We start from the raw sequence: 57,671 nt of genomic DNA, 5'->3' as shown, positions 1-57,671 counted from the left end.
ACGCCGGCGTGCGCGTGCGCTACCGCCGCCCCCACGGCTTAAGCGTCGACGCGCTGCAGAGTGGCTTCACCCTCAGGAACCGCCAGCCCGGCACCTCGGTGCGCCTGACGGCCGAGCTGCTCAACATCTCCGCGGGTCCGAGGACGAGCCGGTGCATGGCTCCGGCGTCTTCGTCGGCGGCTACGGCGACTGGGAGGGCCAGCGCGACGGCAGCACCATCGCCGTGACTTGGATGACCACCGGCGGGACCCACACCGACGGCGCCGCCGCCCTCACCTCCGGCGTCGTCTTCGTCATCACCGGTGCGGACGTGGAGACGGGGGAAAACCTCGGCGTCGTGACCACCTACGGCCAGAACGACATGGTGCTAGACAAATAGGGGCATCGCAGCGCTTCATATCAACCCGTCCGGACCTGAACCGTTTTGGTCGAAGTAATGAAGGAATTCCCGGCAAACTCTTGCGCATACATTCTCGAACCCCTAAAATTGTCTGTAGGAACAGATCCTCAGTAAGTGCCGCCACGTTAGCGGCATTGATTGCTCCATCAAGCTCTGTCTTCGGGCGGAGCTTGATCTATATCAAAGGGTTTAAGATGGGTGACTCCACTTCCACCATTAAGTACCGCGTGGGTTTCGACGTAGGCTCTCGCTCGCTTGGAATGGCGGCGATCGAAGTCGATGACCACGGGATGCCAGTCAAGATTCTTAACGCAATGTCACTCATTCACGATGGTGGCTTGGACCCAGACTCGAATAAGACCGCTCTGACGCGAAAAAAAGTCTCTGGGGTGGCTCGGCGCACTCGCAGAATGTACCGTCGGCGCAAGAAGCGACTTACCGCGGTAGATGACTTCTTACGTGCCCACGGGTTCCCGATCGAAGATCTCGGCGTGGCAGAGAGTGGACAGGCATGGAGAGCACGCGCGGAGTTGGCGACAGACTTTATTGAAGACGAAGCAGAGAGGCGCAGAAAATTCGCCATCGCGGTAAGGCACATCGCCCGACACCGTGGATGGCGGAACCCTTATACCCTAACAAAATCGCTCTACGTTCCCGCGCAGCCATCCTCGAATTTGTTGGAGATTAAAGAGCAGTTCAAGACGCTCCTACCCGAAACAAACGTCGCTGGCCTCACTGTTGCGCAGATGGTCGTGGCTCTACCCGACGGAACCAAGCGATTACGCGGCAAGAATGGCTTGTTCACTGCACGACTTCATCAGAAGGACGTTGCTACCGAGCTCATCGCGTTTTCGCTCGCACAAGGTATGGATCGCGGATTCATCAACGAGCTTATAGACCATGTTTTCTCAGCTCAGTCTCCGAAGGGTTCAGCCAAGGAACAGGTTGGGAAGGACGCATTAGATCCAAGTCAACCAAGGGCCTGGCGCGCGGTCAGGGAGTTCCAGGAATACAGAATCATCTCGCTACTTGCGAATGTGCGCATCCGAGATCACGGATGCGCGATTAAGAACTCAATCCGCCCCCTCTCGGTCGAAGAAAGACAGCGCGCATTTGATTTTCTTCGCACGCCATCTCCGCCTGCACGACCAACTTGGGTCGACGTCGCCGAGGTTCTAGGAATCGACAGGGGCCATCTGTTGGGGACCGCTACCAGTACTGACGACGGAGAGCGAGTTTCAGGGGCACCACCGATTAACGAGACTGAGCTCGCCATGGCCTCATCGACGATCAAAGAGATTCGAGAGTTTTGGAAGACCGCTAGTCAAGACTCGAAAGACGCGCTTGTTAGAGAGTTTTCAAATGTTGATGCGCCTGAAGATGACTCTCCTGCTGCTATTGAAGCAGCTAGTCGGTTACGCACACTTTCAGAAGAATCACTTGAAAAGCTCGAGTCTTTGCGACTGCCGGACGGGCGATCCGCCTACTCAGAGAAGACTCTGGCTAACCTGACTGAGCATATGCTCAACAACGTCGCAGACCTCAGCGACGCCCGAATGGCGGTGTTCGGTGTCGCCAAAGATTGGAAGCCAAAAGCGTCCCCAATTGCCGAGCCAACCGGAAACCCTGCTGTAGATCGCGTTCTCAAGGGGGTTAATCGCTGGCTCGAAATGTCCCTTTCGCGCTGGGGAGAGCCAGAGTCAATCAATATTGAGACACTTCGTGACGGGTTCAAGAGCGAAAAGACGGCACGTGAGATCGAGCGCGATCAAGATAAACGAGCACTCCGGAATCAGGAGTCCATGGAAAGGATGCGCTCAACTCTCGGTTTGGAGGGCAAGGTTCGTCGCTCTGAGCTCATGCGCTTTCAGTCAATTCAACGCCAGAATGGACAATGCGCCTACTGTGGTTCCCTGATTGACTTCAAGTCGGCAGAACTGGACCACATCGTGCCAAGGGCAGGAGTCGGGGCAACGAACGCTCGGTATAACCTACTCGCGGTTTGCGGTCGATGCAATCGTGAGAAGGGAAAGCTTCCTTTCGCGGTGTGGGCAAGGAGAACGTCCATCCCCGACGTCTCACTGGAAAAGGCTATCGAACGTGTAAACCAGTGGCCCCAGGATCCAGGATTGAAAGCATCGGACATGAAGCGGTTTCAGAAGGATGTGATTCTGCGCCTTAGACGTGAATCTGAAGACGAGGCCTTGGACGCGAGAAGCAAGGAAGCGGTGTCCTGGATGGCTGTCGAGCTTCATAATCGTATTCATGGTCGCTTTCCCGTACGGCACGAGGGTGGCGAAGTCAAGGTCCAGGTATTCCGCGGGGAGGTTACTGCAAGCGCGCGCAGGGCCGCGGGGATCGATAACTCTTTCCGTCTCATCGGAGGAAAGACCGGCAAGAACCGCCTCGATAGGCGCCATCATGCGATTGACGCTGCAGTAATCGCTCTCATGCAGGGGAAGGTTGCCCAGGTTCTAACCGAGCGCAATTCCCTGCGGGCGCAGCAGTTCATCGACCGCATCCCAGATCCGGCCTATGGTGCGTGGCAGGATTTTGAAGGCAGAACCGTTGCGGATATTAATGCCTATCGAGCATGGAAGCAAAGGATGAAGAGGCTTGTCCCGATGCTTCAAGCGGCGATTGACGAGGACAGCATTCCGGTTGTCGAGAACATCCGTTTGCGACTCGGCAATGGTCTCGCTCACGAGGAGACTATTCATCCACTGCAATCAATCAAGCTTGGGGATGAACTTCCGGTGAATCTTATCGATCGCGCGGCAACACCAGCTCTCTGGACCGCACTGACTCGTGAGCCAGACTTTGATTGGAAGACCGGTTTGCCCGCTGACCCAAAACGGCAGATTCGGGTGAATGGTTCGAGATTCACTGGTAATGACCCGATCGAGTTTTTCCCTGTATCAGCAGGGGCGATGAAAGTCCGTGGTGGTTACGTCGAATTGGGAAGCGCATTTCACCATGCAAGGCTCTACCGAATTAAGGGCAAGACAGACTCATTTGCGATGGTGAGGGTGTACACCGTGGATCTATTGCGGGCACGGCACGAGAATCTGTTCACGTATGAGCTTCATCCAAACACCATGTCCATGCGACAAACCGAACCAAAGCTAAGAAAGGCAATCCGGGACGGCAACGCCGAATATGTCACCTGGTTGGTTGTAGGGGATGAACTTTTCCTGGATGCTGCTGAAATCGCGACCGGCCAGGTGGCTACGTTTATCGAAGAGTTCGGCGAGGTTACGCGCTGGCGGGTCAGAGGATTCTTCAGTGATAGCAAACTGCGATTAAAACCTTCCCAGTTCTCTACTGAGTTTGGTGGTAACGAGGTATCGGGAGACTCGAGAAAGATAATTGACTCCCCGGGTTGGCGCCCTGCCGTTAACAGGGTGTTTGGTCCGGGAAATGGGGTCATTATTCGCAGAGACGCGCATGGACGGGTCAGGTTGGGCTCCGAGGCCGGTCTACCCAGGTCGGTGAAGGTGGCTGGTTAAATGTCCTGGCGTGTTCTGGATTTCTCCGCCTTCGAAGGGGAGCTTTGCTACAAGCGTGGTCACATTGTGGTCAGGGATTCCAAAGATAAAGAACACGCCATCAACCTGCGTGACGTTGCGATGATAACTCTAGGTGGCAAATCGAAGATTGCCACCGGGTTACTATTGAAGCTCAGCACGGAGGGAATTCCGGTATTGGTCGCGGACTGGAAATCAATCCCCGTCGGGGCACTGCAAAGCTGGAGCAACCACACTCGGGTAGGAGCCCGGCAAATTGCACAGGCAGAATTGAGTCTCCCCCGGCGAAAAAGTGCGTGGGCGGCACTGATTAGAGCGAAAATTCGCGGGCAGGCACGGGTACACGGGCTATTGGGAAATGGTCTTGTCGAGAAAAGGCTTCTGCAACTAGCCAAAGATGTGCGTTCGGGGGATCCGGATAACAAGGAGGGGCAAGCGGCTAGACTACATTGGCAGCATTTTGCTCCTCAAGGGGCGTTCACACGGCAAAGAAAATCCGGGGATAACCTCAATGCCTGTCTGAATTATGGCTACACGGTGCTGCGTGGCTTTTGTATTAGGTCCGTGTTTGAGGCCGGTTTATGGCCGGCAAATGGTGTCTTTCATCATGGAAGATCGAATGCTTTCAATTTGGTCGACGACTTGATTGAGCCTTTTCGTCCTGTGGTGGACTATGCTGTTGTCACGTTGCCTCTCGACGGCGAGGTGAATGATCCCGAGGTCAAAAAGGCGCTTGTGGCCTGTTCTCGCCAAGTTTTTCTCAAAGATGGCACAACGGTTTCAACCGCGTTGACTCGGCTAGCGCAGTCATTTGGCCTGTATGTCGAGGGAGATATTCCGCGGCTTTCGGTTCCTGAATGGAGCGGGACTGTTGAGCTCCAAGGCGGGTAAGAAAGATGGCATGTGGTGCCTAGTAATGTTCGATCTCCCTGTGAAGACCAAACCACAAAGAAAAAGCGCATCAGATTTTCGAAATTTCCTCTTGGACGAAGGTTTCAGCATGGTCCAATACAGCGTATACACTCGGTACATGCCGCTGGGGGTCAATCTGTCAAGATTGGCATCTACGATCAAGTCAAGATTGCCTCTCGATGGCGAAGTGCGCATCGTCCCCGTAACGGACAAGCAATGGGCAGAGGCGTTTAGATTCCGGAACGGGTCACGTCAGACCTCAGAAAAAACCCCGGACCAACTTCTAATTTTCTAACGAGGAAACCCCCTGACCGACCTGCTAGACGCGGGTTTTTCCGAGTCTAGGAAGTCTACCAGGGGGTTTGTGAACAGATCCCCAGCTAAGCGGGGTGTGGAAGTCGGCGAGCAGGAAGTCTACCAGGGGGTTTGTGAACAGATCCCCAGCACATCGCCATGCACGGCCAGGGTGGCGGGAAGTCTACCAGGGGGTTTGTGAACAGATCCCCAGCTCTCGGTCGCGCGAACGCCCGATGGTGAGAAGTCTACCAGGGGGTTTGTGAACAGATCCCCAGCTGGCTAGTGAGCGTTGAACGCGCCTGGTGAAGTCTACCAGGGGGTTTGTGAACAGATCCCCAGCGGGATGAGCGGGGTGTGATGTTTGCGGTGAAGTCTACCAGGGGGTTTGTGAACAGATCCCCAGCTCACCCCGGACGAATCAATCAAGGCGGGGAAGTCTACCAGGGGGTTTGTGAACAGATCCCCAGCGCGTCCTCGGGCCGGGGTTGACGGCCCAGAAGTCTACCAGGGGGTTTGTGAACAGATCCCCAGCTGCGAACCCAGCGCCGGTTCCCGTCTGGGAAGTCTACCAGGGGGTTTGTGAACAGATCCCCAGCCGTGACTGGGCTGGATTCATTCACCGCGGAAGTCTACCAGGGGGTTTGTGAACAGATCCCCAGCAGAATGAAACCAGCCCGGCAAGGAGGTGAGAAGTCTACCAGGGGGTTTGTGAACAGATCCCCAGCCATGGTCGCCGAGTGTTCGGCCAGGCTGGAAGTCTACCAGGGGGTTTGTGAACAGATCCCCAGCTTGCGACCCACACGAGCAGCGCCACCGCGAAGTCTACCAGGGGGTTTGTGAACAGATCCCCAGCTGACTCCGGTGTTGGGGCGTGTTGATTCGAAGTCTACCAGGGGGTTTGTGAACAGATCCCCAGCTAGTGGAACCGGTGCAGGACACCGACTCGAAGTCTACCAGGGGGTTTGTGAACAGATCCCCAGCTTCCCGTTGGGGGTCAGGTCCCGCCTTCACGCACGTGTCACTCGTCAGCGCATCACACGAGACGAAAGAAGTAGGGGCCGGTGTCCAACGGGCGGGTGCGGAAGTTGTCGACCATCACGTCGAGTTCTTTGGCCATGTCAGACACCTGCGATGTCGACAGGTTGGTGATCCCGCAGGTGGCGACAAGGTCATTCATGCGGCGGGTGGAGACCCCTGTGAGGTAGCAGGTAGCTACGACGGTAGCCAGGGCGCGTTCTGCTCTTAAGCGGCGCGGAAGCAGCCAGTGAAGGGAAGAATGATCCGTGGCGAAGTTTCGGGATTCTCACGTCGATGGTGCCCACGCGTGTATCCAGGTCGCGGTGGCGGTAGCCGTTTCGGTGGTTGGTGCGGGTGTCGCTGACTGTGGCGTAGTCAGCCCCGCAGACGCTGTCTGCTTGGGTGGAGAAGGATCTGGTTGATGAAGTCCTGCAGCATCTGACGCATCAGATCCGGGGATGTTTGGGCGAGCAGCTCATCAAGGTAGGCGGTCGGGTCGATATGATCGGGTCCAGCGCCCACTCGCGGTTATTCCTTTCCAGGATAGGTAAGAATTGATTCGAAAGGTACTGCGGTGGCCGCCTCCACATTCATCAGGTCCCTCACCGGCAGTCACAGATACACCACGCCAACGGACACAACCGCTCATTCTTTGTGGTCATGCGCCCAGCGCGCGAGGAGCGGTGAGGCGCGTGAAGCGTGTGAATCAGTACGCCGCCGTAAACCCAGCCGCGTTGGCCAGGCGCGGGCGCAGCGCGATCACGGCAATCGAACGCCACAAAGACGGGATGCGCTCGGCCGGGGTTGCACAGCGCCCCGAGCGCGGCGGTTGTCGGGGTCGACCCTGAGCTGCGCCGTCTCGCTCGGATGACGATACAAAGGGCGCAGCCAACGAGAAAGCCCGCGCGACGCCTGAGCACGGCCGAACAACGGAGGGGAGCAACGCCTCGGCGGTAGATAGGCTTTGTACGTCGCCGAGGCATCCACGCAGGACAACGGCGGTTGCGAACCAGAAGTTTGCTGCACGGCACGCGGATTCGGCCTCGACGGCCCCCGCAGATGTCGCTCAACCCTAAACGCGCGCGCTCGATGGGACATAATCATCTTTATGTCGTCTTTTGCAGAAGTGCTTGAGCAGCTCCGCGAGAACCAGCCGCAGGCTAAGTACGGGATTGCTTTTGAGAAGTTGATGGTCAATTTCTTCCGCACCTCCCCCTCCCTGGCGGAGCAGTTCGATGAGGTGTGCCGGTGGGCAGACTGGCGCTATAACGGGGGCCTCGCGGACACGGGGATCGACATTGTGGCGCACCGCAAGGACGATGACACGTGGGTTGCTATCCAGGCAAAGTTCTACAAGCCGAACACGAGCATCCAAAAGGCGCACATCGATTCCTTCTTTGAGGCCTCGGGGCAGTCCTTCGAAACGGAGAAGGGGCGCGAGCATTTCTCTCACCGCTACATCATTTCAACGACGGACAAGTGGTCGAAGAACGCGGAGACGGCGCTGGCAAACCAGGTGATTGAGACCAGCCGCATCGGCATGGCCGACATTGCGGCGGCACCGGTGAACTGGGATGTGGTCTTCCCCGGCTCCGAGATGCAGATCAACCTGACCCGCAAGGAGGCATTCACGCCGCGCAAGCACCAGGCCGAGGCGATCGAGAGCGTTGTGGGCGGGTTTGAGGCACACGACCGCGGCAAGCTGATCATGGCGTGCGGTACGGGTAAGACGTTCACCGCGCTGCGCCTCGCGGAGCAGATGGCGGAGAACAACGGCGGGAAGGCACGCGTTCTCTTCCTCGTGCCGTCGATCGCGTTGTTGTCGCAGACGCTGCGCGAATGGACGGCGCAAGCGACGATGGAGATGCGCAGCTTCGCGGTGTGCTCGGACACGAAGGCCAGCCGGGCGGCGGAGGATATCGCCCCGTATGACCTTGAGGTTCCCGTCTCCACCAGTGGCGGTAAGCTCGCGGAGATCTTCGCCAGCGGCAAGCACGCGAAGGGCCTGCATGTCGTCTTTTCTACCTACCAGTCCCTGCCCGCGGTCCATGACGCGCAGCAGGAGGGCCTGGAGGCCTTCGACCTGGTCATTTGCGATGAGGCTCACCGCACCACCGGTGTGACGCTGGCCGGCGAGGACGCCTCGAACTTCGTGCGTGTCCACGATGGGGCGTACATCGAGGCGACCAAGCGCCTCTATATGACGGCGACGCCGAGGCTTTTCGACGACGCCGTCAAGGGCAAGGCCGCCGACCACTCCGCGGAGCTCGCCTCGATGGACGATGAATCCATCTACGGCCCCGAGTTCCACCGCCTCGGCTTCGGCGAGGCCGTGGAGCGGGGCCTGTTGACGGACTACAAGGTGCTGGTCATGACGGTCGACGAGGACGTCGCCGCCGAAGCCCTCGCCCACTCCCCCAACGATCTGGTCAACCTCACCACCGCCTCCGCGATCATCGGCGCGTGGAACGCACTGGCCAAGCGTTCCGGCAAGCTGCAGGGCGGCAAGGACGGCTTCGAGGTCGGGGCGGCGCCGATGCAGCGTACCGTCGCTTTTACGAAGGACATCAGGCATTCCCAGCAGATCGCCGATGCGTTCCCCACCCTCGTCTCGGCGCACCAGGAGATGCTGCGCCAGCACGCCGAGCCCGGCGAGGCCAGCCTGCACAACGTCGACGTCTCGGTCTCCGCGCAGCACGTCGACGGCACGATGAACGCCCTCGAGCGCTCCAACAAGATCACCTGGCTCGAGGCGGACATCCCGGCCACCGAATCGCGTGTGCTCACCAACGCGCGCTGCCTTTCCGAAGGCGTGGACGTTCCTGGCCTGGATTCTGTGATCTTCTTCAACCCGCGCAACTCCATGGTGGACGTCGTGCAGTCCGTGGGCCGCGTGATGCGCAAGGCCGAGGGCAAGGACTACGGCTACATCATTTTGCCGGTCGCGGTGCCCCCAGGGGTCAGCCCTTCGCAGGCGTTGAACGACAACGCCCGGTTCAAGGTGGTGTGGCAGATCCTGAACGCGCTGCGCGCCCACGATGATCGCTTCAACGCCAAGATCAACTCCATCGCGCTCAACGAGGGCGACGCGACGACGCTGCCCATCGACGCCGACCATGTGGATACGCCGAAGAAGAAACTCGACGCCAGCGACGCGGCGCCCGCTGAGAGGGCGCCGGATGAGGGCGTCGCAAAGCAAGTTGCGCTGTTCTCGCTGGAGCAGTGGCAGGAGGCGATCTACACCAAGCTCGTGGACAAGGTGGGCACGCGCACCTACTGGGAGGACTGGGCCGACGATGTCGCAACCATCGCGCAGTCGCACATCACCCGCATCAAGGCTTTGCTTAACGACGCCAACCCCGCGCTCACCACAGAGTTCACGCGCTTCGTCGAGGGGCTGCGCGGGAACCTCAACGACTCGATCACCGAGGACGAGGCGATCAGCATGCTCTCGCAGCACCTGATTACCGCCCCGGTGTTCGACGCCCTCTTCGAGGGGCACTCCTTCACCCAGCACAACCCCGTCGCCCAGGTCATGCAGCGCATGACCGACGCCCTCGAGGCCGCGCACCTGGAGACCGAAACGGAGTCGCTGGAGAAGTTCTACGAATCGGTGCGCGTGCGCGCCTCGGAGGTCTCCAGCGCCTCGGGCAAGCAGCAGGTGATCAAGGAGCTCTACGAGCGCTTCTTCCAGAAGGCCTTCAAGAAGCAGGCCGAGTCCCTCGGCATCGTCTACACCCCGGTGGAGATCGTGGACTTCATCCTCCGCGCCGCCGACGACCTCTCCCGCACGCACTTCGGCAGGGGGCTTAGCGACGAAGGCGTGTGCATCCTCGACCCCTTCGCCGGAACCTCCACGTTCACGGTGCGCCTGCTGCAGTCCGGTCTGATCCGCCCCGAGGACATCGCCCGCAAGTACGCGAGCGAGCTCTTCGCCACGGAGATCATGCTGCTGGCCTACTACGTCTCGGCCGTGAACATCGAGACGACGTACAACGCGCTGCTCGCGGAGGAAGCGACCCGCAACGGGGAACCCGCACCGGACTACGTGCCCTTCTCCAACATCGCGCTCGCCGATACGTTCCAGATCCACGAGGACGGCGACATCCCCGACCTGCAGATTTTCCGCGAGAATAACGCCACCATCGAGCGGCAGAAGCAGGCCCCGATCAACGTGGTGATTGGCAACCCGCCCTACTCCGCCGGCCAGAAATCTGCCAACGACCTCAACGCGAATCTGAAGTACCCGAGCCTGGACAAGCGCATCGCGGAGACCTACGCTGCGCACTCGACAGCCACGAACAAGAACTCGCTCTACGACTCCTACCTCCGCGCCTTCCGCTGGGCCACCGACCGGATCGGCAGCCAAGGCGTCGTCGCGTTCGTCTCCAACGGCGGCTGGATCGACGGCAACACCGGCGACGGAGTTCGTCTCTCGATGGCTGAGGACTTCACGGATCTGTACGTCTTCAACCTGCGGGGTAATGCCCGCACTGCGGGAGAACAACGCCGTAAAGAAGCAGGCAATGTGTTTGGCGGTGGTGGACGCACCACCATCGCCATCACGATCGGCATCAAAGACCCGGAGAAATCGGGCTTCCAGCTGCACTACCGGGACATCGGCGACTACCTATCTGCCGAGGAAAAGCTCCGCATCGTGTCCGCGTCCAGCATCGAGAGCATCGACTGGCAGGACATTACCCCGAACAGTGAGGGCGACTGGATCAACCAGCGCTCGGAAGAATTTGCAACGTGGCCGGTGATAGGTGAGAAGAAGGGTGTCTCAACGACGTTCTTCGAGAGCTTTTCAGCAGGGTTACAGACCAACCGAGATGCGTGGGTTTACTCCTTTTCATGCAAAGAACTACTGAAACAGGTGAAAACCCTAAAAGAGACCTACGCGGAAGCACTCAGTCAAATGAAAGCTGGGGACACCGCCCAGCAATTTCTTAAGGCAGATCCCCGATTTACGGACCCAAGCACGAGTAAGTGGTCGTCGAGTTTGCAGAGCCAATTGGAGCGGCGGATCCCCTTGCGAGATAGTGGAACTCTTGCAAGCAGCCTATATCGCCCGTTTTGCACGCAGCACGTCTTCTTCGATGATCAGCTAAATCATCGCCAGTACCAATTGCCAACAATGTTCCCGACCCCGGCGCACCGCAACATCGGTTTCTACATTGTCAACCCGGGAAGCGCTAAGCCTTTTTCCGCTCTTGCGACGACGCTGATTCCCGACCTGGCAATGTGGGGAAGCAACGCTGGCCAGTTCTTCCCCCGCTTCACGTGGGCACCGGTCGAAGCGAAGGATGGTTCCCTGTTTGGTGAGGGGGACGTCGTAAAGCACAGCTCGGAGACGAGCATCTACGGCGAGATTAGTGAGGTCGTTGACGGGTACGTGCGCGTGGACAACGTCACCGAGCAGATCAAGGGGATCTACTGGGATGCGCTCGGTACGGACATCACGGGCGATGACATCTTCCACTTCGTGTACGGCAAGCTGCACGATCCCGCGTACCGCACGAAGTACGCGGCGGATCTGAAGAAGATGCTGCCGCACATCGAGACGCCTGCAACGCGTGCGGAGTTCGACACGTTTGCGGCTGCGGGCAAGGAACTGATGGAGCTGCACGTCGGGTACGAGGGCGTCGAGCCGTGGCCGCTGGACCTCCAGGTCAAGGGTGCCGAGGCCGACCGCGAGACGTGGCGCGTGACCAAGATGCGGTGGGCTAAGCGCAAGGACCCGGAGACCGGCACAAGCGTCAACGACGTGACCACGCTGATCTACAACCCGAAGGTGACCATCGCGGGTATTCCCGCTGAAGCCGACGAGTACATGCTGGGCTCGCGCAGCGCTCTGGCGTGGATTATTGACCGCTACCAGGTGAGGAAGGACAAGGCGTCCGGCATCGTCAACGATCCGAACGACTGGGCCGACGAGGTGGGTAACCCGCGGTATATGGTGGATTTGATCGGCAAGGTCGCGCGCGTTGCGATGGAAACGGTGCGGATTGTTCACGGGTTGAGTGTCAACTAGCGGGAGAGGACCGAAATGACTGCGCGGACGTGGGACGAATACCTGACACCATGCCTAAAGGTGTTAGAGGACGGCGACATTTATCGGAGGCGTGATTTGGTCATCGCTGCCGCAGACATCATGAGGATTAGTGAAGATGAGCGCTCAGTAGTGATTGCGTCCGGTGGAGCGCGCTACTTGAATCGCGGTAATTGGGCCATCACCCACCTCGCCAAGGCCGACGCCATCACCTCTCCCGCCCGTGCACTTTGGCAGATCACCGATGAGGGGCGCCGTTTGCTTGCCAAATACCCGAACGGGATGTCGGAGGCGGAGTTACGCTCTGAAAGTGGTGAGGCTTATCAGCGTTTCCGCTCGGCAGGGGCGTCTGCTGGACCAGCCGAAACGCTGATGGCCGACAGCGCCGAGAGCGAAACCGAACTCACACCCCTGGAGCAGGTCGAGGCCGGGCAGCGCCGCAACGAAGAAATGGTGGCGGAGGATCTGCTCAAACGCCTCCATGATCGTGAGCCGGCGTTTTTCGAACAAGCGGTGCTTGATCTACTCATGGCCATGGGCTACGGGGGTTCTTTCGGCGCCGCAACGCGCACGCAGTTGTCTAATGACGGCGGTATTGACGGCATCATTGACCAAGACGCCTTGGGTCTATCCCGCGTCTATGTGCAGGCAAAACGCTACGAAATGAGCTCCTCCATCGGGCGTCCAGCCGTCCAGGCATTCGTCGGCGCCCTCCACGGTGCGCAGGCTTCGCAGGGAGTGTTTCTCACCACGGCGTCGTTTAGCAAGGCCGCAACCGATTACGCAAATTCTGTGCAGTCACGCGTCGTGCTTATCGACGGCACCCTACTGGTAAAGCTCATGATCAAACACGGCGTCGGCGTGCAGATTAAACGCACCGTTAAAATCGTCGAAATCGACGAGGATTACTTCGAGTAGCGCGCCAAGGATTAAAACTTCAGCATTCAGATGGTCCGGGCGACGAGGGGGTCGACGCAATCGGCACCGCCCCGCTGAGCTCGGTTCTTTCGACGCGAGTCGCGGTGCAGGTGAAACGATACGCACCTGAGGGCAAACCAATCGGCCGAGAGACGGTGGCGCTGTTTCAGCGCGATGCGCAAACGAAGGGGGCGGAGCGTGCCATCATCGTGACATTGAGCTGTTTCACGGAGAGCGCACGAAAGGCTGCCACTTCCACAATCCCGACGGCCGACCTGATAAGTGGTGACCGGTTAGCGGAGCTCGTTCGGGAGGACGGTGAGCCCGGGTAACGCTTCGTCCAACCGTGGACCTCGGTTGGTTTGACAAGTTTGAGTAGGAGGCGCGCAACCTTTCCCATGTGGCCAGAGGAGAAAGAATAGACATTCAAACTGTCGTGTTGTGGCACTACCGAAAGTTTGAGTAGATATCTTGGGCGTATGACATGGCCATCCGTCGATTTTGAGGAACTGCCCTGGCGCTCGTCGCTGGAAGGGCTTTCTCGCCGTGCCTTGCGTAACGCCCCGTCGACATACAGGAGCGCCGTCGTGCCTGCGATCGCGGATGCGCAGCTCGACCTTGACGCCGACATGGTGTCGGAGGTGGAAGACGCCACGCTCGCGGTGAAAGAGTTTGACTTGGGCGATGCGCACCGAATTCTCCCCTTCACTCCCCTCCTGCTGCGCAGCGAGTCGTTCGCGTCCAGCCAGATTGAGCACCTGACGTCGTCCGCGCGCCGGATTCTGGAAGCGGAACTCACGGACCTCGCCGGCACCAACGCCCGGTTGATCGTCGCGAACACGAAACAGATGGAGGAAGCGACGGCGATGGATGGGGCGTCGACAAGCGTGCTCCTTCACATGCACGACGTCCTTCTCCGGGAGTCGGCCCCGGAGATCGCGGGTAAGCTCCGCGAGCAGCCGGTGTGGATCGGCGGGCACGACATGTACCCGCGCGATGCGCTGTTCGTGCCCCCGCACCATGCGCACATCCCCGCGCTGATGGAAGACCTCGAGGCTTTCAATAAGCGCCGTGACCTGCCTATTCTCGTGCACGCTGCCCTGGCCCACGCCCAGTTTGAGACGATCCACCCTTTCGCGGACGGCAACGGCCGGACGGGGCGCGCACTCGTGCACGTGCTGCTGCGGCAGCGCGGCCTGACCAGGGAGACGTCGCTGCCCCTCTCCGCGGGGCTGCTGGGGGATCTCGATTCCTACTTCGCTGCGCTCGATGCCTACCGGGCGGGCCGACCGAACGAGATCATCGAGCGCTTCGTTCGCTCGGCTCGCCGCGCCGTGGAGAGGGGGACGTGGCTCGCAACCGAACTGACCATCTTGCGAGAAGAATGGGAAGGTACGCTGACCGCCCGCGGCGGCGCGCTGGTGTGGCGCCTCATCCCCCTCCTGCTGCAACGGCCGGTGGTGACCTCGAAGATCGTCGCCGATGAGCTTGGTGCGAGCCAGGTCAGCGCACGAAATGCGCTGGATTCCCTCGAGGAGGCAGGCATCCTGGCGTCCGCGATGCTGGATAAGCGCTCCCGCGCGTGGAGGGCGGTCGAGGTGCTCGCGCTTCTCGACGAGTTCGCGACGCGCGGCGGGCGTCGCACAGCGCCTTGAGCCCGTTTTGCGTAAAGCGTCTCCGGAGGGCGTTGCGGCGTTTCCTTACGGGGAGAAGGAGCAGGTGCTTCGATAGAAGCTGTCATGGCCACCGTGCACCATCATGAGGCGCCTCACCGGCAGTCACAGATACACCACGCTAACCGGCGCAACCTGATCGGTCCTAGCTTGGATCCTCAGCAATTTCTCTTTCAGTTTTCTGAGAGGTGCGACCTAAAACGCTGTATTCTCAATAGCGTCCAATTGCTGGTCGGTCGTTCTAGTACATGGAAAGTGGTGCATTTTGGCAGGGGATAGCTCCGACAAGGCCTCTCGGCTATTTCAGTTTCTCGCGGATGTGCAGTCCCTCAAAGAGACTCCGGTCCGCAAAGTATCCGAATACACGGATAAGGGAGGAACGGTTGTCACTTTCCAGAAGTTACTGGAAGATATTCAAACCTCGACTCTCAAAGTTGCGGTCGCCCGGCAACTCGAGGGGATCTTTGGTAGCCATGCCACGCCTCTGCACGAGTCGGCTCCGAGCGATCTCGTTTTTGAATTCGACCGACCTACTGTCGGTGAATTCCCTGACCTGCCATCTGGTCTGGAGGACCACGTCGTAGGGGACGCGGAAAACCCATTCAAAAGGCCTACTCTCCGCAGTCCTGGGGAAGAAAATAGTCCTTCGGAGAGTGACCGCAGCCGCGCCGAAAAGTGGCTGGCGCAATGGGAGGCCTGGGCGACGGACGCTCGCGCCATGGAGGTCTACCGCACTCTGTTCGATATTCATACCAAGACCAACCAGCAATCCGATGAGTTCGAACTCGTACTCGGGCTTGGAAAGCTTCACTGGGATGATGGTCTATCGGTGCAGGTTGACCGGCATTTGTTCACCGTTCCACTTACCACCGCAATGGACAAGGTGAAAGGCTCGATCACAGTCTCGCTGGGTGAGCAGGCGTCCCTGCGGGCGGAGCTTGAGGCAGTCCCCCTTGACCACCTTGAGGACGGCAGGTTCATCGAGGACCTGCGTGTGCGAGTCTCGGAGTTCGAGGGGGACCCCCTTTCCCCAGAAGAATCCGCTGAACTAGGAAAATATGCCGCGAATGGTCTTGCGTCCGCAGCGGAGTACGCCGACACGTTGACGGTCCCCGCTGCTGGAAAGAAGCCTGTGATCGCGTGGGCGCCAGCATTGATTCTCCGCCCCCGCCGTATGGTGGGCCTTGCCAGCACGTTCCGGAGCATCGCGGAAGATATAGGTAATGGCAACGAGGTCCCGGAGGGACTTCGCCCTCTGGTGGACCCCAATTTTTCTCCGGAGCTTGAATCGTCATCGGCCCCCGGCGCTTTGGCAACCGTCGGCGGCGAGCTATTCAGCCCGCTTCCCCTCAATGACAAGCAACAACGCGTATTGGAGCGCGTCGACAGCCATGCTCACACCATTGTGCAGGGGCCTCCTGGAACAGGTAAAACCCACATGGCTGCCGCCCTTCTGTCGCACCTCCTAGCACAGGGGAAGCGAGTTCTAGTCACAGCGGAAACAGAGCGCGCATTGTACGAGCTGCGGGATAAGCTGCCGGCCGAGATTCAGGAGCTTGCAGTTTCGGTGGTGGGTTCGTCGACAAGCGAAATGGCGGAGCTAAGGACGGCGATTTCGACTATCCAGGCGAAATCTTCCAACTTCGATGCGGAAGACTCCGCTGAGGCGATTACTGCGCTTCGTTACGACCTGGATAAATTGCACGAGGATCGGACCCGCACCCTGCGGGAGTGGGCATCGAAGCTTGAACGAGCCCAGCAACAAGTCTCGGTCGAGGGGTACTCTCTTCCTCTGCCCCAGGCCATCGAAAAAGTTCAAGCGGAGAAGGATCGATACGGATGGATTGATTCGGTCAGGATTGAAGACCTCGAAGTTCCCTTCCCGCTGGATGCCGACGAGGTGCGACGGACAAATGAGCTCATCTCGAACAGTGAGGTTCGCGGCCGCCTTGACTATCGCGGTGACAACGTCCTGAGCCCGGACAATCTTGTGCCAGCGCCGAAGTTCGCAGCTGGGGTCGACGCTCTCGCTTCCACTGCACAAGCCGTGCAAGAGCTGTCCTCAGCACTCCCGCGGAGACTCCAATCGATCTGGAAGCGATTGAACCCTGAGCAGCGGCAGGACGCACGCACCGCTGTGCTGTCCTATGATTCGGCACGCCGAAAACTGGGTGAGGTCGAAGGCCCTTGGAGCCGGGAATACAGCGAGAACTCGAGTGACCGAGACATCGCTGGCGCGATGGAAAAAGCGTCGGCGTTGAGTGAGAAAGTTGCTGCACTCGCCACCATGGTCGGGGGGATGGACGGTCTGCAGCGAATTAACGCCGATTGTGATCTCGACGAATTTGTGCCTATTGCTCGAAGCCTCCGTGACTATCTTGCGTATGGGAATAAAATTACGGTCCGCCCCGATGGCTCCGTGAAAATCGGTCTATTCACTTCGAGTGTCGTGAAACTAGCCGGGCCGTTCTTCGAGCGCGTGCGTGTCAACGGCATGCCCCCGGTCACGGTTGAAGCGATCGATTTCTACCTGGCGCGTGTGGAGTTCGAGTGGGGACTTTCTGCATTGCGTGAAGAGTGGCCCCATATTGACGCTGATACAACCAATCCGCGAGAGACTCTCCGCAGGCTTGAGGCTGACCTCGAATCTTTTACCGCATATATACAGACCCTGTCGAGCATTAAGGCCAGTCGCGACATTTTGCGCGAGCTCGACCTTGCGACCTCAAGCGAGGAAGCTCACACGCTGGCGGAGGCCGTGCCCGCACTTGAGAAATACGCCGACGCGCAGGCTCAGCACGAGCACGCTAAAGCGGAGTACGAGCGGATAGCGCACACCCTCGAAGAATTAGGATATTCCGGCGTTTTGCATCGATGGGTGCGCCGCTACCAGGAGGCTGTCCGAGACCGAAACGTCAGTCTCTACCAGGAGGCACTGGCTGAGGGAGAGGCCTTCCATGAGACGGGTTTGGTTGCCCAGGAGCTCGATGGCTATCTTTCTCGAATCCGTGTGTGGTCGGCAGACGTGGCGGACAAACTCATGCAGCCGACCGAGACCGGCGAGTGGACTACTTCTCTATATGACGCGGAGGGTGCACGAAACTGGTGCCGGGCTCGCAACGAAGCATCCATCCGGGTAGATGAAGGTGAAGGTGATCCTCTCGCTGAAATCCATCGGATAGACGAGGAGATTCACGACAAGGTTGCGACGTTGGCTGCCCAGCGAGCGTGGGCTGCTGCAGTCGGCAGCGAGCGCATCAATGGTGAAATGCGAGAGACCATGGTGGCGTATGCCCAGGCGGTCAAGCGCCTAGGCAAGGGGACGGGGAAGTACGCAGAGAGGCATCGTCGTGATGTGCGCAAGCATTTGCGACGTGCGCAGGGTGCGGTGCCCGTCTGGATCATGCCGATCTACAAGGTCGTCGAGCAATTCGAGCTCGAGCAAAACATGTTTGACGTCGTCATCGTCGATGAGGCTTCTCAGGCCGGTGTAGACGCCATCTTCCTGCAGTATCTCGCACCTCGAATTGTGGTTATTGGTGACGACCACCAGGTTTCGCCTTCCGCAGTTGGCCAAAATCGTGAACAACTGCAAGGAATTGCGCGCCAGTACCTGTACGACTTCGCCAATGTCGACGCCTGGGTTGATCCTGAACGGTCCCTTTTCGACGACGCGAATATGCGTTACGGGGGCCGTATTGCGCTCGACGAACACCGCCGCTGCGTTCCGGAGATCATCGAGTTCTCCAACGAACTCACCTACCGTCCGAACAACATTGAGCTCAAACCCGTTCGCATGGTCGAGGCGGACCGGCTTGCACCGTTCCGTATCACTCATACTCCCAATGCGTTTATGACCGGGGAAAAGGGCGCTAACAAGGTCGAGGCGGACGCTCTAGTGTCGCGCCTTATCGAAGCCCTTGATGACCCCCGATATGACGGGAAGACATTTGGTGTCATCTCGCTTCTGAGCTCCTCGAGCCAAGAAAGCTACATCAAATCGCGACTGCTTGATGCTCTGCCGCCGAGCGCTTGGGCAGACCGAGATCTGAAGGTAGGAAAACCAGCAGATTTCCAGGGCGCGGAGCGAGACGTCATCTTTCTCTCCATGGTCACTCCATCTCCGCAAGGTAAGCGCCTGTCCTCGTTGACCAGGGAAATGTACATCCAGCGCTACAACGTCGCGGTGAGTCGTGCAAAAGACCAGGTGTGGTTGTTCCACTCCATTGGTAAGGAAGAACTGCCCAATCACGACGACGTCCGTTTCAAACTGCTCGAGTACGCCTACCGTGTTGCGCAGGCCCGGCCTGAGCTTCGTCACTCGGCTCCCGTACCCTCGGACGAGAGGGTGGAGCCATTCGATTCCCTATTTGAGCAGCGCGTGTACAACGACTTGGTCCTTCGCGGGTACTACGTCATACCCCAGTTCGACACCTACGGGCGCCGGATCGATCTCGTCGTGCAGGGGAGAAATTCTCGCGTGGCGGTGGAATGCGACGGCGACTACTGGCACAGCGAGGAATATGCCATTCAAGACCAAAGCCGGCAACGAGAGCTCGAAAGGCTCGGGTGGAAGTTCGTTCGCGTATTTGAATCGGACTATTACCTTGATCGAAACGAGCAGATCGAAAGGATCATGTCGAAGCTGGACGAAGAGGGCGTTACCCCGTGGACGGCGGAGGACAATGCCGCCGATGTGAGCGAAAACGTCGAGGTCATCGAGTCGTTTACGGAGATTTCAGGAGCACCGGCTCGGTGAAGCGAGGGGCGTTGGCCGAGACACACACCGCGCGACGTCATCAGCGGAGCGATGCCAATGCGTCGCGTGATGTGCTCGTGGGAACCACTCTTACCCGCCTTATAAGCCGCTGCGGGGTCGTGGACTTGACCGTGCTCGCGCTTCTCGACGGCTTTGCCACCCGCACCGGACATCGGCAAGCCCCGTAATGCCCCAAGCCCCGTAATGCCCGATGTTTCACGTGAAACGTCTTTGGCAGCCATTGTGGCATGTCACGGCTGCCTCGCACAGTCATGAGACCCTACGCGATGTGCAGCTAGCTGTACTCCCCCTGCACAGCCCGCCGCAAACGCTGCACTGCGTAGTCGAAAACGATTCTCTCCTGCTCGATGCGCAGGCATCCGCCTGATGAGCGACCACGCAGGAATTCGAGCGTCAACGTCTCGGCCGGGGTGAGCAGTCGCGGGGTGAAGCGGCTGGGTTGCGGTTCCTCCACCGCCAAGTCCTCGTGATCGCGCGCTGTGTCGATATCCATGAGGACGGACCGGGTGTGAGGCAGGTAGCGGCGCACGATATCGAGGATGTACAAGCCGTGGGAGTCGAGGTCGCCCCAGTACAGAACGTCTGCCTCGGCAAGTTCTGGAAGTTGCGCGGCGAGCGTGTGGGCGTGTAGTCCACCGCCGAAGACGGCCACGGTGCTGTCCAGCTTCGGCAGGGCAAGGAAGGTCTGGTGGTTCTCCACGATGAGCACCTTTTCGGCAGGCAAAGCACCGATATCTGTGACGGGGCAGGCCCAATGTCTCGCCGCGCCCGCACTGTCGAGAGTGCGCAGCTCCACCATCTGGGGCTTCGGCCGGAACTGTAGCGGCCCGGCCACGGCTTCGACGACGGCTCGGCGCGACTCCAACCACTTTGTGTCAACGCCGAAGATGGGCAGTTCGCGGATGTAGTAGTCGGTGGGGTCGTGGGTTCGCAGCCAGCTGATGACCTCGATGTACTGGTTGACAGTGACATCGTCCCAGACCTCCCACGCGGCGAGGCGTCCGATCAATGGAGAGCGCACGTCGTCTCCGAGTTCTTCGCAGACGTGGTCCAGCACGGTGTTGATCCTGCTCCAGTGCCTCTCCTCGCCGGCCACGCGGGCGGCGGCTGCGGGATTGTTCAATTCCACGCGCGCGGGTAGCGAGTAGGTGCCCAGGTAGCCAAGCTTCTTGTCCTCCCACACGGAGGGTATGGTGCTGCGATTCCACTCGTCGATCCAGGAGCGCACCGAAAGGCCGTCGTCACGCTCTGCGGCCCTGCCCGTCGGGGGCTGGAGGTTGATGGTCAGCCCGGAGAATTCGCCGCCCAGCCACGCGCGGTGGTTGCGCGAGTAGAACGTCGCAGCCCGGGCGCGCACCTCTCTAGGCGTCTTCATCCGCCACCTCTTCGATGGTCAGCGAACTTGTCCGAGAGCGCTTCCGGTCGGGGCACTCGACCATGAGCACTCCCCCGATGTAATCCTGCACCGTCTGCAGTAGCTTCTCCGGGGTGGCCAGGATCATGTGGAACCCGAACTGGCGGAAGGCGTCCATGGCGGCGCGGGTGAACTCGGTGTCGGCTCGGTCGAAGGCCTCGTCGAGCACGATGGTGCCAAAGCGCGGGTAGATCTCCCCGTCCAGCTGCACCGTCGAGTTGCGAGCCTGCGAGGCGGACATCCCGGTGCCCGTGAGCCGGTAACGCAAGGCCGCCGCGAGACAGAAGGAGGAGAGCTTCTGGGCCTGGCCCCCGGACAGGCCCTCGGCTGAGTCGTAGACCGCGCCGCGCGCCCCGTCGGCGCTGTACTCCACACCCAGGAACTTCACGTGTTCGCGTGTGTCCAGCCGCAGCTGGCGCTCGCGCGGTGAGGTGTTGTCGGAGACCGTCACCGCGTCGATCACCGCGCGCAGTTTGTGGAAGCGCTTTTCGCTTTCCTCCTGGTCAGCGTCGTTGATTATGCCCTCCATTGCGGCGTCGAGAAGCTCAACGAAACCCCGGGTGATTGCTGGCTGCGCTTCGCGCACCTCGATCGTCAGATGCGTGCCCGGGTAGAATTCCACCTCCGCCAGTGAGTCGTTGATCATCTGAATCGAGTTGCGCGTCTTTGTCGCCGCGTCCCGGATGAGCCGTCGCAACCTTCCCAGGTGCTTGTGGGTTTGGTCGCGGAGCATCTCCCGGAAGCGCTGTTCGAAGCGCGGCAGATCATCGGACTCAAGACGCGCAAGCTCTTTGAGGAAGTCCTTCTCCCAGGCTGTATCGGCACTGAGATCGCCTTGGCGTTGTGGCCAGCGCAGAAGGTAGCGGTTCATGGCGTCGCGAAGCTGGCTGTCGTAGCGGCTGGAACGGTCTTTCAGCGCCGCCAGCCTGTCCTCAATGACCCTGGTGAGCCGGTGTGAAAGGCGGTCGATGTTGTCGGCGCGGATGGAGCGATCGATCGCGTGGCAACGCTCCTCGAGCCGTGCGTCCACTTCCGCCGGCACCTCGCGCTCCCCCACCTGCAGCCGTGCCTTCTCCAGGATCGCCTCCGCCCGCTGGAGCTCGGTGCGCAGTCCGCCCCGGGTCCCGAGAAGCTCCTCCAGAGTCTTCTCTATGTCCCGCCGGGCGGCCTGAGCCGACGAGAGTTGCTTCTTCAGGGCCGCTAGCTCCGTGTTACCGTCGGTCAGATCGTCGACAAGCTGCTGAGCGTCGCCAAGCTGAGCGGTCGTGGCGGCTACATCGATGTCGGCGAAGTCCCTCGTTTCGAGCAGCCGCTCAATGGTGGATAGCTGGATGCGCTGTGTGTGCAGGGCATCTTTAATCAGGTCACGCGAGCGTGTGGCAGCGCCGAGTTTCTCCGTTACAGCGCGAACTGCCGCCTGGAGCTCGTCGATTTTGTCGTCCAGGTTGCCCCACAGAACCCACCGCGACTTGTCCTCGACGCGGCTGCGGTCATCCTTGACGTGGTCGTGCGGGTTGTGTTTCACCAAGCCCTGGCGGGTGACGGCGCGCCGGGCGGCCCGGAACTCGTCCATGGTCTCGCAGCAGAGGTGGTCAAAACTCTTCGAAAGCTGGGTCTGAATCCAGTCGTGGAACCGCCCCTCGGCGACGTCAATTTTCTGGCCCAGCGAGCCCTGCACAAACGAAGGCGGCCGCTGGTTCTCCAGCTGGGGGCTGAATCGGGTGTAGGACACCTTCGCCCCGAGGTGCGTCGCGTTGATCGCGGAGGAGACCTGTGCGTACAGCTCCTCCGGCACGATAAGTGTCCGGGCGAAGCCACCCATGACACGTTCTGCAGCACCCTGCCATGCGTCTTCACCCTGCCTCATACTCATCAGGTCCGCGACGAAGGGAAGGTCCTTCTCCCTGACGCCCGCGACCTGCGCGATGAGGGACCGCGCACCAATCAACCGGCTGTCCATCGCGGAGCCGGACGAGCGCAGCGTCTCCAGCTCCTTGATGCGGTTGTTCTTGATGGTGACAAGCTCGTAGACACGCCCCTGCGCCTGCTCCAATTTGGTTTCGCTGTCAGCCTGTTGCTGGCGTAGATTGTCCCGCTCTGCTTCGAGCTGCAGCCGGAGGTTGGAGAACTCGTCGACTGTTCCCGGCATCGCGGCGTTCAGAACCTTCAGCCTCTCCGTGTAGTCCGTCTCGGCCTGCGTCACCCGTTTCAGCTGCTCGCGCAGGGCATCGCGGCGCGCCTCTGCGGCGACAAGCGAGGAGTCCTGCGCGCCGTGAATGAGGGTGCGCAGTCGGTCCTGCTCCGCTGCATTCTCCTCGCGCCGGGTGTTTTCCGCGGTGATGGTTCCGTCGATGGCCGCGAGCTCGGACGTCAGTTGGGCCCGCTGCTTCTGGGCGAATCGTTGCTTCCATGTATTGATGAACAGCTCGAGGTGCTCGCGTTCCTCGTTGACGGTGAGCAGCTCGGTGGCCACGTCCGAGCGTTTTTCGGCCGCTACCCGCACCGGGAGCAGGTGCTCGATCTGCTCGCGGGCATCCACCACAGAGGAATACGCCGTGTGCAGGTCCGTGAAGTTCTCCGCCGCCTGCTCCGCAATGGCGAACGTCTCCGGCTCCGGAAGCATGAATGTGCGCATCAGGTGGTTGAGATCCCCGAGCGTTTTTGCGGATTGTGTGCGGTGCAGCAGATCCAAGGCCCCTTCGTCGGTGATTCCGACGGCACGGCGCAGCGCCGCAATGAACTGGGGGTGGTTGCGGCTCACGTGCAGCGCGGACGCGTACTGCTTTTTCGCCTCCGTCACAGGCAGATTCTTCAGCGCCAGGGGCTCGAACTCCGTCAGGCTCGCCTCGCGGGGAAGGAGCAGGTAAAGGTCCACCATCTCCTGGCGCGAGTAGGCGTTCGCTGGCAGGAACATGAGCCGGCAGGCGGTGACCACGCCATCGGCGCCGTTGTCGTAGCGCAGCGCCACGCCGCTCCAGGTCGCTCCCTGGCGCAGGTAGGACTGGGTCAGTTCGTCGGCCTCGACAGAGTGCTCGCGGCGCCACGCCCCGCGGCAGTAGGTGACGAGGTTTCGTCCTGACTGGGAGTGACTGTCAGCAGCCGCGTTGAAGCGGACTTTGCTGGGTGGCACCAGGATGGTTGAGAGGGCGTCGATAAGCGTGGACTTGCCCGACCCCGATGGGCCCGTGATGAGGAAGCCTTCCCGCGCTACGTTCACCGTGTGCAGGTTGTCGAAGGTTCCCCAGTTGTACACCTGGACCTGGGACAGTCGAAATTGGCCTGGGATGATGGCGGTCATTGCTCGTCCTCCAGAAGTGCGCGGAATGATTCGGTGACGGCGGCGATTTCCTCGCCGGAGAAGATGATGCGCAGTACCGGGGAGACCTCGAAGCGGCCTTCGGTGGGGGTGGACACGATGATGGAGTAGGTCTTCATCTTGTTCCACGAGGCGGTGAACCGTTTGCGCTGGTTGGTCTTGTCCGTGCCCCCGTGGCCCTGGTACGGCAGGGTCGCCTCGAACACCTCGTCCTCGTCCACGATGGTGCGTTCGTTGGGGTTGGTGGTCACCAGCTCGCGGCGCAGATGCAGGATGACCACCGTATCCATGAACGTCAGCGACTGTTTCCGCAGCAGAGCGCGTTTGTCAGGCACCTCCACGTCCCACGCCTTGGTGTAGGCGACACCTGCGTTGTCGTCGACGATGAGGGTGAGAAAGAGATTATCCAGCTGCTGCGCGAGCAGCTCCCGCGAACCCGACACAGTCTGGAACACCTCCGGTGCCTTGATGCTGGACACGTACGGGCCGCGGATGAGCTCCGCCAGCGCCCGGCGCTGCAGGCCGGTCAGGGTGCCGGTGTCGGTCTCATGAAGCTTGTTGTCCATCTAAACGTGTCCAATCTTTTCGCCGAATTCGAATCGTGCATACCTGGCGCGGAAACTCTTTCCGCCTGGGCGCTGCCAGTGCAGGAACTCGGTGCCGTCGGCCCGCTCGCCGTGGTCGTGCGCAAGCTTGATCAGTCCCACGACGCTCGCCAAGCCTTGGGTTGCGGGGTGGGCGGAAAGCACGTCGCTTATCGACGCCCTCCCGCTCCTGCCCACCACAGCATTGATTGCCCGGCGCAGCTCCTCCCAATCAATCTCGGATTCCCGGATCCTCGCGCGCATCGCCTCAAAGTCGATCTCCCCCGACTCGTTGACGTCCATGTTGGGCTCGATGCGGTACTCCATCGGGTCGTAGAGTTCCCAGCTCGACAGCGAGGTCGGCTGCCGGGTGGTCAACTCCAGATCGAACTCGATGGACTCGTAGGGTTTGATGCCGCGCTGCGCGAGTTGGAGAGCGAGCTGCTGGGCGGTAGTGATCGCCCTGGTCAATGCCTGCTGCGACTCCGCCTCGCGGGACTGCACGAACCTTCTCAGCGATCTGGACAGGCCCGTCATCGAGTCATGGACTTGCCCCGAGGAGGTATCCAGTGTGTCTACCAGCTGTGCCAGCTCCGTTCGCTCCAGCGGATCAAGCTTGTCCACGAAATCACGGGACAGCACGGAGCTGACAGTCGCGTCGAACTGCTTGGATCGCTCCGGGTCGAGGAAGACCTCGTAGAAGCCGTTGAAGGCTTTTCCCGCCTCGGACTCGGTAATCAGATCCACACCCCGAAACACGTTGTCCAACACCTCGCCGGCGTTGAGTTGTTCATCGACTATCGATTCCCGCAGATCCCTGTCGACCTCCTCGATCTCCTCCCGTACACGGGAAAAGTCCGTCGGCAAATCGCTCGCCAGGGCCAGGATCTCGCGCGCCTTCTCCACGGCCTCCGCATCAGATATGATGCCGACCCCGTTCATACGGATCTGCTCGATGCGCGCCTGCAGCTGATCGCGCTGCTGCTCGAGGCGTCGAATAGCGGTCGCCTCATCGGGGTCCGTCTCCGCGGCCAGGCTGTGCAAGCCCGTGAAGAGGGTGTCCAGGCGGGACTTGGTTACCGAGCGCTGCGGGTTGACCAGCTGTCGGACATAGTCGATTGCCACGTGGGCGTCCGTAGTGAGCTCGTAGAACTCATCACGTGTTCCCTGCGGGCTGCGGCGGATGAGATAACCGGCCTTGACCCAATCGTTGATGTACGCCACGGCGGATTTGGGGAGCTCCATGTCGGTTTGCTCCCGAATATCAACGAGCAGCGAGTCGACCGCTAGCGTCAGTTCGGTGCCCGCGACCTGTCGGTTACTGGACTGAAACACCGCGCTGAGCACTGACAGTACAGCTGGCGCGTTTTTGGCGCGCAACATCACCCACGCCGGGACCGAGTCCGCAAGGCGGATCATGGTGAGGGTGTCGGCAACCGCCGTCGTTCGGTTCATGAACTCAACTTAGCAAGGGGCGCCGACACGGACCGGCCACCAATCGAACGGGTGGGCGCGTGGTGCTTATCGACGCCCCCCCTCCTCACCCGGTTGATGATCCGCCACGTCCACGGAGTGCAGGTCACACTTCGAGTAGCGCCCACTCGCCCCCCGTTACACTGGCCCCATGTTCAAGGACACGAAGGAAGTCTCCACCGCGGCGGCCGCTTTCCTGCCGGCAGAGTTTGTCGGATAAGGCGCTGGCGTACCTCATCGAGGAAATCGGGGTGGAACCTGGTGAGGTCGCCGAGGTTCCTTTGGGTTCCTCGCGGGTTGGCGGTCTCCCCGACCTGCCGAAGGGCGCTGAATGGCCCGCAGGCCCGGGCGGTATCCCCTACGCATTCATCGCCCAGATCAGACACAGAAGCGCCGTATCTGGCACTCCGCCATCGTCGGCGGCAGCGTGAGTACCCTGCTCCCCGCACGCGAGCAGCGCCCTTACACCACCGGCGCGAGGCGCTGGGTGATGAACTCGCTTCCCAAGTCGGAGGGGTGCAGGCTCATCGTCGTGTTGGGGGTGGTGGTGTCGAGCGCGCCGGCGACGTAGCGCTGGGAGGCATCGCGGTTGCAGGCGGTGTGGCCCGCGGAGGGCAGGCGCATCTCCACGAACTCGGCACCGATCGCTTCGGCACCGGCCCGCTGGTTGTGCTCGACCGCCTGGAGGTGCGGGAGCGGGAAACCGATCGGGGCGCCCGGGACCACGTTGATCGGGCAGAACATGTGCGGCTGCGCCGGCTCGGACACCGCGAGGGAGCCCGAGAGGACGATGTTGGCGTTCGGTGCCACGGCGCGGATCTTGTCCGCGGCGATGCGCATGTTCTGGACGTAGTCGTCCCGCATCGTCGAGGGGAACCACGGGGTGAAGCCTTGTGCGATGCCGAAGGGGCCGTAATCGTTCATGCCCACGGCGATGACCACGCTGCGCGTGCCGGGGTGGAGGTCGCCGTGGTTAATCGCCGCGTCGATGCGCCCGAGCACGGTCTGGGAGGTCTGCGCGGTGCAGGACCAGTCGGCCACCGGGGCACCGGTCGCGGCGCTGAGCTTGCGCGGCCAGTTGTTCGGCGCCTGCAGGCACCCGCCCGTGCTGGGGTAATCGTTGACGTAGTCCTGCACGGATTGCAGCTGGACGCCGCGGAGCGCATTACGAATCTCGTCGGGGTTGGCGGTGTAGGAGTCGCCGAGGGTGACGATGTTCCCGTTCGGCGCGGGCTGCGCAGCCGACACGGGGGCCAGGGGGCCGGCGGCCAAGGACAGGGCGGTAAGGACGCCGAGGGCGACGCGGGCGATCTTCACGCTGGAAAAATCCTTTCAACGATAGGAGTCGATAGCAAAAGGATATGAAAAGATAGGGGACGCGTCAAAAAAGTAACACCTTCAGCGTGTCCGCAACTGTCCGGAGGAGCGGCTTAAGGTGAAAGAAAACACCTAGGAAAGGAACGCATGAGCAGCCAGAAAGTCCTCGACCACTACCACGCCGTCAGGGGCAGCCAGGAGGAGCTATACCGCGACCTGCACCGCCACCCGGAGCTGTCGATGAGGGAGGAGAGGACGCGGGGGTGATCGTCGATAAGCTCACTGCCCTCGGATACGACGTTGTCGAGGTCGGCGGCGGCGTCGTGGGCGCCATGACCAACGGCGAGGGGCCGACGGTGATGCTGCGAGCGGACTTTGATGGTTTGCCCGTGAAGGAGGAAACGGGCCTGCCGTACGCCTCGACGGACACGGCGACCGACGCCGACGGCAACACCGTGCCCGTCATGCACGCCTGCGGCCACGACGTGCACGTCGCGTCGCTCGTTGCCATGGGCGAAATGATGGCGGCCCACCGCGGTGACTGGTCCGGCACCCTGCAGCTACTCTTCCAGCCCGGTGAGGAAAACGGCGCCGGCGCGCGGGCCATGGTGGCCGATGGCCTGGTGGACAAGGTGGCGCGCCCCGACGTGGTGTTGGGCCAGCACGTCTTCTGCGACCACGTGCCCGCCGGCCACGTTGCGCTCAGCGCCGGGCCCGTGATGGCTACCTCAGTCAACCTGGGGATCACCTTGTACGGGGAGGGCTCCCACGGCTCCATGCCGCACCTCGGGGTGGACCCGGTGGTCATGGCGTCGGCGGTCGTGCAGAACCTGCAGACGATCGTCGCGCGCGTGCTCAGCCCCTTCGAGTTCGGCGTGGTCACCGTGGGCACCTTCCACGCGGGCACGCGCCCGAACGTCATCCCGGACTCGGCGCACCTGGGGCTCAACGTGCGGGCCTACGACGCGCAGGTGCGCGAACGGATCCTCGCGGCAATCGAGCGGATCGTGCGCGCAGAGGCCCGGGCGGCGGGGGCGAAGCGCGAGCCCGAGATTGTCACCCACACCACCTTCCCCGTCCTCGACAACGACGAGAACGTGACTGAGCGAGTCCGCAAAGGCATCGCCGCCGGCCTCGGCGCCGAGCGCATCCACCCCGCGGACCCACTCACCGGTTCCGAGGACTTCCCCGGCATCCCGGACGCCTTCCGGGCGCCCTACTGCTACTGGTACCTTGGCGGCGCGCCGGAGGGCGTTGTCATCCCCAACCACAGCCCGACCTTCGCCCCGCTCCCCCAGCCGACGCTGGAAACGGGGGCGAAGGCGCTGGCAGCGGCAGCGGCAGCGCTGGCGTACCTGGGGTAGTTTTGGGTTAGTTTTCGCTTCTTTTCTCCCGGTTGCGCCGCTGGTACCAGAACACAGCGCCAACCAATACAAGGATGAGCGCTAGGCACGTCCAAAATAGCGTCATTGTTCCGGCTGGGGGAAGTAGAGCGAATAGTCCAGGGAGGGCTAGGACCACCGCGGCGAAAGCGAGAGTCATGTTGCGTTTCTCTCGGATTTCCTGTGCTCGTTCGAGTTCTTCGGCCCTTATCCGGTCGAGACGAATGCGAGCAAAGTTGTATTGCGTGGTATACACGTCCTTGCGTAGCTCGAGCTCATTAGAGATGTCGTCGAAGTCGCTGCGGGCGCCCGTCTTCACCAGAATGTCTCGCAGGATTGTCGTAGCTACCTCGCGGCGTGGGACGCGTTCATACCACAGGTGATCGCGCAAGTAGACGAACTCCATTTGCACCTTGGAGAAGGTCGCCAGGCTGTGCTGCAACTTGTGGTCGGTGTCCGAGAGGTTGGTGGGATCGCCCTTGTCGAGGACCCTGAGCACTTCGGAGAAGGAAAGCTGGCGCAGCTGCGCAGCGATACGATCAAGGTAGGTCCTAGCTCGGAGGGTAAGGATAACGAGGTCCACGAAACGCGTACCGGCGAGCATGATGAACATATTCTGAGAGTTTTCTAGGGGGCCACGACGTACAAACGCGAGGCCCTCGTCGCTGGAGTGGACTGTCCAGTCGCGGTAGCGGGTGGTGATACTCGCGGCGAGCGAGGCCTCCGTGAAGGCCGGAATGTCGGTGGTGTACTGATCGAAGCGCGACGCAAGGAACCAGGCCCACTTGTCGTGCACCGGCCACGTGTCTTCGTCGTGTTGCTTGCCTTTGATGGGCTCGGGTTCGGGGAGTTCCTCCCCGCCCGGTACGGCCACTGTAATGCAATACGGTTTTGCGGGTTGTCTGCTGTTGTAGAGTGTGTGGGAAAAATCGATGTAACCGCCCTTTGTCACTCTCCAAGGATTTGTTTTTTCGTTAGGGAAGAGGCGTTTGTTGACAATCTTTACGGCCCCTTCCAGCAGGCTGTCTTTCGCGCGCTTATTTATTTTATTTCTTGGCCTCGTGAGCGAATAGTTGATCGACTCCAGCTGCTTCCCTGAACAGTGCTCGGCAACCACATGGAGCACAAGGAAAGTTGTGGAGAAGGGGAACCGCTCGTCGTTTTTGAGATTGTACAGGTCCGGGCCGGTGTACGTGAGCACCTCAGCACTGATCAACCGCATGCTGGAGTGCGGGTGGTCCTCGTCGTATTCGAGATCCCAGTGGAACGGTTCAGTGTCGACCTGAGGTGGGATATGTTCTTGCTCCTCGGTAAGGTCGGCTTCGAACATGTAGCGACGCGCTATGACCGTTGCGGGGCTTGATTCGCGCTGTTCGGGCCGCTCTTGCGGTTCCTCATCCTCCTTAACGCGTGCGTCGAGCGCGTCCGCCCCGAGTGAGCTTGCGAGCGGCCCGCGGAAATAGGTACCAGCGCTTTTGTGAAAGACGCGGGGGCTGTAGTCGAAATCTGGACCGTTGCCCCGTCGTGCGCGACGAAATCGGCCGTCTGCCCCCTTTTTGGCGTATTCCACTGTTTTGATACCACGAAAGCGGCCAGGCACCCACCTTTCGGGCCATGTGAAGCCATCGGGCAAAGCGGGAACGGGGAGAATGATTGCGAAGTGAACAAGGCGCCATTCGGGCTGTCTGTCGCATTGGTAATCTTCGCGGAGCAAGAACTTGGCGCCTTGTGCCTTGTAGAGCTCACGGCGGGCGTCATTGGCCGTTTTGAAGCCCGCCGGTTTAGATACGGAATTCACAGCTTCCTTCCATAGATGGACAGCGTTTCGCTCAGTATAGAAACGCTGCCCCAGAGTAATGAGATGACGGCATTAGGTTAGATAAACAGGAACGCGCACAGCACCGCCACCGCGGCGCCGGCGAACATGGGCACGATCGTGCGGCGCACCAGCTCGATCGGGTTGACGCCGAGGGCGCCCGAGACGATGAGCACCGCCGCGTTCACCGGCGAGGCCTGGCGCATGGTGTTCGAGGTGGCCCAGATGGAGGCGAGCATCTGCGGCGCGTGGATCGTGGAGTTGGCAGCCAGACCCGGCACCATCTCGGAGAAGGCGAAGTAGGGCGCCACGCCGGAGCCGGTGAGCATGGCCATGAGGGCGGTTGCCGCCACGAAGATGAGGACGATGACCACCGCGGCGCCGGAGGAGTCGCCAGCCAGCGAGGTCAGGGCCTCGATGACGCCCATCTGGGTGATGCCTTCGACGAGGATGGCGGCGGCGACGATGAGGGCCACGACACTGCCCGCGCCCTCGCCGAGGCCGCGGAAGAAGTGGCTGAGGTCGTCGAGCGCCTCGGAGACAGTGCGGTGGCGGATCGCCTCGATGATCATCGTGATCATGAGGGAGACCACGGTGACCGGGAGGATGTCGGCCTCGAACTCGACCACGCCCGCGCGGTTGAGGATGGCGGAGATGATGATGAGCACCAGCGGCAGAAGCGGCAGGATGGCGTAGAAGCCGGGCAGGCCCTCGGCGCGCTTCATCGCCTCGGCGACGCGGTCGTCGGAGTCGGCGGGCGAGGTGGTGACGTCCGAATCGAGCGTCTCACGCGCCGCGTCCTTCTTATCGCAGCGCCACTGCCACCACATGTGGGCGAACGCCATGACCACCAGCGCCGGGATCGTCGCCTTGGCCACGTTGCCGAAGGTGAACTCGGTGACGGACATTCCCACCAGGTCCGCACCTTGGATCAGGCCGGCCTCGAGCGGCGTGGGCACGATTGTCGACGACGTCACGATGATGGCCCCCACAGTCAGCGGGCTCAACCCCGCCGCGATGAGGGCGGGCAGAAGCGTGGCCACCAGCAGCAGCGACAGCGCGCTCGCCGAAGGCACGACCAAGGACAGCAGCGTCCCCACCGTGAAGCCGAGTGGGACCAGCCAGTAGGAACCGTTGAAGCGCTGCAGCGGGCGCGACAGTGCCACGACCGTCTTCGCGTCCGCCCCGATGTGGCGCATGTAGCCCACGAAACCGAAGAGCACCATGATGGCCATGCCGGTGCCGGCGAAGCGGGACTTGAACAGCTCCTCGACCACGAGCAGCTCGTCGTAGAACGCGTTGCCGGTGAACTCGATATCCAGCTCGGTGTGGTCGACGCGGCCCGTCGCCGCGGCGATCATGAGAAGGAGGACGCCCACCGCGAAAATGGCCGATGCCGCGTGGACCCGTTTGTAGATGAAATACCCAACCGCAATAATCGCCGCAATGGCGATGGCTATGTAGACCATAGTTCAAGTGTATTTCTGGCCTACAGGTTGCGCTCGGTGAATCCACAGTTGAACGCCATGATGTGGTGAGTTTCATAGGGGCAATAGTCGGGCGTCGCTAAGCAAAAGCCCGCCCCGGGACATCTCTGTACCCTCGAGACCGTAAGGCACCTAAACCTAAGGAGGATTCAGAATGTTTACCCGTTCCCGTGAGGACGTCGAGACTGTTGAGTGGGGCGGCGGCACCAGCGAGCGCGTGTTGACGGCGAAGGACAACATGGGCTTCGCGGTCGCGCACACGGTTGTCAAGGCCGGCACCGAGTCGCGCCTGCAGTACCGCAACCACCTCGAGGCCTGCTACTGCATCGGCGGCTCCGGCGAGGTCGAAGACACCGAGGGCAACGTCTACCCGATCACCCCGGGCACCATCTACGTCCTCGACGAGCACGACGCGCACTACCTGCGCGGCGGCAAGGACGAGGACCTGATCCTGGTGAGCGTCTTCAACCCGGCGATCACCGGCGACGAGAAGCACGAGCTGACCGACGACGGGTTCAGCTCGTACTAGGACCCGGCCTCAAAACCGGCCTAGAACAGGTCGAACAGCGAGATGCCTCCGAGGACGAGCGTGACCAGGAAGACGGCGCCGCCAAGGACGTTGGCGACGACCCCGTTGGCGTGCTCCCCGAGGAGGCGTTTGTTGTTCATGATGGCCAGCAGGAAGCCCGCGATGATGGGCAGCAGGATGCCGTTGGCGGCCTGGGCGAGGATGATCACCTGAACCGGGTCGGCGCCCGTAATCGCGATGATCGCGCCGATGATGACGACGGTGAGGAACAAGGCGCGGAACTTCGGGTCCTTGAGGTCCGAGGACCAGCCGAGCACGCCGCTGATGGCGTAGGCGGCGCCCAGCGGGCCCGCGATGGCAGAGGTCAGGCCTGCGGCGAAGAGGCCGATGGCCAGCGCCCACGGGGCGAAGTCGCCGAGCGTGGGGCGCAGCGGCTCGGCGAGGTCGGCGGCCGACTCCGCGGCGAGGCCCTGCGTGAACATGACGGCGGCGGCCGTGGACATGATGGACAGCGTGATTAGGCCGCCGACGGAGATCGAGACCGCGGTGTCCGTCCGCCCCTTCTTCAGCGCCACGTCCGGCCTCTCGTCGCCCCACTTTTCCTGCACGAGGTTCGAGTGCAGGAAGACGTTGTAGGGCACGACCGTGGTACCCACCAGCGCGATCGCCGTCAGCCCGGCGGCTTCCGGGATGCTCGGCTGGAAGATACCGCGCATGAGCTCCCCGAGGTCGGGGCGGACCGCGATGAACGTGATGACGAACACCGCGGCCAGGATGGCGACGAGCACCGACATGAAACGCTCGAGGACCTTGTAGCTGCCGGTGATGAACAGCGCGATGATGACCGCGGCGATGATGCCCGCCAGCACCGGAATGGGCAGCCCGGTGACGCTGTTGATCGCTAGCGAGGTTCCAGTGGTGTCGCCGCCGGCGTAGGCCGCGCCGCCGATGCCGATGGCGGCGACGACCAGCGCCGTCACCAACCCCCGGCTGACGGGGTGCTCGAAGGTCTTGCGCAGCGCCTCGCCGGTGCTGAGCCTGGCGGACAGCCCGAGTCGCACCGACATCTCCTGCAGGATGATCGTGGCGAGGACGGAGAAGACGACCGCCCACGCCAGGGCGAAGCCGAAGCTCGCCCCCGTCACTGTTGCCGTGGTGACGGTGCCGGGGCCGATGAAGGAGGCGCTGATGACCAAGCCAGGGCCGACCCAGCCTGCCCTGCGGAGCCCCTCCCCTCCACTGACGGACGTACTGCCAGACATGTTTGCTCCACTTCGGTTGGGGACGAGATATGAACTATCGTAAGCCCTTTTCCAGATACGTTGGCGCGGACGCGTGTTCTGGGTCACAATAGCTGCACCCTGTTTCACAGAATTTCACAGATACAAGGTGGTTACCATGTCCCCCCAACGCTCACGCGGACGGCCGACGAAGGCCATCGTGACCTGCGATAAGATCACGAAGGCGGCCCTCGATATCGCCGCCCAGCAGGGCTACGCCAAGCTCACGATGTCCGCCGTCGCCCGCGCCCTCGGTGTCTCCCCCAGCGCCCTGTACAACCACGTGTCGGGCAAGGAGGAGCTGCTCTTCATCGTCGAAGACGCCGTGATGGCGCAGGTTGACACCGCTGCCCTCGAGGCCTGCTTGGCGGGCAAGATTGAGCCCGCCGAGGCGCTGACCGCCTGGGGAGTGTCGTACCGGGACGTCCTGTCGCGCCACTGCGCCCTCATCGCGCACCTGGGCACGATGCCCACATTCGGCGCGCGCGGGACGGTGGAGATGTACGAGCTGGTCGTCGCGGTGGTGCGCCGGCGGGCGTCGATGAGCGCGAGGCGATGGACGTCGTCGCGGTCCTCGAGTCCTTCATCTTCGGCGCGTCGTTCAACGTGCTTATCGACGCCCAAAATCCCCACCACGTCTTCGACCTCGGCCTGCGCACGCTGCTGGCGGGGCTCGTGTGACCGGTTGCGTCCGTTAGCGTGGTGTATCTGCGACTGTCGGTGAGGGGCCCCATGAACGTGTGAGGCGGCCACCGCAGTACCTTTCGAATCAACTCCCGCACAACGCGTCCCGCCAGGAGTTCTCTAGCGGGCGCGAACTCATCGAGACGGTCAGGGCCCGTCGCGAGCTGGCCCAGGCATTCAGCGCGGTCGCCGACGAGAGCGAAGTCAAGAGGGGCGAGGAAACCGACCGCTACCACCCGGATCTCATCGACGGTGTTCTGGTGCGCTGGATCAATCCGAGACGCGCCGCACGCGACGAGACGGCGTTACGCCACGCGCTGAAGACCGCGCACCGCTTGCGTGCGGGGGGCAGCGGATGACCGATGCGGCGATCATTGACGCCTACGGGCGCGTCCACCATCGCCCAGCGTGAAGGCGCCGACGGCAGAGCTGCGGAGATGCCACCAGTGCGGGGCCGCCAGACCATGGCCAGGCGTGTGCGCGGGTACGTCACCCAGGGCACGACCGACTGCCACGGCTCACCCACGGCGAAAGGCGCCACCGCAAGCCAGCGCAAGGCCCTGGCCACCATGGGCCGCAGAGGCGGCAAAAAGCGGCTAAGCGGTGGACGGAGCGGGAGAGTGACTTAGGCGCAGTGGGCGCTAGGCGTTCATGCTCCAGCGGGAGCCCGCCGCCTCACAATCTCCGTATTGTGGTCCGCATGAGCGAACGCAACGACCACGACGACACGACCCCGGAAACGGTGCGCCTCACGGTGACGGGCGACAGCGCCCGCCAGGCGGCCCTGGAATGGCTCGAAGACCTGCCCGCTGACCCCCTGGGTACCCGTGGGCGCGACGGGTGGATGGTCAAGGAAATCGCCACCACCCAGGACACCGTCGTGCTCGACATCAGGAGCGCGGACAGGCTCGACGAGGCGACGACGGAAGCCGTCGATGTACTCAAAGCCCTGGGGTGCGACGTGCAGTGGGAGCGCGTTTAGCGCTCTCGGAACGAACGCGCGTAGCGGTCCGCAGCGCGGATCGCCTGCACGACGTCAGTGGGCGTGTACTCGCCCGGCAGCTGCTTGAGCGTTTCGTCGCTGGAGCAGGCGAGCTCGGCGATCTTGTACAGGTCCTCGTCCGTGGCGTCCGCGAGGTGCATCTCCTCGAGCGTCGTGGGCAGGCCCACGGACTGGAGGAAACCGAAGTAGCGGTCCGCTTCCTCCTTCGGCGCAGCCGTGAGCATCAGCTGGACGCCGATGCCGAAGGACACCTTTTCGCCGTGCGACATCGAGTGGACCTCACCGTCGAGCGCGGTGAAGCCGTTGTGGATCGCGTGGATCGCCGCGAGGCCGCCGTTTTCGAAGCCCAGGCCCGACAGGAGGGTGTTCGCCTCGCAGATGGCCTCGAGGGCCGGGGAAACGATGTGCTCCTCCGCGTCCTTCAGCGCCTGGTGGGCGTAGGCGAAGAGGGTTTCTTCGCACTTTTCGGCCAGGGCCAGCCCGGCGAGCGTGGGGCGGGAGGCGTCGTCCATGCGTCGGCCGTTCGCCTGGTGCACGGCCCGGGCCTCGACGAGGGTGGCGAGCGCGTCGCCGAGACCAGAGCGCAGCGTGTTCACGGGCGCGTTGGCGATCACGCGCGTATCCACGGCAACGAGGTCGGGGTTGCGGTCGTAAAAGAGGTAGGAGTCGAAGACCCCGTCGTCGGTGTAGATGACGGACACGCGCGCGGTCGGTGCGTCGGCGGAGACGGCGGTGGGGAAGATGGCAACGGGCGCGTCGAGCTTGTCCGCCACCCCGCGGGCGGTGTCGATGGTCTTGCCGCCGCCGAGGCCGATGATGACGTCGCTGTCGCCAGATCGGGCCTTGTCGGCGATGCGCTCGATCTCGTTGAGGGAGGCCTCTCCGCCGAAAACCTCGTGCGTGGCTTCCATGCCGTCGTTACGCAGGCTCTCCTGCAGCTGCTTGCCCGCGATGTCCCACACGACCTCGTCGGCGATGATCAGCGGTGCCGTACCAAGAGGCTTGAGGTAGTGGGCGGCGCGGTCGATCAGGTCGATGCCTTGGACGTAGCGGGAGGGGCCGGTGTAGGTCTTATCGCGGGTGTATGCCTCGGTCATGAGTATTCCTTTCCTATGGCGAATGAACTGGGGTTTTGCCCCGTGCCGTCCATGCTACGTCGGCATCGGGCGCCGCGGCGTGGGCTAGTCTTGGCGCATGGCTGACAACGCACCCATCATCCGTTCCTTCCGCAACGACCCGCACGATTTTTCCGCCCAAGCGTTCGGGGGCACGGTCGCCGCCCACCCCGATGCCGAGTGGGACACGTCCGGCTTTATCCGCCAGGCCTCGCCGGTGGTGACCGAGGACGGTGAGCCCGCCGTCGCTGTGATCTCCGGCGGCGGCTCGGGGCACGAGCCGATGCACGCCGGGTTCGTCGGGCCCGGGATGCTCGCCGCTGCCTGCCCCGGCCACCTGTTCACCTCCCCCAACGCGGTGCAGATCTCCGAGGCGACGAAGTGGGCAGACCAGGGGCGCGGGGTGCTCCACGTGGTGAAGAACTACACGGGTGACGTCATGAACTTCTCCGTGGCGCGCAACATGAACCCCGACGTGGAGACGGCGTTCGTGGTGGTCAAGGAGGACATTGCCACTGAGGCCGGGGAGAAGTCGGGGCCGGGTCGGCGGGGAACCGCGGCGACCATCCTCGTCGAAAAGGTGGCCGGCGCCGCCGCACGGCGCGGCGACGACCTCGAGGCGGTCCGCGACATCGCGCAGTGGGTGGCCGACAACTCCCGGAGCATGGCGGTCGCGCTCGCGCCGGGCCACCTGCCCACGTCGGGCCGGGACACGTTCGACCTCGGCGAAGGCGACATGGAAGTCGGCGTGGGCATCCACGGCGAGCGCGGCGTCGCCCGAGTCGACGTCGCCCCGGCGCACGACATTGTCAAGGCGATCCTGCCTGGCATCGTGCACGCGCTGGGCCTGACGGAGGGCGACGAGGTCGCTTGCGTCATCAACGGCCTCGGCGGGACCACGCTGCTCGAGATCCACCTGGTGTTCGGCGAGGTGCTGTCGTGGCTTCGCGAGCGCGGCATCACGGTGCGTCGCAGCCTCACCGGCACCTTCGTCACCTCGGTGAACATGCATGGTGTCTCCGTCACGCTCACCCGCCTGACGGACGAGGTCGCCGAGCTTCTCGACGCCCCGACGACCGCCCCGGCCTGGCCCCGCGCCCTCGGCGGCGAGGCCGAGTACCGCCCGGCGGAGACGTCGTTCGACGACACGCTGCCCACGGAAGGGAAGGAAAACGGCTGGCTGACCGAGTTCGTGCGACGCGCGCAGGAGGGCTCGGACGACCTGACGGAGCTGGACCGCCTCGCCGGTGACGGCGACTTTGGGGAGAACGTGGACGCGGCGTTCGGGGACATTGCCCTGCCCCTGCGCGGCAGCGACAGCGACGTCCTCGACGGCCTCGCCCACCGCTTCTTGGTCCGCTCCGGCGGCACCTCGGGCGCGGTGTTCGGCACCCTGTTCACCGAGCTCGCAAGGGCGTGCGACGGTGAGATGACCACGGGCGCCCTGGCGGCGGGCCTTAAGGCAGCGTACGAGGCGATTCGCGAGCTCGGCGGCGCGGAGCTCGGCGACAAGACCATGATCGACGCGCTCTACCCAGCGGCGCAGGCCGTCGCCGAGCGCGACAGCTCCGCCGACTTCGGCGAGACGCTCGCGGTGGCACTCGAGGCGGCGGCAGAGGGGGTGGACAGCACCCGCGAGTTGTCGGCGAAGAAGGGGCGCGCCTCCTACCTCGGCGAGAGCGCGAAGGATGTGCCCGATCCGGGCGCGATCCTCATCACCTGGCTGTTCGGAGATACCGACTACCCCACTACACTGTCTAACCATGACTAACGCGACGGAGGGGCCGGCGTTTCGCTACACGGCGCGCCTGGCAAACGAAATTGAGCAGAAGTGGCAGCGCTATTGGGTGGACAACGGCACGTTCAACGCGCCGAACCCGGTGGGCGACCTCGCGACGGGCGCGCAGCTGCCCGAGGACAAGCTCAATGTCCAGGACATGTTCCCCTACCCCTCGGGCGCGGGCCTGCACGTGGGGCACCCGCTGGGCTACATCGCCACCGACGTCTACGCCCGCTACAACCGCATGCTGGGCAAGAACGTCTTGCACACCCTCGGCTACGACGCTTTCGGCCTGCCGGCGGAGCAGTACGCGATCCAGACGGGCACGCACCCGCGCACGACGACGGAGGCGAACATTGCCACCATGACCCGCCAGCTCGACGCGCTGGGGTTGGGCCATGACCGCCGCCGGTCCGTGGCCACGACGGACCCGGAGTTCTACCGCTGGACGCAGTGGATCTTCCTGCAGATTTACAACGCCTGGTTCGACGAGGAGCAGCAGAAGGCCCGCCCCATCGAGGACCTCGTGCGCGAGCTCATGACGGGCGAGCGCACCTGCAAGGACGGCCGCGCCTTCCGCGACCTGAGCACGGAGGAGAAGTACGCGGCGATCGACGAGTTCCGCCTCGTCTACCTCTCGGAGTCGATGGTGAACTGGTGCCCGGGCTTGGGCACGGTGCTCGCGAACGAGGAGGTCACCGCCGACGGCCGCTCGGAGCGCGGGAACTTCCCGGTCTTTCGCAAGCGGCTGCGCCAGTGGATGATGCGCATCACCGCCTACTCGGACCGCCTCCTCGACGACCTCGAGCTTCTCGACTGGCCGGAGAAGGTCAAGTCCATGCAGCGCAACTGGATCGGCCGCTCCCGCGGCGCGCAGGTCGCCTTCGCCTCGGAGGCGGGCGACATCGAAGTCTTTACCACCCGCCCCGACACGCTCTTCGGCGCCAGCTACGTCGTCCTCGCGCCTGAGCACGAGCTCGTTGGCGCGCTGACGGCCGAGGCGTACCCCGAGGGCGTCGATACGCGGTGGACGAATGACGCCGCAACCCCGGCGGAGGCTGTCGCCTCCTACAAGCGCGCCATCGCGGCGAAGTCGGACGTGGAGCGCCAGGAAAATAAGGAAAAGACGGGCGTGTTCCTCGGCTCCTACGCCACGAACCCCGTCAGCGGCGAGCAGGTGCCCATCTTCATCGCGGACTACGTGCTCACCGGCTACGGCACGGGCGCCATCATGGCGGTGCCGGCGCACGACGAGCGCGACCACGAGTTCGCGACCGTTTTTGGCCTTCCCATCGTGGAGGTGCTCGAAGGCGGCGACGTCTCCCAGGAGGCGTTCACGGGCGACGGCCCCCACGTCAACTCCGCGAACTCCGCTGGCCTGGACCTGGACGGCCTGGGCAAGGAAGAGGCGATCGCGCGGACGATCGCGTGGCTGGAAGACAACGGCTCGGGCACCGAGAAAATCCAGTACAAGCTGCGCGATTGGCTCTTCGCCCGCCAGCGCTACTGGGGTGAGCCCTTCCCCATCGTCTACGACGCACACGGCCAGGCGCACTCCCTGCCGGAGGACATGCTGCCGGTGGAGCTGCCGGAGGTGGAGGACTACAAGCCCGTCTCCTTCGACCCGGACGACGCCGATTCTGAGCCCTCTCCCCCGCTGGCGAAGGCCACCGACTGGGTGGAGGTGGAACTCGACCTGGGCCACGGCACGCAGAAGTACTGGCGCGACACCAACGTGATGCCGCAGTGGGCGGGGTCCTCCTGGTACCAGCTGCGCTACATTGACCCGACGAACGCGGACGAGTTCTGCAACATCGAGAACGAGCGCTACTGGACGGGCCCGCGCGGCGAGAACGACCCGGGCGGCGTGGACCTCTACGTCGGCGGCGTCGAGCACGCCGTGCTGCACCTGCTCTACGCCCGTTTCTGGCACAAGGTGCTCTACGACCTGGGCTTTGTCACCTCGCGCGAGCCGTATCGACGCCTCTACAACCAGGGCTACATCCAGGCCTACGCTTACACCGACGCCCGCGGCGTGTACGTGCCCGCCGCCGAGGTGGAGGAGAAGGACGGCAGGTTCTACCACCACGGCGAGGAGGTCACGCAGGAGTACGGCAAGATGGGCAAGTCCCTGAAGAATGCCGTCGCCCCGGACGAGATCGCCCGCGACTTCGGCGCGGATACCCTGCGCGTCTACGAGATGTCGATGGGACCGCTGGACACCTCCCGCCCGTGGGCCACGAAGGACGTCGTCGGCGCGCACCGCTTCCTGCAGCGCCTGTGGCGCCTCGTCGTCGACGAGGAGACCGGCGAGTTGCGCGTGGACGAGGCCGCGCTGACCGGCGAGGACGCGAAGCGGCTGCACCGCACCATCGCCGGCGTGCGCGAGGACTACGAGAACCTGCGCGACAACACCGTGGTGGCCAAGCTCATCGAGTACGTCAACCACCTCACCAAGGCGTACTCGGGCGCGGTGCCGCGGGCCGCGGTCGAGCCGCTCGTGCAGATGGTCTCCCCGCTCGCCCCGCACATTGCGGAGGAGCTGTGGTCCACGCTCGGCCACGCCGACACGGTCACCTTCGAGCCCTTCCCCACCTTCGACGAATCGCTGCTCGTTGACGAGACCGTGGAGGTCCCCGTGCAGATCAACGGCAAGGTCCGCGCCCGCATCCAGGTCGCGCCCGACGCCACCCCGCAGGAGATGGAGGCCGCCGCGCGTGACGACGCCCGCGTCGCCGAGCTCACCGAGGGCAAGAACGTGGTGAAGGTGATCGCCGTGCCCGGCCGCATGGTCAACCTCGTCGTGAAATAGGTGACCTTTGCTACCCTCGCGGTTGACCCTATTGCCTAGGAAAGTTGGACAAAATGAGCAACCGCGACTACGGGGACTTCGAGTACCCCACATCTGACAATTACGGCTCTGGCGATTATTACGAAGCCGAAAACTACGGGCCGGGGGCCTTCGACGTCAACGCCGCCCACGGCGCGCTGCACCTCCACGGCACCCGCCTGGTGGACGGCGCCTACGGTGACGGCCAGCAGCTCCACCCGGTGAACGACCCGCAGGCGAACGGCTGGGTGCACCGCCGCGGCACCGGGAAGATGAACCCGTTCGCTGCCTGGGGCTTCGGGTTCAAAGCCACCTTCGCCAACTGGAAGCTGTGGATCACCGTCGGAGCGCTGTTCTTCCTCGGCATCTTCGTCCTCAGCATTTTCGCCCCGCTGCTGGCGAACCTGCTGTCCGTGGCGATGCTCTTCCTCTACCCGGCGCTATTCTCCCTGGCGTTGCTGAATACCCTGGTTAAGGACTGGAAGTTCGACGGGTTGAGGTCGCCGAATTACGGTCCGGCCCTAGGGATGGTCTTCGTCCTCCTCGTCGTCTCCGTGCTGTTTAGCTTCCTCTTCACCTTCCTGGGCAGCCTCATTTTCGGCGGCGAATTCGTCGACCGCCTTGCCGCGATCGACCCGGCGGACATCGAGGCCGCCAACGTCGATGCCCTGCTGGGGGTTCTGGGTGCCATGGGGAAGATCCTCGCTGTGGTGGGCCTCGGGATGTTCCTCATCTCCCCGTTCTTCCTCTTCCCGATGCTGTACGCGGCCGACAACGCCGCCGACTTCGGCACCTGCATCAAGGAGGGCGTGGCCGCCGGCGGGCGCAACTACGGGTGGGGCCTGCTGTTCGTGCTAATCGCCCTCGTGCTCGCCGTGGTCGGCTCCCTGCTGCTCGGCCTCGGCCTGATCGTGGTCCTGCCCGCCACCTTCCTGGCTCAGACCTACGCCTACCGCCAGGTCTCGGGCGGGCCGGTTCCCGCCGACGCTTAAAGCTCGACCACGGCGCGGCCGTGGCCGGTGCCTGCGAGCAGCTCCCGGCCGACGTCGATCGCGCCCTCCAGCGACACGGTGCGCACGGAGGAGCGCAGCTTATCCGTGTCCAGCGACTGCGCCAGCAGTTCCCACGCCTCCTCGCGCAGCGCAACCGGTGCATCCACCGAGTTGACCCCGATGAGCTGGACGCCGCGCAGGATGAAGGGCAGGACGCTGGTGGGAAGGTCGATGTCGGCGGCGCGGCCGCAGGCGGTGACCACGCCACCCCACGTCACCTGCGCGAGGGCGTTGGCCAGCGGCACCCCGCCGAGCGCGTCCACCACGGCGCCGTAACGCTGCTTCTGCAGGGGCTTCGCGCCCTCCTCCGAAAGCTCGGCCCGGTCGACCACCTCGGCGGCGCCGAGGGAGCGCAGCCACTCGCCGTGCTCGGCGACTCGGCCGGTCAGGGCGTGGACGGTGAAGCCGCGCGAGGCGAGAAGCTGCACGGCGATGGAGCCCACGCCGCCGGTCGCGCCGGTGACCAGGACGGGGCCGCGCTCGTCGGCTTCCAGCGCGTCCAGGGGGTGAAGGGCGCGCTCGAGGGCGGCCACGGACAGCGCCGCGGTGTAGCCGGCGGTGCCGATGGCGGCGGCGGTGGGGGCGTCGAAACGCGAGGGGACCCGGGTGATCAGGGGGGCGTCGATACGCATGCGGGGGGTGAACCCGCCGTGGCGGTGCTCGCCGATGCCGAAGCCGTTGACGGTGACGAGGGTGCCCTCGTCAAGCGTGGGCGAGGAAAGGACCGTGCCCACGGCGTCGATGCCGGGCACCGTGGGCAGGGAACGCAACACGGCGCGGTTGCCGTCGAGCGCCATCGCGTCCTTGTAGTTGACGGAGGAGTGGCTGACCTCGATGAGGGTGTCGCCCTCCCCCGCGTGCTCGGGGGCGGTGTCCACGATCTCCGGGCCCGCCTCGGTGACAATGAGGGTCTGTGCTTCGCTGTGTGTCATGGGCGCCAGGGTACGCGCGTATAAGCTTGGCCCGGTGCGAAAGACGATTCCGGCGTGGATTCTCGTGCTCGCCGCGGTCGTGTGCATCACGGTGGGCAAGGCTTACGTCGACGGGCCGCTGTGGGATGCCAGCGTCCAGGCGCTGCGCGAGATTCGGCTGATCCCGCTGCAGGAGTTCTCCCAGCCGACCGTGTGGTACGGCCCGTGGCTGAACTTCCTCGGCAACGTCGCGCTGTTCGTTCCGGTCGGCCTGCTCGCGCGGCGCCGTGCGGTGCCCGTCGGCGCCGGCCTGAGCCTGGCCATCGAGCTGACCCAGTTTGTCACCGCCACCGGCTACACCGACATCGACGACCTCATCTTCAACACCCTCGGCGCCGCGCTCGGCGGGTGGCTGGCGGGACGCCTGACCCGGCGCGGCTACCGCGCGGCGGTGGTGGCGTGCGCCTTCGGCGCGATAGTTGTCGTGGCGGCCTTCGCTGGGCTGTGGCTGGTGCAGAACTGGGGTTAGAATGAGCCACCATGACGCAGCAGCAGCGCGGGTGGTTCACCCGGCGTGTGTTTCCGGACGGGGAGGAGCCCGACCCGCGTTTCACCCTCGCCAACGAGCGCACCTTCCTCGCCTGGACGCGCACAGCCCTCGCGTTCCTCGCCGGCGGCATCGCGCTCGAGGCGCTTGGGTTGCCGGGGTTGGCGGAGGGACCGCGCTCTATCGCGGCGGCGCTGCTGGTCCTCACAGCCATGGCGATCTCGCTGGGCGCGGCCCTGCGCTGGGTGCGCCTCGAGCGGGCGCTGCGCCACGCCCGGCCGCTGCCCGCCCCCGCGATCGCCCCGCTGCTCGGCGTCGCCATCGTCGTCGCCTGCCTGGCCATCTTTCTCGGGCTGTTCTAGTGCGCGAAACTCCCATGCACGAAACGCAGCCCGAGCGCACCGCGCTGTCGTGGACGCGCACCGCCCTGGCCACGATGGTCGTCTCCATGGTCCTTCTGCGCTGGTCCGACGCCTACCCCGCGCTGGTCACCCCGGCGATCCTCCTGCTCGTCGCGCACGGCCTGGCGATCATCGCGCTCAACCGGCCGACCCACAGCGTGCAGCCGCGCACGGGGGCCGTCGCGCTGACCACCTTCATGATGCTCATGTTCGGCGGCATCGGGCTCGCGCTTATTGCCCTGCGTTGAGCATGTGCGACAGGAAGGACTGCCCGCCGGGGGTGATGCGCACGTCCTGGAACTCCGTCTCCTCGAGCACGCCGAGGGCCATCATGAGATCCCGGGCGGCGTCTTCGTCCCGCGGGACCACCCGGGGCTCGCCCTCCTTTAGACCGTAGACGCCGACGAGCCACCTGAGGATCGTGTGCCACTCCTCGGCCCCGACGGCGCGCTCGAAGCCGGAACGCAGCTCGTTGCTCATGGTCTCCACGCTGTACGGGTCGTCGAGGAACATTTCGCCGCGCGCGGTCGCCCGAAGCCAGCCGTTCGACTCGCTGAGCAGGCCGCTTTCGACCATGGCCTGGCGGATGGTGCGTACCGACGGCATGGAGCTTTCGCGCGGGCGCGGCGAGAAGAGGCTCACCCCGAGCTCCTGGGCGATGCTGGTCACGTGGACCGGGGGCAGGGATCCGGTGGAGGTGAGCTTGATGCGCTGCTGCGGCTGCGACAGCACCTCCCAGAGGAACACGCACAGCGCCTCGCGCACGCGGTCCTCCGCGTCGTCCTCGTTGCCGAGCGCGTCCTCGAGGAACTGCGCCATCGCCGCGATGAGCGCGGGGTTGCGCTCCGGGTTGGGGTCGAGCGAAAGGATCTCGCGCAGGTCGGGCCGCGATTCCAGGAAGTGCTCGAACTCCTCCGCGTACTGCGGGGCGCTGGGGTCATCCCCCAGCAGGTCGGCCGCGTCGAGGAAGAGGTCCTCGGCGACGTAGCTAATCCGCTCCGCCACCGTCACCTGGTCCGCCTGGGTGAGCCGCTGCAGCAGGCGCTCCGGGCTCATCACCGGCAAGAAGCTCAGCAGCAGGGGGGCGACGTCCATCTGCGGGCCGAGTCCCGCGGTGATCCGGCGGGCCTCCGCGTGGAAGCGCGTCATCATGGCCGGGCCGTTGCACGCTTCCACCACGTCGGGCCCGAGGGCGTCGATAAGCAGCGGCGTGGGCCCGTCGAGGTGGGAGGAACCCAGCACCTCGACGGTGATGTTCCAATTGGCGCTCGGGTCGTAGACGTAGGTCATCTCCTTGATGTGGGCAACCAGCACCTCCTCCTCGGCGCGCTCGCCCTCCCCCGGCGTGGCGGAGAGCACCTCCCGGCGCGCCGCGTTGCTTTCCGGCCCCATGTAGAGGTGGCTCGCGGCGCCCGAGAAGCCGAAGGCGGCGTCGATGACGTGCGAGAGCTCCCCCAGGTTCATCGAATCCTCCACGTTGACAAGCCGAGACATCAGGGGCTGCGACTTTTCGACTGTCAGGAGAAGCGAGACGATCATGGGTTAAACAATAGTTGCTGGTCCCCCCTCGCGCGTTTTGCCGAAACGGGGTCATGGGCTAGATATGGTGAGTGACCTCCTTGACGGGTGGGCTCCTTTTCGCCCTCGCACTGCTTACCGCCACGGGTCCGCTCGGCATCGACATGTACCTGCCGGGCCTGCCCGCCCTTGCAGACGACCTCGGTACCACCCCGGCGATGGCGCAGCTGACCATTACGGGGTTCATGGTCGGCATGGCGGTGGGCAACCTCTTCTTCGGCGCGGTCTCCGATTCCACCGGGCGCCGCCGCCCCATCCTCATCGGTTCCGCGGCCTTCTTCCTCGCCTCGGTGCTGTGCGCGCTCGCTCCCTCGATCGAGGCGCTCATCGCCGGGCGCGTGGCCCAGGGGCTGGCGGGCGGCGCGGCCATGGTGGTCGCGCGCGCGATCATCCCGGACGTGGCGGCCGGCAGGCAAGCCGCGCGGGCCTTCTCCGGGCTCATGGCCATCACCGGCTTCGTCCCCGCCATCGCGCCCGTCCTCGGCGGGATGCTGTTGCCCGCCTTCGGCTGGCGCGGCGTCTTCTGGACCCTCGCCACCATCAACGTCGCCCAGTTCCTCGTCGCCGCGTTCGCCCTCGGGGAAACGCTGCCTGCTTCTCGACGCTCCGACCGCGCGCTCCGGGGTCTTCTCCCCCGCATCGCCCGCTGCCTGCGCCGCCCCGCCTTCGTCGGCTACATGCTGGCCTCCGGCCTGGGCTTCGGCTCGCTGTTTTCCTACATCGCCGCCTCCCCGCTCGTCCTGCAGTCCCAGCTCGGGGCCTCCCCCACCCTCTACGCCGTGATCTTCGGCTCCATGGCCCTGTTACTGCCCGCCTCCAACGCGGCGAACATGCGGGTGGTCACCCGCGTCCACCCGCGCACCCTGCTGCGCGGCGCGCTGGCGGTGAACCTGGCCACGGGCGCCGCCCTGTTCGCCCTCGCTCAGGCCGCGCCGACGCTTCCGGCGACCGTGACGCTTCTGACTGTGCTCTTGCTGACCTCCGGTTTCACCATGGCCAACGCCACCGCGCTCGGGGTGGAGGTGGTTCGCGATATCGGCACCGGTTCCGGCAGCGGCGCGATGGGCTTTTTCCAGTTCCTGGTCTCCGCCGGGACCGCCCCGCTCGCGGCGTTGGGGGCGAACCACCTGCAGACGGTGGCGCTTTCCGTCATGGCCTGCGAGGGGCTGGCGCTGGCCGCGGTCGTGGTGTTGACCAGGCCCTAAAGCTCGGGCAGCGCGTCACCCTCCGCCGGGTAGGAGGTCTGCGCCCCGCGCCGGGTGGCGGCGAAGGCGCCGACCCGGGCGGCGAAGCGCGCGGCGGGGATCAGCGCGTCCCCCTCGGCGAGGCGGTACACCAGCGCGCCGACGAAGGCGTCCCCGGCGCCGGTGGAGTCGACGGCGTCGACGAGCGCGGGCGGGATCACCTCGACGCGCGCGCCCTCGGCGACGACGGCCCCGCGCGCGCCGCGCGTGATCACCACGGAGTGGAAGCCGAGCTCGATGAGTAGCGCGGCCATCCGCTCCTCCGAGGCGACGGGGGCGGTGCCGAGCATCTTCAGGACCAGGCCCGCCTCGTGCTCGTTGACCACCAGGGGGTCGGCGGCGAACAGGTCGCCGAGGGGCACCGGCACCACGGGGGCCAGGTTGACCACCACGCGCCCGGTGGCTGCGCGCACTGCCGCGGAGAATCCGGAGGCCGGGATCTCCCCCTGCAGCAGGACGATGCCGGCGCCGGAGATGGCCTCGGCGGCGGCCGACACGCGCGCGGCGTCGACGGAGGCGTTTGCGCCGGGCACCACGATGATGGTGTTCTCCCCGTCCGCGGACACGGTGATCACCGCCAGGCCGGTCGCGCCGGGCTCGACAGCGACGTCGCTGAGGTCCACCCCGGTGCTGCGCAGGTGCTCGAGCGCGGCTTCGGCGTAGGCGTCCTCGCCCACGGCGCCGACCATGCGCACGTCCGCGCCAAGGCGGGCGGCGGCGACGGCCTGGTTCGCGCCCTTGCCCCCGGCGGAAACGCCCCCGTCCGAGCCGATCAGGGTCTCACCCGGCTCGGGGTGGCGCTGGACCAGCACGAACAGGTCCGCGTTGATGGAGCCGACGACGGCGATGGCACTCATGGCACCCACGTTAGATGATGCGCCGCTCGCGGGCCTTATCGACGGCCGCCGTCCTGTTATCCACGCCGAGCTTGCTGTAGATGTGGATCAGGTGCGTCTTCACGGTCGCCTCCGAGATGAACAGCTGGGCGGCGATCTCCCGGTTGGACGCACCGGTCTGCAGCGCCTGGAGGATCTCGATCTCGCGGGAGGACAGCGCCTCGTCGGGGCGCATGACGCGTTCGGCGAGAACGCCCGCGACCTGGGGCGACAGGACGCGCTCGCGGCGGGATGCGGACACGACGGCGTCGTGAAGCTCCTGCTCTGGGGCGTCCTTGAGCAGGTAGCCGAGCGCGCCCGCCTCGACGGCGGCGACGACGTCGGCCTGCGTGTCGTAGGTGGTGAGGATGAGCACTGGCGGCCCGCTCGCGGCGACGAGGCGGCGCGTGACCTCGATGCCGTCCGCGCCGGGCATCTGGATGTCGGTGACCACGACGTCGACCCCACCCGGCACCTCCACGTCCCCGGAGGCGCCCTCGGCGACGACTTCGATGTCGCCGAAGGAATCGAGCACGGCGCGCAGGCCGGCGCGGACGACGGGGTGGTCGTCGAGAAGCATGACGCGAATCATCTAGCGCTCCTTCAGCGGAATCGTCGCGGCGAGCACGTTGCCCTCCACGGTGAGTTCGCCGCCGGCTTCCTCGACGCGCGCCCGCAGGCCTTTCAGGCCGAAGCCCTCGGGCCCGGCGATGCCGCGACCGTTGTCGAAGACGTCGACGGTGACAACGTCACCCAGCATATCCACGGTGACCACGGCCTCGGTGGCGTTCGCGTGCTGCACCACGTTGCTCAAACCTTCGCGCACGACGCGCTCGCTAATCGACGCCCCCGGCTCCCCCACATCCACCGCGCTAACGCGCACGCGAAGCGGCGCCCCGAGGGCGCGCTGGCGCTCCTCCGCGGCGCGCGCCAGCCGCTCGATCCGTTGTGGCAAAGGCTCGCGCGGGCCCGCGTTGACCGCGACGAAGCGGCGCGCCTCCGCGAGGTTGTCCGCGGCGACCTGGCGGATGGTGTCCAGGGTGCGCCGCGCGCCCTCGTCCGTGATCTGCTTGTCCAGCGCCCGGCCGAGCAGGACGATCGAACTCAACCCCTGCGCCATCGTGTCGTGGACCTCGCGCGACAGGCGTGCGCGCTCCTGGTTGACGCCCGCCTCGTGCTCCGCGGCGGCGAGCTCCAGCTGCGCAGCCTGGAGCTCGTGCACGAGCTCCTTGTAGTGCTCAACCTCGGCACGCAAGGCCTTGTAGGACAGGACGATGAGGATGGCCAGAAGGGTGCCGATGGTTGGGCCGATCACTCCCCCGACGCCACTCATTGGGTAGGTGATCGAGACCGTGAACGCCAGGACCGCCGCCGACACGAGAATGCCGGCCGCGAGGGGCAGAAGATAGATAGCGATGATGACCAGGGGGAACTCCAGCCACACAAAGGCCGGGGAGGCTAGAGCCAGCGCCACCCACAGCGCGCACACCACCGCCAGCCAGGCCCAGGAGGCGGGTTTGGTGTACGGGCGGTTCTCGTTGTGCCACACCGTGCCCGCCAGGTACACCGCAGAGAAGACGCCGGCGAGGACCACCAGCCAGGGCGAGCGCCACGCGGTGGCCAGCCCCACCACGAGCAGAACCGCGACGAGCACGTGCAGGCTCACGCGGAGGAAGACGAGGATGCGGCTGGTGTGGGTCATAGTTTCTCAACGTAGCCGGGTTATGCGGTGGGGTGTGTGGCGCCTATCAAGGCCCGCGCCTATGCAAGAACGAGTGGGGTTACCGTCGTTTGGTGGGCACCTGATGTGTACGGATTGCGTGTCCGTAGGAGAGGGTGTTCATTGTGAGTCAATCGCGAAAGAAGTTCACACCCGCGTACCGGCGTGAGGCTGCGAATCTCGTGGTCGAGTCGGATCTCCCAATCGCGCATGTAGCCGGGGAAATTGGTGTCAGCCCAGGCCTTTTGGGCGCGTGGGTCAAAAAGAGAGTGTCCGTTTGTTTGTGTGCGGGGGCTTGGTTTACAAGTAGTTGGCGAACCGGTCTGGGTAGGCCACGGATAGTTGGTTGATGGCTTGTTTCCACCCTGAGGTTTTCGCCCCTTCAATATAGCCGTTGCAGTCGATTGCCCGCTTCGCTTTTTTCGCGCGTTGGGCGGCGCGTTTGTCCTCGATGTTGCAGACCATCAACCACAGCGTCTTCAACGCCGCAGCATCCGTGGGGAATTGGCCACGGTTGCGGGTCGCTTTCCGCAGCTCAGCGTTAAGCGACTCGATGGCATTGGTGGTGTAGAGCACCCGGCGAGCTGCAGGCGGGAACTGCAGAAACGGTATAAACCTCTCCCACGCATCACGCCAGACCTTCACCGACTGGGGGTACTTCCGCCCCAGTTCCGAGGCTTCGAAGGCATCGAGGGCGGCGCAAGCGGCGTCCTCGTTCGGTGCGGTGTAGACCTGCCGCAGCGCGCTGGATACAGATTTGCGGTCCTTATAGGACACCCACCTGTTGGCGGCCCGGATCAGGTGCACGATGCAGGTTTGTACCATCGAGTTCGGCCAGGTCGCTTCCACGGCCTCAGGCAGGCCTTTGAGCCCGTCGCAGCAGACGATGAACACGTCATTGACTCCACGGTTCGCCAGGTCCGCGCACACGGATGCCCAGAATGCAGCCCCTTCATTGTCGGCGATCCATAGTCCCAGGATGTGTTTGGTCCCGTCGATGTCGATGCCAACAGCCATGTAGCAGGCTTTATTGACCACCCGGTGACCGTCGCGGATTTTCACCCGCAGCGCGTCGAGGAAAATGACCGGGTAGAACTCATCGAGCTGACGGTTTTGCCACACCATCACCTCATCGAGGACCGCATCGGTGATGGTACTGATGGTATCCGGGCTGATGTCCACCCCCAGGGTCGATGCCAGGTGGTGCTGGATATCGCGTACCGTCATTCCGCCGGCGTAGAGCGAGACGATCATGTCATCGAGCTCTGTCAGCCGGCGTGCCCCTTTCGGCACCATGACCGGGTGAAACGTGCCCGCTCTATCCCGAGGCACTGTGATGTCCACCGGGCCGTAGCCGGTGCCCACAGTTTTGGTGTACGACCCGTTGCGGTGATTGTCACCGTTTGAGGGGCTTACCTGGGCTTTGGCCGCGCGATCTGAGTGCCCGTACCCCAAATGGGCGTCCATCTCCGCCTGCAGACCCGCGTTGATCGAGGCTTGCAATAGACCTTTGACCAGGTCGCTGGCATCGTCGACGGAGGTTGATAGCTCGCCGATCAGTGCGGCGATTTCCGGGTTTTCCATCAGCTTCGCGCTGATCTCGTTGACCCTGCTCGGGTCATGGCCTTTCTTCGGTGACACGGTAGTCATTATCAGTGAAACTCCTTCTGGATCAGAGCCTCACACACAAACTTCCTGACACCCTCGTCAAAAACGAACGCGAGCGACGAGGCTCATCCGACGGGATGAGCGAGGCTGATCTCCGCGCTGAGATTACCCGCCTGCGTCGTGAGTTGGCCTAAGCGAAGATCGATAATGAGTTCCTGTCAAAAGCAGCCGCCTTCTTCGCCGCGAAGCACCACGAACGGAAAAGCTCGAACTGACACAGGCAAAGCGCGAACTATCGCTGCTGTTCGCGTAGTACTCGTGCAGGGTGGCCTTCCCTCTCGTCTGATCGGACAGCTTGATGTTGTCATGTGGTGTCTTCTCGCGCCCTTTTTTCGGAATCGTAGACGGCGCGCTCATCAACCAATCGGTTGACCCGAGGTTCAACCTCCCGCCCGATGTGCCAAACCCCTGCTCAGGCCCACAATTGGGGCATGTTCGTAGGAATCAGAGAAATCACGTCCGCCAAGGGCCGCTTCAGCCTGATCGTGGGCGTCGTCGGGCTGATCACTCTGCTAGTCGTCATGCTGACGGGACTGACCGCAGGCCTGGGTAAGCAAAACACGTCCGCGCTCGAGGCGCTCAACCCCGCCTCGGTGACATTCGCGGATATGGAGGAGCCCTCGTACACGACCTCGCGCGTCGAAAAGCGCCCCGGGGCGATCGCGCTGGGCACGGGCGAGACGCTCATGCAGCACGCCGACGGCTCCGAGGAGTCCGTCGCCATCCTCGGCCTTCCCGAGGGCACGACGCTTCCCGACGGCCAGACCCTCGGCGCCGAGGCCATCGCCTCGAACGGCCTTGACCCCGCGGAGGGGGAGACGGTGCAGCTAGGTGGGGCGTCGATTAGCGTGGGCTCGCTGAGCGAGGACCTCTACTACTCGCACTCACCCGTCCTGTGGGTGCCCACCGCGACGTGGCAGGAGGCGATGCACACAGACGCCGACGGAACGGTGCTGCTCAACAGCGACGACGACGGCATGACGCTCCCCCAGTCCTTCACGGCGCTTCCGGCGTACGGCTCGGAGCAGGGCTCCTTGCTCATGATCCAGGGCTTCCTCTACGCCATCGCCGCGCTGGTTACGGTCGCCTTCTTGACCGTGTGGACCATTCAGCGCACCCGCGACCTGGCCATCTTGAAGGCCATCGGCGCGTCGAACTCCTACCTGCGCAAGGACGCCCTCGGCCAGGCCGGACTGATCCTCGCGGCCGGCGTCGTTGCCGGTACGGCCATCGCGTACGGGCTCGGCCAGGCGGCGGCGAACGTCGTTCCCTTCGAGCTCAGCGTGCTCTCCATCGTCGGCCCGCCGCTGGCCCTGTGGGCCCTCGGCATGGTCGGCGCGTGGCTGGCCACCCGCTCCATCACGAAAATTGAACCGCAGCTCGCACTCGGAGGTATCGCCTAAATGCTCACCATGAACAACGTCACCGTCACCTTCCAGGACGGCCGGGAGCGCCTCACCGCCTTGGACTCCATCTCCTTTGCAGCCACCCCCGGCCACCTCACCTTCATCGTCGGCGAGTCCGGCTCCGGCAAGTCCACCCTCCTCTCGGCGGCGGCCGGACTGCTCACCCCCGACGCGGGCGAGGTACTCGTGGACGGCGCCCCGGTCAGCGACGCGGTGCGTCTGGAGAAGATCGGCATGATTTTCCAGCAGGCCAACCTCATCGGGGCGCTCAACGTGCGCGACCAGCTGCTGGTCACCGACCACATCCGCGGGATCACACCCCGCCGGGAGCGCGCCGACGAGCTGCTCGCCGCCGTCGGCCTCGAGGGTCTTGGCGGCAGGAAAATGCAGCAGCTTTCCGGCGGGCAGCGCCAGCGCGTCGGCATCGCCCGTGCGCTCATGGGCGAGCCCGCGCTCATTCTTGCCGACGAGCCCACCGCCGCCCTCGACAGCGAGCGCAGCCACGAGATCGTGTCCCTGCTGCGCACTCTCGTCACCGAGGGCGACATCGCCTGTGCCTTTGTTACCCACGACCGTTCCCTCATTTCAGACGGCGACGAGGTTGTCGAGGTCAGGGACGGCCGCGTGCGCGAGGCGGCCCCGGCGCGGGTTGGCTAATCGACGGCAGCGACCGGCCGCTCCGGCCGGGCAGCGGGGGCGTCGTGGTTGGCCACCGCCACGCCGCGGCGCAGCAGCTCGGGGATGAGCCCCTCGCCCACGTGGTACGTCTCCTCCAGGTTGGGGTAGCCGGAGAGGATGAAGTGCTCGAAGCCCGCGCCGGCGTACTCCTGGACCAGATCGGCGACCTCGCTGTGCGAGCCCACCAGCGCGGTGCCGGCGCCGCCGCGCACGAGGCCGACCCCGGACCACAGGTTGGGGTAGATCTCGAAGTCACGCTCCGAGGCGCCCGCGGTGAAGGCGGCGCCTCGGCCGTGCAGCTCCGCCATGCGGCGCTGCCCCTCGGAGGCGGAGCGCGCCAGCCCCGCCTGGGCCTTCGCTACCTGCTCCGGGGAGATGTCAGCGAGGAGGGTACGGGCCACCCCCCACGCTTCTTCGGAGGTGTCGCGCGTGATGATGTGAAAGCGGATACCGGAGGAGACGCGGCGGGCGCGTTCGGCGGCAAGCGTGCTGATCCACTCGATCTTCCTCTGCGCCTGGGCCGGAGGCTCGCCCCAGGTGAGGTAGATGTCTGCGAAGCGGGAAGCAACCTCGCCGGCGGGCGCGGAGGAGCCACCGAACATCACCGTCGGCGCTACCTCCGGCGGGCGCGGCAAGCTGGCGTTCTCGACGCGCAGGTGCTCGCCGTCGAGGGACACTGTCTCGCCGCGCCACAGGGAGGTAACAATGTCGAGGAACTCGGCGCAGCGGGCGTAGCGCTCCTCCTTGGTCAGGAAATCGCCGTAGGCGCGCTGCTCGGAGTCTTCGCCGCCGGTGACGACGTTGATGAGGAGGCGGTTGCGGGACAGCTTCTGAAAGGTGGTCGCCATCTGCGCGGAGAGCGTCGGGCCGATCTGGCCGGGGCGCAGCGCGATGAGGAATTTGAGGCGCTCTGTGGCGTCGATAAGCGATGCCCCCGCAAGCCAGGCGTCTTCGCACTCGCGGCCGGTGGGGATGAGCATGGATTCAAAGCCGTTCTGCTCGGCGGCGAGCGCGGTTTGCGTCAGGTAGCTGAGGCTGAGTGGGCGGGGGGTGCCGGAGGCGGCGGCGCCGTGGCCGCCGCCGACGATCGTGCGGGCGTCGCCTGCGGTGGGGAGGAACCAGTGGAATGTGAGAGCCATGCGCCTTACCTAAGCAGACAGAACTGTCCAACCTCAACCGCTCTATGCACGGCGAATTAAATACGGTCACCAGCGCGAAGGTGAAGAGAGGGACCGATCGGTCTACCGCAGCAACGGACGCGACCACAGCGTAAGCACCGCGCCCGCCCCGAGCGCGAGGGCGGCCGTGGCGAGCAGCGTGCCGGGCAGGAAACCCGCGTCGACGGTCAGCGCCCCGAGCGCCGAGCCCGAGGCGATGCCCACCTGGAACGTGACCACGTAGATCGCCGAGGCGCGGTCCTGGTTCTCGCGGCCCGCGAAGAGGAACAGCGTGGTCGCCGACGTCGGCTGTGCCCCCGCGCCCGTGCCAATCGCCGCCACGAGCAGGAACACCAGCACTAGGGCGGCGACCCCCTGCGCCGCGAGCGCGCCCAACCCCGCGGCCGCCGCCAGCAGCAGCAACACCTGGGCGAGCCCGTTCATCCGCAGCATGCGCTTGTCCACACGCCGCCCGGCCACCACCACACCCACAACGCCGAACAGCCCGTAGAGCGACAGCCCCGGGGCGACCAGCTCGGGCGCGGTGACGCGCTCGATGATGAGGCCCAGGTAGGTGTAGGTGACAAACACCGAAGTGACCGCGAGCAGAAGGAACACGATGAGGGAGGGCAACGCGGAGCGGGCCCGGGCCTCCTCGTCGCCCGCCTGTGCCCGCACCGCCGGCATCGGCGGCAGCGTGGCCAACAGCACCACGACCGACAGGGCCACGCCCGCCCCGATCGCCCACGTGGCCGCCCGCCAGCCGACGGTGCCGCCGAGGAACGTGGCCAGAGGAGAGCCCGCCACGAGTGCCATCGTCGAGCCCATGGATACCACCGCGACGGCCTTGCCCGTGCGCCCCGGCCCGGCGAGGCGCGCCGCCATGGGGTTGACCAGGGACCAGAAAACGCCGTGCGTGAGCGCGGCGGTGACGCGGGCGGCCGCGAGCATCGCGTAGTTGAGCGCGGTGGCCTGCAGGACCACGCCCGCGGCGAGGAAGAAGAGGGTGGCTATGTAGACGGGGCGCCGGTCGAGGTGGCTCGTCCAGGAGATCAGCGGGATGGTGACCACGGCCACCACCCCCGCGTACACCGTCATGAGCAGCCCGATGCTGCCCTCCGTGACCCCCAGGTCCGCGGCCATCGGGGTGATGAGGCCGACGACGAACATCTCGTAGGTGACGTAGACGAAGGCGGCGAAGCCCATCGCCGCGAGCGGCAGGAGGGGGAATTTGTCGGTGGTGGGCACAGGCACAAAATAGACCTCCGGGGCAGTGGGCGCGAACGGCGCCGAACCTGCGAACAAGCTGGGCGTGTGTGATAGTGTGCCTTATCATTCAACGCAACCTCGGAAATACTGCACGCCATGCCCTACACCCCGCCTGACTGGACCTCACGCAACGGCAGGTCCTACCGCACGATCACCCAGTTCGATCGCCGCCACCTTGGCGTCCTGGTTCTCCTCATTACGCTGTGCGGCGTCCTCGTCGTGGCGGTGCGTTCGCTGCCGCGCTCCACGGTGAAGGCGGCTCGCAAGGTCGCCGGCGCAGTCCTCGGCGCCTGCTCCCTCGTCTACTACTTGTGGGTGCTGTCCCCCTCGCGCATCGTGTGGGACGAGACAGCTCCCTTCCACATCACCGACATCCTGCGCGTGATCACGCCGCTCGCCCTGGCCACGGGCGCCCCGACCGCCACCGCGTTGTCCTACTACTGGGGCTTTCTGCTCAACCCCATGGCGCTGCTGTTCCCGGACATGGCCTACGTGCTTGACCGGCCGCAGCTGCAGGAGCTCGCCTACTGGTTCTTCCACTCCGCCGCCCTCGTGGTGCCCACCGTGCTCACCTTCGCTCTCGGGTACCGCCCCACGTGGCGCGACTTCCGCGTGACCACGGCCATCACGCTCGCCTGGGCTGCCTTTGCCACCCAGGTCAACCGCCTCACCGGCGGCAACTACGTCTTCCTTTCCGGCTACCCGCGCGGCTGGTCCATCCTGCAGCTCATGGGGCGCTGGCCCTACTACATCCCCGTCGCCGCGGTCGGCGTTATCGGCGGGTGGGCGATCATGACCTGGCTGTGGCCGCACAACCGGCGCCGGAGAGGAGCGCGGTAGCGGAGCGAACGTGCGCTGCGATGGCGCTGGCCGAGGTGGGGGCCTCGCCGTAGGGCGTCGCGGCCGCCAGCTTGGCCGCCGCCGCGTGGACCTGCACGGCGTGGAGCAGGCCTTCGCCGCGCGCCATCCGGGCACCCGCAACACCGGCCAGGACGTCGCCCGAGCCGGGGGTGGCCGCCCATGAATTGCCCGCCTCAACGATGGAGCACTCCCCACCGTTGGGCTCCGCGATGATGGTGGAGCGCCCCTTCCGCACAACGGTGCAGCCCAGGCGATCGGCGAGCTCGCGGGCCGAGGTGAGGCGGTCTTTGTCCTCCAGGCCCACCGCCGAGGCGAGGCGCTTCGCTTCGCCGTCGTGGGGCGTGACCACCGCGGGGCCGCGCCGCTCGCGCAGCGCGTGGCGGAGGTGCTCGTGCTCGGCCAGGAGGGTCAGGCCGTCGGCGTCGATAAGCACGGGCTCCTCGCGCGCCAGCAGCGACGCGAGCTCGCGGGCGGCGGCGTCGTCGGTGCCGGCGCCGGGGCCGTACACCCACGCCTGGACGCGGCCGGTCTGCTCCAGAGTCGGCGCCGCGACGACCTCGGGGTGCGCGCGCACGACCTCTATGGCCTGCGGTCCCGCGTAGCGGACCATCGCGGAGGTCGCCGCGACCGCGCCCGCCACGCAGAGGATTGCCGCGCCGGGGTAGGTGCTGCTACCGGCGCGGATGCCCACCACGCCGCCGGAGTACTTGTCATCGCG

General features: G+C 64.2%; 42 protein-coding genes, 3 pseudogenes and 1 CRISPR repeat array (1 of these 46 only partly in view). Of the genes and pseudogenes, 26 read left to right on the top strand and 19 right to left on the bottom strand.

The genetic code is table 11. The annotated features are described in order from the left end of the window. Window positions 1–151: 151 nt before the first annotated feature. The 4 genes from CAURIS_RS11235 to cas2 all read left to right on the top strand — a co-directional run bounded on the left by CAURIS_RS11235 (window position 152) and on the right by cas2 (window position 5,134). Window positions 152–379: a hypothetical protein gene (locus CAURIS_RS11235; RefSeq protein ID WP_290342151.1), complete on the top strand. Its 228-nt coding sequence runs from the start codon at window positions 152–154 to the stop codon at window positions 377–379. A 191-nt stretch (window positions 380–570) separates the two neighbouring features. Beyond that, a complete protein-coding gene (gene cas9, locus CAURIS_RS11230) occupies window positions 571–3,909 on the top strand; it encodes a type II CRISPR RNA-guided endonuclease Cas9 (protein ID WP_290342150.1) in 3,339 nt (1,112 codons plus the stop codon). Further along, on the top strand, window positions 3,910–4,818 hold the full coding sequence (gene cas1, locus CAURIS_RS11225) for a type II CRISPR-associated endonuclease Cas1 (RefSeq protein ID WP_290342149.1): 909 nt from the start codon (window positions 3,910–3,912) through the stop codon (window positions 4,816–4,818). After that, window positions 4,748–5,134: a CRISPR-associated endonuclease Cas2 gene (gene cas2 / locus CAURIS_RS11220; protein ID WP_353959239.1), complete on the top strand. Its 387-nt coding sequence runs from the start codon at window positions 4,748–4,750 to the stop codon at window positions 5,132–5,134. Before cas1 ends, cas2 begins: the two co-directional genes overlap by 71 nt. A 50-nt stretch (window positions 5,135–5,184) precedes the next feature. Further along, window positions 5,185–6,117: direct repeats of the CRISPR family, unit length 36 nt; unit sequence GAAGTCTACCAGGGGGTTTGTGAACAGATCCCCAGC. A 19-nt stretch (window positions 6,118–6,136) separates the two neighbouring features. Here the strand turns inward: cas2 and CAURIS_RS11215 are convergent. Then, window positions 6,137–6,675 (bottom strand): annotated as a pseudogene (locus CAURIS_RS11215) (transposase); the annotation flags it as partial. Window positions 6,676–7,261: 586 nt separating this feature from the next. Between CAURIS_RS11215 and CAURIS_RS11210 the strand changes: the two are divergent. From CAURIS_RS11210 to CAURIS_RS11190, 5 genes and pseudogenes are all read left to right on the top strand, one after another. After that, the gene (locus CAURIS_RS11210; protein ID WP_290342148.1) at window positions 7,262–12,187 is read left to right on the top strand and encodes a DEAD/DEAH box helicase; all 4,926 of its coding nucleotides are present in this window, start codon (window positions 7,262–7,264) and stop codon (window positions 12,185–12,187) included. Between the two features lie 15 nt (window positions 12,188–12,202). Next, window positions 12,203–13,123, top strand: coding sequence for a restriction endonuclease (locus CAURIS_RS11205; RefSeq protein WP_290342147.1), 921 nt, complete (start codon window positions 12,203–12,205; stop codon window positions 13,121–13,123). Window positions 13,124–13,131: 8 nt separating this feature from the next. Then, window positions 13,132–13,502 (top strand): annotated as a pseudogene (locus CAURIS_RS11200) (restriction endonuclease); the annotation flags it as partial. A 100-nt stretch (window positions 13,503–13,602) separates the two neighbouring features. After that, complete coding sequence (locus CAURIS_RS11195; protein WP_290342146.1) at window positions 13,603–14,778, top strand: Fic family protein; 1,176 nt, start codon at window positions 13,603–13,605, stop codon at window positions 14,776–14,778. Window positions 14,779–15,061: 283 nt separating this feature from the next. Beyond that, window positions 15,062–19,555: a PDDEXK-like endonuclease domain-containing protein gene (locus CAURIS_RS11190; protein WP_290342145.1), complete on the top strand. Its 4,494-nt coding sequence runs from the start codon at window positions 15,062–15,064 to the stop codon at window positions 19,553–19,555. A gap of 295 nt (window positions 19,556–19,850) precedes the next feature. Here the strand turns inward: CAURIS_RS11190 and CAURIS_RS11185 are convergent, their stop codons facing one another. Genes CAURIS_RS11185 through CAURIS_RS11170 form a run of 4 tightly spaced genes read right to left on the bottom strand, consistent with a single transcriptional unit; the run spans window position 19,851 to window position 26,345 of the window. Next, window positions 19,851–20,951 carry a Wadjet anti-phage system protein JetD domain-containing protein gene (locus CAURIS_RS11185; RefSeq protein ID WP_290342144.1) on the bottom strand — a complete coding sequence of 367 codons (1,101 nt, stop codon included), beginning with the start codon at window positions 20,949–20,951 and terminating at the stop codon, window positions 19,851–19,853. Beyond that, window positions 20,938–24,288: an ATP-binding protein gene (locus tag CAURIS_RS11180; RefSeq protein WP_290342143.1), complete on the bottom strand. Its 3,351-nt coding sequence runs from the start codon at window positions 24,286–24,288 to the stop codon at window positions 20,938–20,940. The genes CAURIS_RS11185 and CAURIS_RS11180 overlap by 14 nt, the downstream gene beginning before the upstream one ends. Next, a complete protein-coding gene (locus CAURIS_RS11175) occupies window positions 24,285–24,872 on the bottom strand; it encodes a DUF4194 domain-containing protein (RefSeq protein ID WP_290342142.1) in 588 nt (195 codons plus the stop codon). The genes CAURIS_RS11180 and CAURIS_RS11175 overlap by 4 nt, the downstream gene beginning before the upstream one ends. Beyond that, on the bottom strand, window positions 24,873–26,345 hold the full coding sequence (locus CAURIS_RS11170; protein WP_290342141.1) for a DUF3375 domain-containing protein: 1,473 nt from the start codon (window positions 26,343–26,345) through the stop codon (window positions 24,873–24,875). Window positions 26,346–26,404: 59 nt separating this feature from the next. Here CAURIS_RS11170 and CAURIS_RS11670 point away from each other — a divergent pair, with 59 nt between their 5' ends. Beyond that, window positions 26,405–26,794, top strand: a complete 390-nt coding sequence (locus CAURIS_RS11670; RefSeq protein WP_353959238.1) for a DUF1963 domain-containing protein — start codon at window positions 26,405–26,407, stop codon at window positions 26,792–26,794. 31 nt (window positions 26,795–26,825) lie between these two features. On the opposite strand, the gene CAURIS_RS11165 is transcribed toward CAURIS_RS11670, so the two are convergent. After that, a complete protein-coding gene (locus CAURIS_RS11165) occupies window positions 26,826–27,680 on the bottom strand; it encodes a GDSL-type esterase/lipase family protein (RefSeq protein WP_290342140.1) in 855 nt (284 codons plus the stop codon). 147 nt (window positions 27,681–27,827) lie between these two features. Here CAURIS_RS11165 and CAURIS_RS11160 point away from each other — a divergent pair. After that, window positions 27,828–29,044: pseudogene (locus CAURIS_RS11160) on the top strand (amidohydrolase). Between the two features lie 7 nt (window positions 29,045–29,051). Here CAURIS_RS11160 and CAURIS_RS11155 read toward each other — a convergent pair. Continuing rightward, window positions 29,052–30,860: a magnesium transporter CorA family protein gene (locus CAURIS_RS11155; RefSeq protein WP_290342139.1), complete on the bottom strand. Its 1,809-nt coding sequence runs from the start codon at window positions 30,858–30,860 to the stop codon at window positions 29,052–29,054. Window positions 30,861–30,937: 77 nt separating this feature from the next. Further along, window positions 30,938–32,347, bottom strand: coding sequence for a C4-dicarboxylate transporter DcuC (gene dcuC, locus CAURIS_RS11150; protein ID WP_019193517.1), 1,410 nt, complete (start codon window positions 32,345–32,347; stop codon window positions 30,938–30,940). 172 nt (window positions 32,348–32,519) lie between these two features. Between dcuC and CAURIS_RS11145 the strand changes: the two genes are divergently transcribed. Beyond that, window positions 32,520–32,894 carry an ectoine synthase gene (locus CAURIS_RS11145; RefSeq protein ID WP_019193516.1) on the top strand — a complete coding sequence of 125 codons (375 nt, stop codon included), beginning with the start codon at window positions 32,520–32,522 and terminating at the stop codon, window positions 32,892–32,894. 20 nt (window positions 32,895–32,914) lie between these two features. On the opposite strand, the gene CAURIS_RS11140 is transcribed toward CAURIS_RS11145, so the two are convergent. Further along, window positions 32,915–34,156 carry an Nramp family divalent metal transporter gene (locus tag CAURIS_RS11140; protein ID WP_290342137.1) on the bottom strand — a complete coding sequence of 414 codons (1,242 nt, stop codon included), beginning with the start codon at window positions 34,154–34,156 and terminating at the stop codon, window positions 32,915–32,917. A gap of 136 nt (window positions 34,157–34,292) precedes the next feature. Here CAURIS_RS11140 and CAURIS_RS11135 point away from each other — a divergent pair, with 136 nt between their 5' ends. The 3 genes from CAURIS_RS11135 (at window position 34,293) to CAURIS_RS11125 (ending at window position 35,840) form a co-directional block, all read left to right on the top strand. Continuing rightward, window positions 34,293–34,898: a TetR/AcrR family transcriptional regulator gene (locus tag CAURIS_RS11135; protein WP_290342136.1), complete on the top strand. Its 606-nt coding sequence runs from the start codon at window positions 34,293–34,295 to the stop codon at window positions 34,896–34,898. A gap of 16 nt (window positions 34,899–34,914) precedes the next feature. Next, complete coding sequence (locus tag CAURIS_RS11130) at window positions 34,915–35,217, top strand: hypothetical protein (RefSeq protein ID WP_290342135.1); 303 nt, start codon at window positions 34,915–34,917, stop codon at window positions 35,215–35,217. Between the two features lie 341 nt (window positions 35,218–35,558). Further along, window positions 35,559–35,840: a hypothetical protein gene (locus tag CAURIS_RS11125; protein WP_290342134.1), complete on the top strand. Its 282-nt coding sequence runs from the start codon at window positions 35,559–35,561 to the stop codon at window positions 35,838–35,840. Here CAURIS_RS11125 and CAURIS_RS11120 read toward each other — a convergent pair. After that, window positions 35,837–36,958 (bottom strand): glycerol dehydrogenase, encoded by a 1,122-nt coding sequence (locus CAURIS_RS11120; RefSeq protein ID WP_290342133.1) that lies wholly within the window; start codon window positions 36,956–36,958, stop codon window positions 35,837–35,839. The two genes, CAURIS_RS11125 and CAURIS_RS11120, sit on opposite strands and share 4 nt — an antisense overlap. Window positions 36,959–37,055: 97 nt before the next feature. Here CAURIS_RS11120 and CAURIS_RS11115 point away from each other — a divergent pair, with 97 nt between their 5' ends. The 3 genes from CAURIS_RS11115 to CAURIS_RS11105 are packed head-to-tail and all read left to right on the top strand — an operon-like array spanning window position 37,056 to window position 42,578. Beyond that, entirely contained in the window at window positions 37,056–38,747 is a 1,692-nt protein-coding gene (locus CAURIS_RS11115) for a dihydroxyacetone kinase family protein (protein WP_290342132.1), read from the top strand. Next, on the top strand, window positions 38,740–41,568 hold the full coding sequence (gene leuS / locus CAURIS_RS11110; RefSeq protein WP_290342131.1) for a leucine--tRNA ligase: 2,829 nt from the start codon (window positions 38,740–38,742) through the stop codon (window positions 41,566–41,568). The genes CAURIS_RS11115 and leuS overlap by 8 nt, the downstream gene beginning before the upstream one ends. Before the next feature lie 53 nt (window positions 41,569–41,621). Next, entirely contained in the window at window positions 41,622–42,578 is a 957-nt protein-coding gene (locus tag CAURIS_RS11105; RefSeq protein ID WP_290342130.1) for a hypothetical protein, read from the top strand. On the opposite strand, the gene CAURIS_RS11100 is transcribed toward CAURIS_RS11105, so the two are convergent. After that, window positions 42,575–43,570: an acrylyl-CoA reductase family protein gene (locus CAURIS_RS11100; protein ID WP_290342129.1), complete on the bottom strand. Its 996-nt coding sequence runs from the start codon at window positions 43,568–43,570 to the stop codon at window positions 42,575–42,577. The two genes, CAURIS_RS11105 and CAURIS_RS11100, sit on opposite strands and share 4 nt — an antisense overlap. A 34-nt stretch (window positions 43,571–43,604) precedes the next feature. Here CAURIS_RS11100 and CAURIS_RS11095 point away from each other — a divergent pair, with 34 nt between their 5' ends. From CAURIS_RS11095 to CAURIS_RS11085, 3 genes are read left to right on the top strand one after another with little or no spacing between them, the layout of a single operon-like run. Continuing rightward, window positions 43,605–44,078: a VanZ family protein gene (locus CAURIS_RS11095; RefSeq protein ID WP_290342128.1), complete on the top strand. Its 474-nt coding sequence runs from the start codon at window positions 43,605–43,607 to the stop codon at window positions 44,076–44,078. Between the two features lie 11 nt (window positions 44,079–44,089). Next, window positions 44,090–44,458 carry a YidH family protein gene (locus CAURIS_RS11090; protein ID WP_290342127.1) on the top strand — a complete coding sequence of 123 codons (369 nt, stop codon included), beginning with the start codon at window positions 44,090–44,092 and terminating at the stop codon, window positions 44,456–44,458. Window positions 44,459–44,472: 14 nt separating this feature from the next. Then, entirely contained in the window at window positions 44,473–44,745 is a 273-nt protein-coding gene (locus CAURIS_RS11085) for a DUF202 domain-containing protein (RefSeq protein ID WP_290342126.1), read from the top strand. Here CAURIS_RS11085 and CAURIS_RS11080 read toward each other — a convergent pair. After that, window positions 44,729–46,036, bottom strand: coding sequence for an IS1096 element passenger TnpR family protein (locus CAURIS_RS11080; RefSeq protein WP_290342125.1), 1,308 nt, complete (start codon window positions 46,034–46,036; stop codon window positions 44,729–44,731). The genes CAURIS_RS11085 and CAURIS_RS11080 overlap by 17 nt on opposite strands. Window positions 46,037–46,107: 71 nt before the next feature. Between CAURIS_RS11080 and CAURIS_RS11075 the strand changes: the two genes are divergently transcribed. Further along, window positions 46,108–47,280: a multidrug effflux MFS transporter gene (locus CAURIS_RS11075; protein ID WP_290342124.1), complete on the top strand. Its 1,173-nt coding sequence runs from the start codon at window positions 46,108–46,110 to the stop codon at window positions 47,278–47,280. On the opposite strand, the gene CAURIS_RS11070 is transcribed toward CAURIS_RS11075, so the two are convergent. The 3 genes from CAURIS_RS11070 to CAURIS_RS11060 are packed head-to-tail and all read right to left on the bottom strand — an operon-like array spanning window position 47,277 to window position 49,896. Next, window positions 47,277–48,176 (bottom strand): ribokinase, encoded by a 900-nt coding sequence (locus CAURIS_RS11070; RefSeq protein WP_290342123.1) that lies wholly within the window; start codon window positions 48,174–48,176, stop codon window positions 47,277–47,279. The genes CAURIS_RS11075 and CAURIS_RS11070 overlap by 4 nt on opposite strands. Before the next feature lie 10 nt (window positions 48,177–48,186). Then, window positions 48,187–48,786 (bottom strand): response regulator, encoded by a 600-nt coding sequence (locus tag CAURIS_RS11065; protein ID WP_290342122.1) that lies wholly within the window; start codon window positions 48,784–48,786, stop codon window positions 48,187–48,189. Continuing rightward, window positions 48,787–49,896 carry a sensor histidine kinase gene (locus CAURIS_RS11060; protein ID WP_290342121.1) on the bottom strand — a complete coding sequence of 370 codons (1,110 nt, stop codon included), beginning with the start codon at window positions 49,894–49,896 and terminating at the stop codon, window positions 48,787–48,789. Window positions 49,897–50,030: 134 nt separating this feature from the next. Between CAURIS_RS11060 and CAURIS_RS11665 the strand changes: the two genes are divergently transcribed. Further along, window positions 50,031–50,264, top strand: coding sequence for a transposase (locus CAURIS_RS11665; protein ID WP_353959237.1), 234 nt, complete (start codon window positions 50,031–50,033; stop codon window positions 50,262–50,264). On the opposite strand, the gene CAURIS_RS11055 is transcribed toward CAURIS_RS11665, so the two are convergent. Further along, entirely contained in the window at window positions 50,215–51,564 is a 1,350-nt protein-coding gene (locus CAURIS_RS11055) for an IS256 family transposase (protein WP_290342120.1), read from the bottom strand. The two genes, CAURIS_RS11665 and CAURIS_RS11055, sit on opposite strands and share 50 nt — an antisense overlap. A gap of 449 nt (window positions 51,565–52,013) precedes the next feature. On the opposite strand from CAURIS_RS11055, the gene CAURIS_RS11050 reads away from it, so the two are divergent. Both CAURIS_RS11050 and CAURIS_RS11045 read left to right on the top strand, forming a co-directional pair. Next, window positions 52,014–52,985, top strand: coding sequence for an ABC transporter permease (locus CAURIS_RS11050; protein ID WP_290342119.1), 972 nt, complete (start codon window positions 52,014–52,016; stop codon window positions 52,983–52,985). After that, a complete protein-coding gene (locus CAURIS_RS11045) occupies window positions 52,986–53,645 on the top strand; it encodes an ABC transporter ATP-binding protein (RefSeq protein WP_290342118.1) in 660 nt (219 codons plus the stop codon). It begins immediately after the preceding gene. Here the strand turns inward: CAURIS_RS11045 and CAURIS_RS11040 are convergent. Further along, window positions 53,642–54,805: an LLM class flavin-dependent oxidoreductase gene (locus tag CAURIS_RS11040; RefSeq protein ID WP_290342117.1), complete on the bottom strand. Its 1,164-nt coding sequence runs from the start codon at window positions 54,803–54,805 to the stop codon at window positions 53,642–53,644. The genes CAURIS_RS11045 and CAURIS_RS11040 overlap by 4 nt on opposite strands. A 102-nt stretch (window positions 54,806–54,907) precedes the next feature. Further along, window positions 54,908–56,029 (bottom strand): MFS transporter, encoded by a 1,122-nt coding sequence (locus tag CAURIS_RS11035; protein WP_290343390.1) that lies wholly within the window; start codon window positions 56,027–56,029, stop codon window positions 54,908–54,910. Window positions 56,030–56,188: 159 nt separating this feature from the next. Here CAURIS_RS11035 and CAURIS_RS11030 point away from each other — a divergent pair, with 159 nt between their 5' ends. Continuing rightward, the gene (locus tag CAURIS_RS11030) at window positions 56,189–56,932 is read left to right on the top strand and encodes a YwaF family protein (RefSeq protein WP_290342116.1); all 744 of its coding nucleotides are present in this window, start codon (window positions 56,189–56,191) and stop codon (window positions 56,930–56,932) included. Here the strand turns inward: CAURIS_RS11030 and CAURIS_RS11025 are convergent. Next, on the bottom strand, window positions 56,883–57,671 hold the 3' portion of the coding sequence (locus CAURIS_RS11025; RefSeq protein WP_290342115.1) for a bifunctional ADP-dependent NAD(P)H-hydrate dehydratase/NAD(P)H-hydrate epimerase. 702 nt of this gene lie beyond the right edge of the window; 789 of the gene's 1,491 nt are visible here — the last part of the coding sequence; its start codon lies off the right edge, out of view; its stop codon occupies window positions 56,883–56,885. The genes CAURIS_RS11030 and CAURIS_RS11025 overlap by 50 nt on opposite strands.

The organism is Corynebacterium auris, from assembly GCF_030408575.1.
GTDB classification, from domain to species: domain Bacteria; phylum Actinomycetota; class Actinomycetes; order Mycobacteriales; family Mycobacteriaceae; genus Corynebacterium; species Corynebacterium auris.
Note: the sequence above shows the minus strand (reverse complement) of the source record. Positions and strands in the feature narration are given on the sequence as shown.

What these genes read in the sequence shown, in the direction of transcription:
- CAURIS_RS11135 (WP_290342136.1), top strand. Translation starts at nt 34,293, where the DNA reads ATGTCCCCCCAACGCTCACGCGGACGGCCGACGAAGGCCATCGTGACC.
- CAURIS_RS11170 (WP_290342141.1), bottom strand. Translation starts at nt 26,345, where the DNA reads ATGAACCGAACGACGGCGGTTGCCGACACCCTCACCATGATCCGCCTT.
- CAURIS_RS11060 (WP_290342121.1), bottom strand. Translation starts at nt 49,896, where the DNA reads ATGACCCACACCAGCCGCATCCTCGTCTTCCTCCGCGTGAGCCTGCAC.
- CAURIS_RS11080 (WP_290342125.1), bottom strand. Translation starts at nt 46,036, where the DNA reads ATGATCGTCTCGCTTCTCCTGACAGTCGAAAAGTCGCAGCCCCTGATG.
- CAURIS_RS11175 (WP_290342142.1), bottom strand. Translation starts at nt 24,872, where the DNA reads ATGGACAACAAGCTTCATGAGACCGACACCGGCACCCTGACCGGCCTG.
- CAURIS_RS11090 (WP_290342127.1), top strand. Translation starts at nt 44,090, where the DNA reads ATGACGCAGCAGCAGCGCGGGTGGTTCACCCGGCGTGTGTTTCCGGAC.
- CAURIS_RS11195 (WP_290342146.1), top strand. Translation starts at nt 13,603, where the DNA reads ATGACATGGCCATCCGTCGATTTTGAGGAACTGCCCTGGCGCTCGTCG.
- CAURIS_RS11120 (WP_290342133.1), bottom strand. Translation starts at nt 36,958, where the DNA reads ATGACCGAGGCATACACCCGCGATAAGACCTACACCGGCCCCTCCCGC.
- cas2 (WP_353959239.1), top strand. Translation starts at nt 4,748, where the DNA reads ATGTCGAGGGAGATATTCCGCGGCTTTCGGTTCCTGAATGGAGCGGGA.
- CAURIS_RS11125 (WP_290342134.1), top strand. Translation starts at nt 35,559, where the DNA reads ATGAGCGAACGCAACGACCACGACGACACGACCCCGGAAACGGTGCGC.
- CAURIS_RS11205 (WP_290342147.1), top strand. Translation starts at nt 12,203, where the DNA reads ATGACTGCGCGGACGTGGGACGAATACCTGACACCATGCCTAAAGGTG.
- CAURIS_RS11085 (WP_290342126.1), top strand. Translation starts at nt 44,473, where the DNA reads ATGCACGAAACGCAGCCCGAGCGCACCGCGCTGTCGTGGACGCGCACC.
- CAURIS_RS11140 (WP_290342137.1), bottom strand. Translation starts at nt 34,156, where the DNA reads ATGTCTGGCAGTACGTCCGTCAGTGGAGGGGAGGGGCTCCGCAGGGCA.
- CAURIS_RS11040 (WP_290342117.1), bottom strand. Translation starts at nt 54,805, where the DNA reads ATGGCTCTCACATTCCACTGGTTCCTCCCCACCGCAGGCGACGCCCGC.
- dcuC (WP_019193517.1), bottom strand. Translation starts at nt 32,347, where the DNA reads ATGGTCTACATAGCCATCGCCATTGCGGCGATTATTGCGGTTGGGTAT.
- CAURIS_RS11115 (WP_290342132.1), top strand. Translation starts at nt 37,056, where the DNA reads ATGGCTGACAACGCACCCATCATCCGTTCCTTCCGCAACGACCCGCAC.
- CAURIS_RS11070 (WP_290342123.1), bottom strand. Translation starts at nt 48,176, where the DNA reads ATGAGTGCCATCGCCGTCGTCGGCTCCATCAACGCGGACCTGTTCGTG.
- CAURIS_RS11145 (WP_019193516.1), top strand. Translation starts at nt 32,520, where the DNA reads ATGTTTACCCGTTCCCGTGAGGACGTCGAGACTGTTGAGTGGGGCGGC.
- CAURIS_RS11030 (WP_290342116.1), top strand. Translation starts at nt 56,189, where the DNA reads ATGCCCTACACCCCGCCTGACTGGACCTCACGCAACGGCAGGTCCTAC.
- CAURIS_RS11210 (WP_290342148.1), top strand. Translation starts at nt 7,262, where the DNA reads ATGTCGTCTTTTGCAGAAGTGCTTGAGCAGCTCCGCGAGAACCAGCCG.
- CAURIS_RS11050 (WP_290342119.1), top strand. Translation starts at nt 52,014, where the DNA reads ATGTTCGTAGGAATCAGAGAAATCACGTCCGCCAAGGGCCGCTTCAGC.
- cas1 (WP_290342149.1), top strand. Translation starts at nt 3,910, where the DNA reads ATGTCCTGGCGTGTTCTGGATTTCTCCGCCTTCGAAGGGGAGCTTTGC.
- CAURIS_RS11065 (WP_290342122.1), bottom strand. Translation starts at nt 48,786, where the DNA reads ATGATTCGCGTCATGCTTCTCGACGACCACCCCGTCGTCCGCGCCGGC.
- CAURIS_RS11105 (WP_290342130.1), top strand. Translation starts at nt 41,622, where the DNA reads ATGAGCAACCGCGACTACGGGGACTTCGAGTACCCCACATCTGACAAT.
- leuS (WP_290342131.1), top strand. Translation starts at nt 38,740, where the DNA reads ATGACTAACGCGACGGAGGGGCCGGCGTTTCGCTACACGGCGCGCCTG.
- CAURIS_RS11100 (WP_290342129.1), bottom strand. Translation starts at nt 43,570, where the DNA reads ATGACACACAGCGAAGCACAGACCCTCATTGTCACCGAGGCGGGCCCG.
- CAURIS_RS11055 (WP_290342120.1), bottom strand. Translation starts at nt 51,564, where the DNA reads ATGACTACCGTGTCACCGAAGAAAGGCCATGACCCGAGCAGGGTCAAC.
- CAURIS_RS11045 (WP_290342118.1), top strand. Translation starts at nt 52,986, where the DNA reads ATGCTCACCATGAACAACGTCACCGTCACCTTCCAGGACGGCCGGGAG.
- CAURIS_RS11035 (WP_290343390.1), bottom strand. Translation starts at nt 56,029, where the DNA reads ATGGGCTTCGCCGCCTTCGTCTACGTCACCTACGAGATGTTCGTCGTC.
- CAURIS_RS11185 (WP_290342144.1), bottom strand. Translation starts at nt 20,951, where the DNA reads ATGAAGACGCCTAGAGAGGTGCGCGCCCGGGCTGCGACGTTCTACTCG.
- CAURIS_RS11180 (WP_290342143.1), bottom strand. Translation starts at nt 24,288, where the DNA reads ATGACCGCCATCATCCCAGGCCAATTTCGACTGTCCCAGGTCCAGGTG.